Annotated in this window: 61 protein-coding genes (2 of these 61 only partly in view); 50 read left to right on the top strand and 11 right to left on the bottom strand. The window is 65.1% G+C overall.

Translation table 11 applies throughout. The features are described from left to right. Nucleotides 1-2,091, top strand: partial view of a sarcosine oxidase subunit alpha family protein gene (locus YH64_RS06220; protein ID WP_046803449.1) — the 3' portion only. The gene continues 921 nt to the left of window position 1, outside the view; the window shows 2,091 of its 3,012 coding nt (coding positions 922-3,012); its start codon lies beyond the left edge, outside the window; it ends in the stop codon at nt 2,089-2,091. Further along, complete coding sequence (locus tag YH64_RS06225; RefSeq protein WP_046803448.1) at nt 2,081-2,698, top strand: sarcosine oxidase subunit gamma; 618 nt, start codon at nt 2,081-2,083, stop codon at nt 2,696-2,698. Before YH64_RS06220 ends, YH64_RS06225 begins: the two co-directional genes overlap by 11 nt. 501 nt (nt 2,699-3,199) lie before the next feature. On the opposite strand, the gene YH64_RS06230 is transcribed toward YH64_RS06225, so the two are convergent. After that, nucleotides 3,200-3,700, bottom strand: coding sequence for a DUF305 domain-containing protein (locus YH64_RS06230; protein WP_003098996.1), 501 nt, complete (start codon nt 3,698-3,700; stop codon nt 3,200-3,202). A 451-nt stretch (nt 3,701-4,151) separates the two neighbouring features. Here YH64_RS06230 and YH64_RS06235 point away from each other — a divergent pair, with 451 nt between their 5' ends. From YH64_RS06235 to YH64_RS06285, 11 genes are all read left to right on the top strand, one after another. Next, complete coding sequence (locus YH64_RS06235; protein WP_003120040.1) at nt 4,152-4,898, top strand: hypothetical protein; 747 nt, start codon at nt 4,152-4,154, stop codon at nt 4,896-4,898. Nucleotides 4,899-5,016: 118 nt separating this feature from the next. Beyond that, nucleotides 5,017-5,229, top strand: a complete 213-nt coding sequence (locus tag YH64_RS06240) for an AlpA family transcriptional regulator (RefSeq protein ID WP_003090093.1) — start codon at nt 5,017-5,019, stop codon at nt 5,227-5,229. A gap of 42 nt (nt 5,230-5,271) precedes the next feature. After that, complete coding sequence (locus YH64_RS06245) at nt 5,272-6,147, top strand: ParA family protein (protein ID WP_003090095.1); 876 nt, start codon at nt 5,272-5,274, stop codon at nt 6,145-6,147. Continuing rightward, nucleotides 6,131-6,400 carry a hypothetical protein gene (locus YH64_RS06250; protein ID WP_003050422.1) on the top strand — a complete coding sequence of 90 codons (270 nt, stop codon included), beginning with the start codon at nt 6,131-6,133 and terminating at the stop codon, nt 6,398-6,400. The genes YH64_RS06245 and YH64_RS06250 overlap by 17 nt, the downstream gene beginning before the upstream one ends. After that, complete coding sequence (locus tag YH64_RS06255) at nt 6,393-8,072, top strand: ParB family protein (RefSeq protein WP_042178612.1); 1,680 nt, start codon at nt 6,393-6,395, stop codon at nt 8,070-8,072. The genes YH64_RS06250 and YH64_RS06255 overlap by 8 nt, the downstream gene beginning before the upstream one ends. 14 nt (nt 8,073-8,086) lie before the next feature. After that, complete coding sequence (locus YH64_RS06260; RefSeq protein ID WP_003090097.1) at nt 8,087-8,647, top strand: DUF2857 domain-containing protein; 561 nt, start codon at nt 8,087-8,089, stop codon at nt 8,645-8,647. A gap of 3 nt (nt 8,648-8,650) precedes the next feature. Next, nucleotides 8,651-9,889: an STY4528 family pathogenicity island replication protein gene (locus YH64_RS06265; RefSeq protein ID WP_003116837.1), complete on the top strand. Its 1,239-nt coding sequence runs from the start codon at nt 8,651-8,653 to the stop codon at nt 9,887-9,889. Nucleotides 9,890-10,318: 429 nt separating this feature from the next. Further along, complete coding sequence (locus YH64_RS06270; protein WP_046803447.1) at nt 10,319-11,110, top strand: PFL_4669 family integrating conjugative element protein; 792 nt, start codon at nt 10,319-10,321, stop codon at nt 11,108-11,110. Then, the gene (locus tag YH64_RS06275) at nt 11,107-11,634 is read left to right on the top strand and encodes a DUF3158 family protein (RefSeq protein WP_046803446.1); all 528 of its coding nucleotides are present in this window, start codon (nt 11,107-11,109) and stop codon (nt 11,632-11,634) included. Before YH64_RS06270 ends, YH64_RS06275 begins: the two co-directional genes overlap by 4 nt. Nucleotides 11,635-11,707: 73 nt before the next feature. Further along, entirely contained in the window at nt 11,708-12,148 is a 441-nt protein-coding gene (locus tag YH64_RS06280) for a single-stranded DNA-binding protein (protein WP_046803445.1), read from the top strand. 282 nt (nt 12,149-12,430) lie between these two features. Beyond that, nucleotides 12,431-14,452, top strand: coding sequence for a DNA topoisomerase III (locus YH64_RS06285; RefSeq protein ID WP_046803444.1), 2,022 nt, complete (start codon nt 12,431-12,433; stop codon nt 14,450-14,452). 723 nt (nt 14,453-15,175) lie between these two features. On the opposite strand, the gene YH64_RS06290 is transcribed toward YH64_RS06285, so the two are convergent. After that, on the bottom strand, nt 15,176-15,811 hold the full coding sequence (locus YH64_RS06290; protein ID WP_003098972.1) for a cation transporter: 636 nt from the start codon (nt 15,809-15,811) through the stop codon (nt 15,176-15,178). A 417-nt stretch (nt 15,812-16,228) separates the two neighbouring features. Here YH64_RS06290 and YH64_RS30460 point away from each other — a divergent pair, with 417 nt between their 5' ends. Together YH64_RS30460 and YH64_RS30465 are read left to right on the top strand one after the other, a co-directional pair. Continuing rightward, nucleotides 16,229-16,432, top strand: a complete 204-nt coding sequence (locus tag YH64_RS30460) for a hypothetical protein (RefSeq protein WP_023657334.1) — start codon at nt 16,229-16,231, stop codon at nt 16,430-16,432. Nucleotides 16,433-16,456: 24 nt separating this feature from the next. Next, nucleotides 16,457-16,819, top strand: a complete 363-nt coding sequence (locus YH64_RS30465) for a DUF3703 domain-containing protein (RefSeq protein ID WP_196588568.1) — start codon at nt 16,457-16,459, stop codon at nt 16,817-16,819. Nucleotides 16,820-16,886: 67 nt separating this feature from the next. Here the strand turns inward: YH64_RS30465 and cadR are convergent, their stop codons facing one another. Next, nucleotides 16,887-17,285 (bottom strand): Cd(II)/Pb(II)-responsive transcriptional regulator, encoded by a 399-nt coding sequence (cadR, locus tag YH64_RS06305; protein ID WP_003098965.1) that lies wholly within the window; start codon nt 17,283-17,285, stop codon nt 16,887-16,889. Between the two features lie 91 nt (nt 17,286-17,376). On the opposite strand from cadR, the gene YH64_RS06310 reads away from it, so the two are divergent. From YH64_RS06310 to YH64_RS06435, 25 genes are all read left to right on the top strand, one after another. Continuing rightward, nucleotides 17,377-20,289 carry a heavy metal translocating P-type ATPase gene (locus YH64_RS06310; protein WP_185975338.1) on the top strand — a complete coding sequence of 971 codons (2,913 nt, stop codon included), beginning with the start codon at nt 17,377-17,379 and terminating at the stop codon, nt 20,287-20,289. 3 nt (nt 20,290-20,292) lie between these two features. Further along, complete coding sequence (gene lspA, locus YH64_RS06315) at nt 20,293-20,793, top strand: signal peptidase II (RefSeq protein WP_003098955.1); 501 nt, start codon at nt 20,293-20,295, stop codon at nt 20,791-20,793. A gap of 336 nt (nt 20,794-21,129) precedes the next feature. Continuing rightward, nucleotides 21,130-21,441, top strand: coding sequence for a hypothetical protein (locus tag YH64_RS06320; RefSeq protein ID WP_003108988.1), 312 nt, complete (start codon nt 21,130-21,132; stop codon nt 21,439-21,441). 337 nt (nt 21,442-21,778) lie between these two features. Beyond that, the gene (locus tag YH64_RS06325) at nt 21,779-21,991 is read left to right on the top strand and encodes a hypothetical protein (protein ID WP_003116833.1); all 213 of its coding nucleotides are present in this window, start codon (nt 21,779-21,781) and stop codon (nt 21,989-21,991) included. A gap of 21 nt (nt 21,992-22,012) precedes the next feature. Continuing rightward, nucleotides 22,013-22,405, top strand: a complete 393-nt coding sequence (locus YH64_RS06330) for a hypothetical protein (RefSeq protein ID WP_003098949.1) — start codon at nt 22,013-22,015, stop codon at nt 22,403-22,405. A gap of 213 nt (nt 22,406-22,618) precedes the next feature. Continuing rightward, nucleotides 22,619-23,356 carry a hypothetical protein gene (locus YH64_RS06335; RefSeq protein WP_003098947.1) on the top strand — a complete coding sequence of 246 codons (738 nt, stop codon included), beginning with the start codon at nt 22,619-22,621 and terminating at the stop codon, nt 23,354-23,356. Nucleotides 23,357-23,452: 96 nt separating this feature from the next. After that, entirely contained in the window at nt 23,453-23,731 is a 279-nt protein-coding gene (locus YH64_RS06340) for a hypothetical protein (RefSeq protein WP_003108989.1), read from the top strand. Nucleotides 23,732-24,018: 287 nt separating this feature from the next. Beyond that, nucleotides 24,019-24,831, top strand: a complete 813-nt coding sequence (locus YH64_RS06345) for a hypothetical protein (protein ID WP_006226009.1) — start codon at nt 24,019-24,021, stop codon at nt 24,829-24,831. Nucleotides 24,832-24,972: 141 nt separating this feature from the next. Then, nucleotides 24,973-25,326 (top strand): DUF3085 domain-containing protein, encoded by a 354-nt coding sequence (locus YH64_RS06350; protein ID WP_006226010.1) that lies wholly within the window; start codon nt 24,973-24,975, stop codon nt 25,324-25,326. 366 nt (nt 25,327-25,692) lie between these two features. Beyond that, a complete protein-coding gene (locus YH64_RS06360; RefSeq protein ID WP_006226011.1) occupies nt 25,693-26,622 on the top strand; it encodes a DUF3577 domain-containing protein in 930 nt (309 codons plus the stop codon). A gap of 58 nt (nt 26,623-26,680) precedes the next feature. Next, entirely contained in the window at nt 26,681-27,370 is a 690-nt protein-coding gene (locus YH64_RS06365; protein ID WP_006226012.1) for a DUF3275 family protein, read from the top strand. A 94-nt stretch (nt 27,371-27,464) separates the two neighbouring features. Beyond that, on the top strand, nt 27,465-27,791 hold the full coding sequence (locus YH64_RS06370; protein WP_006226013.1) for a hypothetical protein: 327 nt from the start codon (nt 27,465-27,467) through the stop codon (nt 27,789-27,791). Between the two features lie 102 nt (nt 27,792-27,893). Further along, nucleotides 27,894-28,235 (top strand): hypothetical protein, encoded by a 342-nt coding sequence (locus YH64_RS06375; RefSeq protein ID WP_006226014.1) that lies wholly within the window; start codon nt 27,894-27,896, stop codon nt 28,233-28,235. Nucleotides 28,236-28,339: 104 nt separating this feature from the next. Further along, nucleotides 28,340-28,990 (top strand): hypothetical protein, encoded by a 651-nt coding sequence (locus YH64_RS06380; protein ID WP_008266552.1) that lies wholly within the window; start codon nt 28,340-28,342, stop codon nt 28,988-28,990. Between the two features lie 40 nt (nt 28,991-29,030). Continuing rightward, on the top strand, nt 29,031-30,164 hold the full coding sequence (locus YH64_RS06385) for a DUF6094 domain-containing protein (protein WP_254916320.1): 1,134 nt from the start codon (nt 29,031-29,033) through the stop codon (nt 30,162-30,164). Between the two features lie 50 nt (nt 30,165-30,214). Further along, on the top strand, nt 30,215-30,535 hold the full coding sequence (locus YH64_RS06390) for a hypothetical protein (protein ID WP_003098896.1): 321 nt from the start codon (nt 30,215-30,217) through the stop codon (nt 30,533-30,535). Between the two features lie 89 nt (nt 30,536-30,624). Next, nucleotides 30,625-30,930: a hypothetical protein gene (locus YH64_RS06395; protein ID WP_003098895.1), complete on the top strand. Its 306-nt coding sequence runs from the start codon at nt 30,625-30,627 to the stop codon at nt 30,928-30,930. A gap of 136 nt (nt 30,931-31,066) precedes the next feature. Continuing rightward, nucleotides 31,067-33,346 carry a helicase-related protein gene (locus YH64_RS06400; RefSeq protein WP_143215268.1) on the top strand — a complete coding sequence of 760 codons (2,280 nt, stop codon included), beginning with the start codon at nt 31,067-31,069 and terminating at the stop codon, nt 33,344-33,346. A 138-nt stretch (nt 33,347-33,484) separates the two neighbouring features. After that, a complete protein-coding gene (locus YH64_RS06405; RefSeq protein WP_003098890.1) occupies nt 33,485-34,084 on the top strand; it encodes a PilL N-terminal domain-containing protein in 600 nt (199 codons plus the stop codon). Then, entirely contained in the window at nt 34,081-34,725 is a 645-nt protein-coding gene (locus YH64_RS06410) for a hypothetical protein (protein ID WP_003098888.1), read from the top strand. Before YH64_RS06405 ends, YH64_RS06410 begins: the two co-directional genes overlap by 4 nt. 12 nt (nt 34,726-34,737) lie before the next feature. Beyond that, nucleotides 34,738-35,475, top strand: a complete 738-nt coding sequence (locus YH64_RS06415) for a TIGR03759 family integrating conjugative element protein (protein WP_003098886.1) — start codon at nt 34,738-34,740, stop codon at nt 35,473-35,475. After that, a complete protein-coding gene (locus YH64_RS06420; RefSeq protein WP_003109780.1) occupies nt 35,457-36,047 on the top strand; it encodes a transglycosylase SLT domain-containing protein in 591 nt (196 codons plus the stop codon). Before YH64_RS06415 ends, YH64_RS06420 begins: the two co-directional genes overlap by 19 nt. Beyond that, nucleotides 36,044-36,592 (top strand): integrating conjugative element protein, encoded by a 549-nt coding sequence (locus YH64_RS06425; protein WP_003109779.1) that lies wholly within the window; start codon nt 36,044-36,046, stop codon nt 36,590-36,592. The genes YH64_RS06420 and YH64_RS06425 overlap by 4 nt, the downstream gene beginning before the upstream one ends. A 4-nt stretch (nt 36,593-36,596) precedes the next feature. Next, nucleotides 36,597-38,789 carry a type IV conjugative transfer system coupling protein TraD gene (traD, locus tag YH64_RS06430; protein WP_003116813.1) on the top strand — a complete coding sequence of 731 codons (2,193 nt, stop codon included), beginning with the start codon at nt 36,597-36,599 and terminating at the stop codon, nt 38,787-38,789. Next, nucleotides 38,786-39,535 carry a TIGR03747 family integrating conjugative element membrane protein gene (locus tag YH64_RS06435; RefSeq protein ID WP_003109778.1) on the top strand — a complete coding sequence of 250 codons (750 nt, stop codon included), beginning with the start codon at nt 38,786-38,788 and terminating at the stop codon, nt 39,533-39,535. Before traD ends, YH64_RS06435 begins: the two co-directional genes overlap by 4 nt. 40 nt (nt 39,536-39,575) lie before the next feature. On the opposite strand, the gene YH64_RS06440 is transcribed toward YH64_RS06435, so the two are convergent. From YH64_RS06440 to YH64_RS06475, 8 genes are read right to left on the bottom strand one after another with little or no spacing between them, the layout of a single operon-like run. Beyond that, nucleotides 39,576-42,200, bottom strand: coding sequence for an AAA family ATPase (locus YH64_RS06440; RefSeq protein WP_003116812.1), 2,625 nt, complete (start codon nt 42,198-42,200; stop codon nt 39,576-39,578). A gap of 9 nt (nt 42,201-42,209) precedes the next feature. Continuing rightward, a complete protein-coding gene (nucC, locus tag YH64_RS06445) occupies nt 42,210-42,935 on the bottom strand; it encodes a CBASS effector endonuclease NucC (RefSeq protein ID WP_003050273.1) in 726 nt (241 codons plus the stop codon). Nucleotides 42,936-42,973: 38 nt separating this feature from the next. Beyond that, nucleotides 42,974-43,876 (bottom strand): CBASS oligonucleotide cyclase, encoded by a 903-nt coding sequence (locus YH64_RS06450; RefSeq protein ID WP_003105624.1) that lies wholly within the window; start codon nt 43,874-43,876, stop codon nt 42,974-42,976. After that, on the bottom strand, nt 43,876-44,376 hold the full coding sequence (cap7, locus tag YH64_RS06455; RefSeq protein ID WP_003090159.1) for a type III CBASS phage resistance system CD-NTase-associated protein Cap7: 501 nt from the start codon (nt 44,374-44,376) through the stop codon (nt 43,876-43,878). The genes YH64_RS06450 and cap7 overlap by 1 nt, the downstream gene beginning before the upstream one ends. Further along, nucleotides 44,373-44,843 carry a type III CBASS phage resistance system CD-NTase-associated protein Cap8 gene (gene cap8, locus YH64_RS06460; RefSeq protein ID WP_003105626.1) on the bottom strand — a complete coding sequence of 157 codons (471 nt, stop codon included), beginning with the start codon at nt 44,841-44,843 and terminating at the stop codon, nt 44,373-44,375. Before cap8 ends, cap7 begins: the two co-directional genes overlap by 4 nt. Continuing rightward, the gene (locus YH64_RS06465) at nt 44,840-45,754 is read right to left on the bottom strand and encodes an AAA family ATPase (RefSeq protein ID WP_003105629.1); all 915 of its coding nucleotides are present in this window, start codon (nt 45,752-45,754) and stop codon (nt 44,840-44,842) included. The genes cap8 and YH64_RS06465 overlap by 4 nt, the downstream gene beginning before the upstream one ends. 17 nt (nt 45,755-45,771) lie before the next feature. Further along, nucleotides 45,772-46,347, bottom strand: coding sequence for a PIN domain-containing protein (locus YH64_RS06470; protein WP_003109777.1), 576 nt, complete (start codon nt 46,345-46,347; stop codon nt 45,772-45,774). Then, a complete protein-coding gene (locus tag YH64_RS06475; protein WP_003050245.1) occupies nt 46,344-46,814 on the bottom strand; it encodes a helix-turn-helix domain-containing protein in 471 nt (156 codons plus the stop codon). The genes YH64_RS06470 and YH64_RS06475 overlap by 4 nt, the downstream gene beginning before the upstream one ends. Before the next feature lie 203 nt (nt 46,815-47,017). Here YH64_RS06475 and YH64_RS06480 point away from each other — a divergent pair, with 203 nt between their 5' ends. The 10 genes in view from YH64_RS06480 to YH64_RS06525 are tightly spaced (at most 24 nt apart) and all read left to right on the top strand, a layout consistent with a single transcriptional unit that may run on beyond the window. Then, nucleotides 47,018-47,401, top strand: a complete 384-nt coding sequence (locus tag YH64_RS06480) for an RAQPRD family integrative conjugative element protein (protein ID WP_003120001.1) — start codon at nt 47,018-47,020, stop codon at nt 47,399-47,401. Next, nucleotides 47,398-47,631 (top strand): TIGR03758 family integrating conjugative element protein, encoded by a 234-nt coding sequence (locus YH64_RS06485; RefSeq protein WP_003050225.1) that lies wholly within the window; start codon nt 47,398-47,400, stop codon nt 47,629-47,631. The genes YH64_RS06480 and YH64_RS06485 overlap by 4 nt, the downstream gene beginning before the upstream one ends. Before the next feature lie 16 nt (nt 47,632-47,647). Then, a complete protein-coding gene (locus YH64_RS06490) occupies nt 47,648-48,007 on the top strand; it encodes a TIGR03745 family integrating conjugative element membrane protein (protein ID WP_003090173.1) in 360 nt (119 codons plus the stop codon). 11 nt (nt 48,008-48,018) lie between these two features. Next, complete coding sequence (locus tag YH64_RS06495) at nt 48,019-48,417, top strand: TIGR03750 family conjugal transfer protein (RefSeq protein ID WP_003105639.1); 399 nt, start codon at nt 48,019-48,021, stop codon at nt 48,415-48,417. Continuing rightward, a complete protein-coding gene (locus YH64_RS06500) occupies nt 48,414-49,106 on the top strand; it encodes a PFL_4703 family integrating conjugative element protein (protein ID WP_003105641.1) in 693 nt (230 codons plus the stop codon). Before YH64_RS06495 ends, YH64_RS06500 begins: the two co-directional genes overlap by 4 nt. Further along, nucleotides 49,103-50,014, top strand: coding sequence for a TIGR03749 family integrating conjugative element protein (locus tag YH64_RS06505; RefSeq protein ID WP_003105643.1), 912 nt, complete (start codon nt 49,103-49,105; stop codon nt 50,012-50,014). The genes YH64_RS06500 and YH64_RS06505 overlap by 4 nt, the downstream gene beginning before the upstream one ends. Further along, nucleotides 50,004-51,422, top strand: coding sequence for a TIGR03752 family integrating conjugative element protein (locus tag YH64_RS06510; RefSeq protein ID WP_003109776.1), 1,419 nt, complete (start codon nt 50,004-50,006; stop codon nt 51,420-51,422). The genes YH64_RS06505 and YH64_RS06510 overlap by 11 nt, the downstream gene beginning before the upstream one ends. Further along, nucleotides 51,403-51,852: a TIGR03751 family conjugal transfer lipoprotein gene (locus tag YH64_RS06515; protein WP_003109775.1), complete on the top strand. Its 450-nt coding sequence runs from the start codon at nt 51,403-51,405 to the stop codon at nt 51,850-51,852. The genes YH64_RS06510 and YH64_RS06515 overlap by 20 nt, the downstream gene beginning before the upstream one ends. After that, complete coding sequence (locus YH64_RS06520; RefSeq protein ID WP_003105079.1) at nt 51,852-54,743, top strand: conjugative transfer ATPase; 2,892 nt, start codon at nt 51,852-51,854, stop codon at nt 54,741-54,743. Before YH64_RS06515 ends, YH64_RS06520 begins: the two co-directional genes overlap by 1 nt. 24 nt (nt 54,744-54,767) lie before the next feature. Then, nucleotides 54,768-55,123 carry the 5' end (the start) of a thioredoxin domain-containing protein gene (locus YH64_RS06525; RefSeq protein ID WP_003090202.1) on the top strand. Its footprint extends 412 nt past the window's final position, so only the first 356 of its 768 coding nucleotides appear in the window; it begins with the start codon at nt 54,768-54,770; the stop codon falls past the right edge of the window.

Raw genomic sequence — 55,123 nt, forward strand, 5'->3', positions numbered from 1 at the left:
TCGGCGGTGTCGACCTATGTGCGGCGCTACGCCGTGCTGCCCGGGCGGCGCGTGGTGCTCTACACCAACAACGACGGCGCGTATCGTACGGCGCTGGACTTGCGCGAGCAGGGCGCCAACGTGACCGTGGTGGACCCCCGGCCGCCGGGGCGAGGGGCCTTGCCCGACGCCGTGCGCAGCGCCGGCATCGAGGTGCGCAATGAATCAGTGGTGTTGCAGGCGCGCGGCGGGCGGCACGTGAAGGGCGTGGTCCTGGCCTCTTACGTGGGCGGGCAAGCCGGGCCGGCCACTGCCCGGCTGGCTTGCGATCTGGTCGCCGTGTCCGGCGGCTGGAACCCGGCGTTGCACCTGCATGCACAGTCGGGCGGGCAGACGCGCTGGGACGATGCCCATGCCTGCTTTGTGCCGATGGGTTCGCAACAGGCGCAGGCCAGCGCCGGCGCGGCCAACGGAGAGTTCTCGCTGGCACTGGCGCTGGAAGGCGGGGCGAAGGCGGGCAGCCGGGCAGCGATGCTGGCGGGCCTGAACCCGGCGGGCGCGCTGGCCTGGCGCACCGCCGACATCGCGCAAGATCCGTTGATGCCGCTGTGGCAGGTGGCCGGTCGTGTGCGTCCCAGCCGGGGCGCCAAGCAATTCGTGGACTACCAGAATGATGTCACGGTGGCCGACATCCACCTGGCCGTGCGCGAAGGCTATCACTCGGTCGAGCACGTGAAGCGCTATACCGCCATGGGCTTTGGCACCGACCAGGGCAAGCTGGGCAACATCAACGGCGCGGCCGTCCTGGCCGACGCGCTGGGCAAGACCATTGCGCAAACCGGCACCACCACCTATCGGCCAAACTACACGCCCGTGGCGTTCGGCGCGCTGGCCGGGCGCGAGCTGGGCGATTTCTTCGACCCCATCCGCAAGACCAGCGTGCACGAATGGCACGTGTCGCGGGGAGCGGTTTTTGAAGACGTCGGCAACTGGAAGCGCCCCTGGTACTTTCCGTTGCCCGGCGAGAGCATGCAGGCCGCGGTGGCGCGCGAATGCCTGGCCGTGCGCAACGGCGTTGGCATGCTGGATGCGTCCACGCTGGGCAAGATCGACATCCAGGGTCCGGATGCGGCAACGTTGCTGAACTGGGTCTACACCAACCTGTGGAGCAAGCTTGAAGTGGGCAAGGGCCGTTATGGCCTGATGCTGGACGAGAACGGCATGGTGTTCGACGACGGTGTCACGATGCGCCTGGGCGAGCAACACTATCTGATGAGCACCACCACCGGCGGCGCCGCCCGCGTGCTGGCATGGATGGAACGGTGGCTGCAAACCGAATGGCCGCATCTGGATGTGCACCTGACCACCGTCACGGACCATTTCGCCACCTTCGCCGTGGCGGGGCCGCTGGCGCGCAGGGTCTTGCAGAGCGTCTGCCCCGACATCGACTTTTCAAACGCGGCATTCCCGTTCATGAGTTTTCGTGACGGCTCGGTTGCGGGCGCCGGTTGGTCCAGCCCCGCGCGCATCATGCGCATCAGCTTTTCGGGCGAACTGTCGTACGAAGTCAACGTGCCGGCAAACCTGGGGCAGCGCGTCTGGAATGCGTTGATGGAGGCCGGCCACGAGCACGGCATCACGCCCTACGGCACCGAAACCATGCACGTGTTGCGCGCCGAAAAGGGCTACATCATCGTGGGCCAGGACACGGACGGCTCCATGACGCCGCAGGACCTGGGCATGGGCGGCATGGTTGCCAAGTCTAAGGACTGCCTGGGCAAGCGTTCGCTTTCACGCGCCCACACGGCAAGCGCGCAGCGCAAGCAATTCGTCGGCTTGCTGGCGAGCGATCCGGCGGTTGTGCTGCCCGAGGGCAGCCAGATCATGCACCGTGCAAGCCGTGCGCCCATCGTGCCCATGATCGGCCACGTCACGTCCAGCTACATGAGCCCCACGTTGAACCGGTCGATTGCGCTGGGGTGGGTGCAGGACGGGCAAGAACGAATGGGGCAGCTGGTGGAAGTGGCGCTGCCCACGGGCGGCTTCATGCCGGCCACCATACACAGCACGGTTTTCTACGATCCCGAAGGAGGGCGCCAGCATGTGGACTGAAACCTATCAGGAGTCGCCCTTGAAGGGCCTCAAACCCGTGCAGGCACCCGCGCAAACGAGCGACACCAAGCGCTTGCGCATCGTCGAAAGGCCATTTCTGGATCTGGCCGTGCTGCGCGGCAATGCACGGTCGCCCGGCTTTACCGACGCGCTTGAACGTGCCCTGGGAGCCGCGCCGCCGCTGGCGCCCAACACGGTCGTCCAAGGTCGTCTGCATCTGGTGGCCTGGATGGGGCCGGATGAATGGTGGGTGCAGTCGCTGGCGCCGGCGCGGCCAGCGCTTGAAGGCGCGCTGCGTCCGGCATTGGCCGGGCTATCGGCAACGGTGGTGGATGTCAGCAGCGGCTATACGGTGCTGCAATTGCTGGGCGACTCCGCGCGCGACGTGCTGGAAAAAGGTTGCCCCCTGGATTTGCATCCGCGCGTCTTCGGCCCGGGGCAATGCGCGCAAAGCCACTATTTCAAGGCGGGTGTGATGGTGCGCGCGCTGGAGGCGCGCGGCGTGGAAGTGGTAGTGCGCCGCAGCTTCGCGGACTATGCCGGCCGCATGCTGCTGGACGCGGCGCGCGAATTCATGTCGCCCAACCAGCGTATCGAGCGCGCATGAAAAAAGGGCCCAGGGGCCCTTTTTTTCAACTACCAGGGCCCGAAGGCCCTTTTTTGATTTGCAGCAGGCAAAAACCCAATGCTGCCAATCTGAATGTGGAGCGGGAAACGAGTCATGCACTAGAGCGCTAAGTCTCTGTTTCCCAATCACTTTCTTCACTGTGGTGATCAGTGAAGAACTCAATTATAGCCTTGTTTTTCGCCCTCGGCAACAAAGTTCATCCAACCACTTCCACCAGCGTCCAAGGATGATCCATCCACCCGTCGTTACGCCTGATGCGTCCAGCTGCTGAGCGGGTTCGCTATCGAACTCCAACTTGCGACGATCATGACTTGCGCTCGCTCCGCAGGCAGCGCGGGGTGGTGTCGCGTGGACTGCCTGGCACCTGGACGGCTGTAGGACACGACCGCCGGCATCGGAACACCGCAAGTACTCATCTTTACATCGCTGCGGCTAACTTCGCCGGAGCGCAACGCGGCGCCAGTGTAGTGGCAGCCAGCCTCAACGAAGGCGTGCAGCAATCCGGTTCATCTGCTCGATCTCCGCGCGCTGGCCATCGGAAATCGCTTGGCATAGGTTGACGAGTTCCGGATCTGAGAGCTGCGCCTCGCGGCACATGAGGATCGCTCCCGAATGGTGCGGGACCATAGACGCGATGAACTGTCGATCGCCGATTCCGGTTTGAGCACGGGTAGCGGCAAAAGAACCGAGTGTGAGAACGGCAAACAAGCCGTACAGCACGAGATTGAGCCGCCGGTTTGGAAACATGCCGGGCATTGTCGCTAGCATGAAGATACCCATTGGCGCCCACATAGTGACCGCCATGTAGAGCATGTTGAGATTGTTTCTGAAGTCCCTGGCGCCGTCGATCATGCTGAACATTACGAAGTACATGACGACGAGGCCCAACACCATGTTCACCCAGAACTTGGCGTATGGTCGGCCGTGCTTACCCATCTGACCGGATGTGTGATGTTGATGTTCATGGGAATGTTCAGCCATCTCCGTCTCCTATGTGCTGGGGCAACTTGGCAGGGTCACTGGTACTGCGGCAGATACTTTGTCGATATATCAGCATGTGGAGCGATGCATCACTAACCGCTGATTTCCAGTCCCCAACTGGACGTTGGGGGCGTCGAACGCTTCAACTCGCGGGTCTTGAACCGTCTGGATATCAGACTATACCAAATCGGTCTTGATGGGCTTTGCGCCACCTATGACGCTGGTACCGTGAGCGCCAATATCGAGCTTGCGTCCTCATCGCTCGATGGGCCGGCAACTGATCGATTCTTGCATATCAAGCAAGACAAGGCCACCTGCGGCGGACGCCAATGGCCTCCTCAGCCTTCGCTTATGGCATCGCCTCAAGCGTCCGTCGCAGGCCATAACGACACAACAGCCCTTGGGCAAGAAAGGAGCCGGTGATGTAGCGCACCCGAAAGGAGACGAAGACATGCACAAGGACATTTCAACATCAAAGGTGTTCTATCGTCCCATCGAGGCGGCCATCCGATGGGCTGGGTTGCTGCGGTATCTCCCGATGATCCTGGCCACGATCGCGTCACCGCGTGTCCTGCCTCGGTCGCTAAACTGCCCTCGATGGAATGAGTGCCGGCTGCACTCGGAACGTATCTATGACGGCATCCTCAACGGAGAGCTGCCCTACGGCAAGAACGGGATCACGCTCAATGATCCGAAGCTGCTCAATTCTCTGGATCTGACTGTTCGCCATGTCGATCTAAAACGCTGGATGCGCACCCACTATCCCGAGCACAGGCCAGGATTTCTGTTCAGCCGTGGCGAACGCATGGCGCATCCTTTCATCACCATGGAAACAGGACAGGCGATCCTCGTGGAGCGGCTGGCCCTTCAGGCCGCGCTTGAACAAGCCCGACGTGAGATGCGAGAACTGCAGGAGCAGCACGACACGCTACTCAAGCAATCCTCGGTGCTGTTGGCATCCAAGCAATGCGAGATCAGCGAACGGGCGGAAACGACCTATCTCAACATCATTGGAGGGATGTTGACGCTGATGCTGAGCCAGTCGCCTTCAGGCGTGCCCTATTCCAGCTTCAAAACGCAGGAGGCCCTTGTCTCTGCATTGGTCGCCCACTACGGCGGCACCATGGGCATCACTGAGCGCACCTTAAACGGAAAGTTCGCCAACGCTAAGAGGTACGTCCGTAGCGCAAGCGCATGAGGTTATCCAGCTTGTATGTGCAATCGCGGAGATTGCATTTGCAATGTCTTTCCGCAGCCAGGTCTATTGAATAGAGGTCACGCCAACAAACGCCACCGAGCGTTCAGGAGTGACCGCCATGTCGCAGACCCCTGTACTCCCGCCGAACGAGCGCCGCATCCTGCGGCTCGATGAAGTCGAAGCGAAGTCCGGCTTCAAACGCGCCCACATCTACAACCTGATGAAGAAGCGCCAGTTCCCTCAGGCGCTGCGCCTGGGCGTGCGCGCTGTCGGCTGGGATTCGATCGAAATCGACCAGTGGATCGCCGAGCGCCTCAACCACCGGACCTGACCCGCCCTCCCGCGGACTTCCCATTCCCAGCCGGAGAGCGCCATGCAGGTCGTGTCCATCATTTCAACGAAGGGCGGCGTCGGCAAGACCACGACGGCCGCCAACCTGGGCGGGCTCGCCGCGGACGCGGGCCTGCGCGTGCTGCTGCTCGATCTCGACGTGCAGCCCACCTTGTCCTCCTACTACGAACTGACCCAGCGCGCGCCGGGCGGCATCTATGAGCTGTTGGCCTTCAACGAGCGCGACCTTGGCCAGCTCGTGTCCCGCACGATCATCGCGGGCCTGGACCTGGTGCTGTCCAACGACCACCGGGGCGAGCTGAACACGTTGTTGCTGCATGCGCCGGATGGCCGCCTGCGGTTGCGGCATCTGCTGCCAGCACTTGCTCCCCTCTACGACCTGGTGCTGATCGACACCCAGGGCGCGCGTTCCGTGCTGCTGGAGATGGCGGTGCTCGCCTCCGATCTCGCGCTGTCGCCCGTCACGCCGGAAATCCTCGCGGCACGCGAGCTGCGGCGCGGCACCATGCAGTTGCTCGAAGACATTGCGCCGTACCGGCACCTGGGTATCGAACCGCCGCCGCTGCACTTGCTCATCAACCGCGTCCACCCGGTGTCCGCCAACGCACGGCTGATCCAGCAGGCCCTGCGCGACCTGTTCCAGGACAGCGCCGGCATCCGCGTGCTCGCCACCGACGTGCCGGCCATAGAAGCGTATCCACGCGCCGCAACGCGCGGCCTGCCAGTGCATCGGGTCGAGCACCGCCAGCCGCCCGGCAGAGTCGCCCCTGCCGCGCTCGACACGATGCGCGCGCTCGCCAGCGAGTTGTTCCCGCAATGGCAGGACCGACTGGCTCAAGTATCCGGCCGCCCGCAGCGACCTCTTGATCCTGGGAGGCCCCATGGCGAACGCACATGAGCTGGCCCGCGGCCACAAGCGGCTGCGCGCCCTGATCGAGTTCGCGGTCGGTGAGGGTTGGCACGTCAAGCGCACGCCGGGCGGGCACCTCAAGTTCACCAAGGCCGGCTGCGCGGCGATCTACACGAGTTCGACAGCGAGTGACCACCGGGCCGAATTGAACGCCCGTGCGCAGATCCGCCGCGCCGAGCGAGAGGCCCGCATGGCGCCGGCCGGCGGTCGTGGGGACTGCGAGGGGTGCGGCCATGGCTGACATGACCTCGCAGGACATGGCCGGCAAGCTGCTCGCGGCCGGCTTCGAGCGCAGCGGCCCAGCGGCTACGGCCTTGAGCGACCCGATCGCGGACACGCCCATGGTCGTGACGCTGGACCAGTTGCGGCCCTACGACCATGACCCGCGCATGAAGCGCAACCCGGCTTACGAGGAAATCAAGGCGTCCATCCGCGAGCGCGGCCTGGACGCGGCGCCGGCCATCACGCGCCGGCCCGGCGAGGACCACTACATCATCCGCAACGGCGGCAACACGCGACTGGCGATCCTGCGCGAACTCTGGTCGGAGACCAAGGAAGAACGCTTCTTCCGCATATCGTGCCTGTTCCGGCCATGGCCCCAGCGCGGTGAAATCGTCGCGCTAACCGGGCATCTTGCGGAGAACGAACTGCGCGGCGGCCTCACATTCATCGAGCGCGCGCTCGGCGTCGAGAAGGCACGAGAGTTCTACGAGCAGGAGAGCAGCGCCGCCCTGAGCCAGTCGGAACTGGCCCGTCGCCTGGCGGCCGATGGCTTCCCCGTCCAGCGGTCACACATCACCCGCATGGCCGACGCGGTGCGCTACCTGCTGCCCGCCATTCCCACTGTGCTCTATGGCGGCCTGGGGCGCCACCAGGTCGAGCGGCTGTCGGTCATGCGCACGGCCTGCAAACGCACCTGGGAGCACTATGCCAAGGACCGCACGCTGCCGCTGGAATTTGACAGCTTCTTTCAGGAGGTGCTGGCGCAGTTCGACACGCAGGGCGACGAGTTCGCGCCGCAGCGCGTGCAGGACGAGCTGATCGGCCAGATGTCCGAGCTGCTGGGCGTCGGCTACGACGTGTTGGCGCTGGACCTGACCGAATCGGAAAGCCGCCACCGGGCGCTGGTCAGCGACCCGACGCCACCTGCGGCGCCGCCGGCGTTGCCTTCGCCCACCGCCAGCACGCCGACTCCCCCGGGCGCAGCATCGTCCATCGCCACGCCTGCAGCGGCGGCCGGTCCTCCACCCGCCAGCCCAGCGGTGTCCGAGCCCACCTTGCGCCACGACGACACGGCGGCTGGCGAAGCGGCCACGGGAAGCCCGGCGGCTGCACCGAGCGATCTGCTTCGCGAGCACATCGTCTCGCCGGCACCGACGACCGAACGGCTGCAGTCGATCCAGCGCATGGTCGCCGACCAGTTGGGCGATGCGCTGCCGCCCGACTTCTCGGCGAGCGTGCTGCAGTCCATCCCGGTGCAAGCCGGCGGACTCTATCCGATCTCCGACGTCTGGTACATCGACGCCGGCCTGGACACGCCCGATCGGCTGCGCATCCACATCGCGCAGTTCGCGCGCGAGATCGCCGGGGAGGCAGGCCTGGACGAGTGCATCGAGGATCGCGCCGATGGCATCGGGTTTGCGTGCCGCGCCCGCGGCCAAGCCCCGTCGCCGCTCGGCCGCGCGGTGCTGACGCTGCTCGCTTCCCTGACGGGTCAGCCCGTCGCCGAAGCGGGCCTGGACGGCGCGCAGCTCGCCGCCGACCTGCCGACCCTGTTGCACGGCCAGAGCCAAGGCCATGGCAGCGGCGCAAGGCGCTTGAGCGACACGGCGTTGGTCAAGCTCTTTCGGCTGCTGCGCCTCGCCCGGCGTCTGCTGGACCTGGAAGCCGGCACCACGGCGCCCGGGACGTGAGCGAGGGAGGCCGCATGTCCACATCGCATCCGCTCAACCAGGCCGTGATTGCCCAGGCGCTGTATGACCTTCGCAACGGCCAACTGCGCCGCTGCAAGGCCATGGGCTTCGGCGAGGCCGAGCTGGATGCGCTCAAGCACCCCGCGCTGATCAGCGTGCTGGCCAACGCCAGCGTCTCGTGGTGCTCGGTCACGGTCAACCGCGAAGTGCTGCAGCGCCTGCTCAACCAGGCACAGGACGTGGAGAAGGAAATCGCCACGGTCGATCGCATGCTGCGGCTGGGGGCCAGCACGGAGATGGTCAGCCGCTTCTATGGCCTGACCCATCAGGAAGTCGCCCTGCGGCGGGAGATCCTCGGCCTGCCCAAGCGCAAGGGGCGCCACCCCGTCCTGGACGAGACCCAGGACACCGAACTGTGGCGGCAATGGAAAGCCGTGACCAGCAGCAGGAACGTCGATCTGGAGGACGAGACCTCGATTCTCGATGCGGCCATGGACCTGGCCGAGGGCATGTCGCTGCCGCTCTCGGTGGTCTGGGCCGCGATCAGGAACTGGGTCGATCAGGGATTGGGCTAGGCCATGGCCGTGGACGACACCGCCCCACGAGCCCAGCGCCCTGGCCCCATCGCACTCGCCGACCTGTTCGACGCTGCGCTGAAGGACCTCGCGCCCAAGTCCAGCTCTGGCGCTCCCGCGTCCCTGCCTGCTCCAACGCCCACGCCTCCTACGTCCGGCGACGCCTTCCTGTTCAGTGGCAATCGGCACGAGAGCGTGCCGCGGCGGCTGTTCCTCGACCGCCGCCTGACACCGCTGGAGCGCAACGCCTGGCAGGTGTTCCGATTGATGCTCAACGACGATGGCGTCACGGCATTTCCCACCTATGAGCAGTTGCGCCCCTGGCTGGCGTCGATGCCCTGCGCAGGCCAGGCCTCCCATGAGACCGTGGCGCGGGCGCTGACGCTGCTGCGCCTGACGCGCTGGCTGAGCCTCGTGCGACGACGGCGCGACCCCAAGACCGGTCGCATCCTCGGCAACCTCTACGTCCTGCACGACGAACCGCTGACGCCGTTCGAGGCGATGCAACTCGACGCCGACTACCTGGCCCTGGTCAGCCAGTCGCTGGGGCATTCGGCCAAGGCCGTCCAGGTGGTGGGACTCAACACCCTCCAGGAGATCGCGGACGACCCGATGCTGTCCGGACGCACCTTGCCGTCGCGGCTGCAAGTGCTCGCCGAGCGCCTGGCCGACCAGGGCATCACCGCCTCCGAAAGTTATCCACAGGAGGATGCGGTCCACGATTCCGAAGAAGGGCCCGCGAGCCTTCTTCGGAATGGCGATCGCCCATCTTCGGAATCCGAAGCAGGGCCGAAACCCGCGCCAGACGGCGCTCTTCGGAATTCGAAGCAGGACCGTACAGTACGTAGTAGTCGTATTGATGAAGTACGTACTACCGCGCAGGCGCGTGCGCTGGGCGACCTGCAATGGCCCAAGCGCTTCGCGGAACTGAAGGCGGAACAGCAGGCCGGAGCCAAGATGGCGTTGCAGCAGGTGGACGCTGCCCTGCGGCAGGCCGTGCTGGACGAATGGGCCGCACGGTGCGGCAAGCATGGCATCCGCAACCCCGCCGGTTATCTGTTCGGCATCATCCAGCGCGCCATGCGCGGCGAGTTCAATGCCTGGGCCAAGCAGACCGGCCCGGCACCGCCAACACCATCGGCGGCGCGAGCGCCACCAACCGAGCCGCCGCGCAACGTCGTGCCGCCCGAGGTGGCCCGGCAGCACATCGAGCGCCTGCGCGATCTGCTGCGCAAATCCTGAGCACAGGGCTTGTCAAAGCCGTGAAGTAGATCTCCATGGCGGTCGGCAGAAACGGTCCCCTGGGGACGGCTGTGCGGTGAAGCGCCGGGCGACGGCGCGACATGCTGCGCAAAACCTGAGTAGAGCGCATGCAAGACCATGAAGCAGACCTCCATGGCGCTCAACGGAACGGTCCCCTGGGGACGGCTGCGCGGCGAAGGATCGTGTCGAACGGCAGCGCGACGTGCGGTGCAGCACGCATACCGTCAACAACCGAGGACGGGAACGCCGATGTGAGTGCCCATCTGCGGAGCGGTCCCCAGGGGACCGTTGCGCGCTGCGCCGCCAGCGCGCACAGAACCGGGGGTCGGCTCATTTCGGTTTGTTGACTGACTGCCTTCCGCTGCATGCGGATGCTGGCGGCTCCCTGTCCACCAGCGAGCGATCACCATGGCAACCAGCAACGAACCATTGCAACTCAACCTCGGCTCCCTGCGCAGCGCGATGTCGCTGACGCTGCACACCCACCACGCCTCGCGCATCTGGCATGGCCGCGCCGCCGCCGAGGGGCGACCGGGCATCGTCGGCCTGAACGGCTACATCGCCGTCATGAACAAGATGAAGCGCGGCTCGGAGCAGGACGACCCATACAGCGACTGGTGGATGCTTCGCATCGAAGACAAGCTCGACCAGACCAGGACCACGCTGCAGACGCTGCGCGACCAGGTGGACCAGGCCCTGGCCGGCGTGCCCGCCGCGTTGACCCTGGGCGAGAACCTCAACGTGCAGCCCGTCAAGCTTCCGCTGTTCGTCAATGCGCAGTTGGGCTTTGCCGCCGTCTATCTCCTGGCCGATTACGACGACATCGCCCGCAAGCTCATCCTCGCCCATCACACCGCGCTGATCGATCGCTCGACGTTGGAGCGCTGGCTCAACGAAGGTGCCCACGCGCTGCGCAGCCTGTTCAGCCTGGCCCAGCAATACCGCTACTCGGGCTGCACCCGCGACGACTTCGCGGCGAAGAACGCCGCAGCGCGGGCGGCGCTGGAGAAGTTCGGTGAACTGCCGCAGGAGGTGCTCGAAGGCACGCGCCGCTCGAAGTTTGCGCCGCCCGTCGTGCGCCGTGGTCTGCAACAGCGCGGTGAGAGTTCTGCCGCAGCCGCCCCTCCCAGCGACGAAGGCACTGCCGCCGATCCGGCCGAGGCCAAGTCCACAGCCGCCGGCGAGGACGAACCGGCATGAGCGACCCGAACCGCGAACCGCGCTATTTCCGTCGTCTGGAACAGCCAGCCTTCATGAGGCTGGAACACGCGGCCTCTCTAAAAGGCCTTTTAAAGCCTTTTAAAGGTAAAGGGGACTTCGAGGCCTGGGCCAGCCAGTGCTTCGCCATGCGCGACGAGTTGATTGCTCTGGCGCAGCGACAGGTGCTGCCACAGGCGTGCGGGCATCCCTTCCACCTGCTTCCCGTCGAGCTGGCCCAGCAGACCACTGGCGCAGGCACGACCTTTCTACGCTGGCGCAAGCACGACCGATCGGCCATGGGCGTGGCCCTGTGGCAGGAGCTAATCGCCACGACCAGCACGCCGGTCAACCTGCTGCAGGACCTGCACGCGATCGAACTGCAGCGCATCACGCTGAACATGCAGATCAGCCTGCTGCACACCCTGGGCAGGCAGGCGCAGGAATGCGCCAGCAAGGCCGCCAAGGCGGACGACGCCTACCTGCGTCGGCTCGCGTCCGTTCCTGCCGCAGTGCGCGATCGGTGATTGCATCAGGCATCCGAGCACGCACCCGTGCCCAACGAGGCACGGGTATTTCAACCACCACGGAGATTGCACCATGAGCACACAATTCATCGGCGAGGGCAACATCGGCTCGCCTCCCGAGTACCGCGAATTCCCCAACGGCAACGACGATCCTCGCCGGTTGCTCCGGCTGAACGTGTACTTTGACAACCCCGTCCCCACCAAAGGCGGCGAGTTCGAGGACCGCGGCGGCTTCTGGGCGCCGGTGGAACTCTGGCACCACGACGCCGACCGCTGGCAGCAGCTCTACCAGAAGGGCATGCGCGTGCTGGTCGTCGGCCGCATGGAGCGCGACCCCTGGACGGACAACGAAGATCAGCCCCGCGAGACCTGGCAGGTCAACGCGCGCAGTGTCGGCATCCTGCCGTACCGCATCGAGTCTGTAGTCCTCAGCCCGAAGCCACAGGAGGCAGAACCGAAGCCGCAGGCCAACCAGGAATCGACCGCGCCGAAAGAGACGAAGCGCCGGAAGTGACCCGACATGGAGGGCGGCTGCCGCAGTGCTTCGCCGCCCTCCATGCGCTGCGAGCTATCCCCAGGGGATAGCTCCACCAACGTCCACCGAGTTCCACGCGCTCCCGGAAATCGCGCCTCTCGGCCCGCACACTTCCGGCCACGCGCCTTCCTCCGCGCCCGCCATTTCATCGGCGTAAAAGCGGTCGCCACCGCATGCGGCTTGTTTGCTGCTGCCCTCAGTGGTGCTCGGCATCCTCGATCCCAGCAACTCCATGAACAACAGGAATCGGGATGGACGGACATGCGGCTGTTTCTTTGCGAGAAGCCCTCCCAGGGCAAAGACATCGGCCGGATTCTCGGCGCCACGCTACGCGGTGATGGCTGCCTCAACGGTTCCGGCGTCACGGTCACCTGGTGCATCGGCCATCTCGTAGAGGCGGCAGCACCGGAAGCCTACGACGAGCAGCTCAAGCGCTGGTCCATCGAGCAGTTGCCCATCATTCCCCAGCATTGGCGGGTCGAGATCAAACCGAAGACCGCCACGCAATTCAAGGTCGTCAAAGCGCTCCTGGCGAAGGCGACCCAGCTTGTCATCGCCACCGATGCCGACCGCGAGGGCGAGTTGATCGCTCGCGAAATCATCGACCTGTGCGGCTATCGCGGGCCTATCGAGCGGCTGTGGTTGTCAGCGCTTAACGATGCGTCGATCCGCGCCGCCCTCGGCAAGCTGCGGTCATCGGCCGAGACGCTTCCGATGTACCACTCGGCGCTGGCGCGCTCCCGTGCGGATTGGCTCGTGGGCATGAACCTGAGTCGGCTGTTCACGGTGCTAGGGCGACAGGCGGGTTACGACGGCGTGCTGTCGGTCGGCCGCGTACAGACCCCGACGCTCAAGCTCGTTGTAGACCGCGACCGCGAGATCGCGCGCTTCGTGTCCGTACCGTACTGGGCAATCGCCGTGTCCCTGTTCGCAGGCGGTTCGACTTTCGCCGCGCAATGGGTTCCACCCGATGCCTGCACCGACGACGCCGGCCGCTGCCTGCAGCAGCCGGTCGCACAGCAGGCCATGCAGCAGATCCGCGCTGCGGGAAGTGCCCACGTAGTGTCGGTGGAGACTGAGCGTGTCCGCGAAGGCCCGCCGCTGCCGTTCGACCTGGGCACCTTGCAGGAAGTGTGTTCCAAGCAGCTTGGGCTGGACGTGCAGGAAACCTTGGAGATCGCCCAAGCCCTGTACGAGACGCACAAGGCCACGACATACCCCCGCTCCGATTCTGGCTACCTGCCCGAGAGCATGTTTGCCGAAGTGCCCACCGTTCTCGACAGCCTGCTCAAGACCGATCCCTCGCTGCGCTCAATCATGGGCCAGCTCGACCGTTCGCAGCGCTCGCGCGCCTGGAACGATGGCAAGGTCACGGCCCACCACGGCATCATCCCGACACTCGAACCGGTGAACCTCTCCGCCATGAGCGAGAAGGAACTGGCCGTGTACAGGCTCATCCGGGCGCATTATCTGGCGCAGTTCCTCCTGCACCACGAGTTCGACCGCACCGTGGCCAAGCTCTCGTGCGGGGGACAGAACCTGGCGGCCACGGGCAAGCAGGTTGTCACCCCGGGCTGGCGCCAGGTGCTGGCCGAGCCGCAGTCCGAAGACGGCGATGGCGATGGCGATACTGCGGCCCGCGCCCAGGTGCTACCTGCGCTGCGCGGTGGCCTGGCATGTCAGGTGGCCGACGTCGATCTGAAAGCGCTCAAGACGCTGCCGCCCAAACCGTACACGCAAGGCGAGTTGGTCAAGTCCATGAAAGGCGTCGCCAAGCTGGTGTCCGATCCCCGCCTGAAGCAGAAGCTCAAGGATACGGTCGGCATCGGCACCGAAGCGACGCGGGCCAACATCATCGGCGGCCTGATCGCCCGCGGCTACCTCGTCAAGAAGGGGCGTGCCATCCGCGCCTCGGATGCGGCTTTCACTTTGATCGATGCCGTGCCTACGGCGATTGCCGACGCCGGCACCACTGCCGTCTGGGAACAAGCACTCGACATGATCGAAGCCGGTCAGCTCACGCTGGACGTGTTCATCGGCAAGCAGGCCGCGTGGATTTCGCAGTTGATTGCGCAGTACGGCAGCGCCTCCCTGTCCATCAAGGTTCCCCAAGGGCCGGCATGCCCGCAGTGCGGCGCACCCACGCGCCAGCGCAGCGGCAAGAGCGGCCCGTTCTGGTCGTGCAGCCGCTACCCGGACTGCAAAGGCACGCTGCCAGTCGAATCCGGCAGCTCCAAGCGCGGCGCCTCGCGCCCGCGCCGTAGCGGCCGCAAAGGCTCCTGACCGCCCCCGTTCCCCGTGAGCCGTGCCCGCCTTCGGCGGCGTGGCCCCTGTCCCGCACTCCGCCGCATGCCCTGCGGGACGCCCAGCGCGCAACGCCTTCTTGATCCGTGTGCGCGTCCCGCCCAGCCGTCCCCGGCCGCGGGACCTGAAGGTAGCTTCTCTGCGAGCCGCACCACGCGCGTTCTGTTGATCTGCGTTTCTTCCGCCCTCTGCGAAGGGTCTCCCGGTGGCTTGCCAGGCTGCACGAGCCACCGGGAGACCCTTCGTGGTCAGCGGTAATCGGTGCCGGTGCCCGCCGGTGCAAAAACGGGCTCCCTTTGTGCGCGGATGTGCGCCAGACGATGCCGGCCCCAGCCACGACATGGGCCGGGTGTGATTGCTTGATGAGCAGACGGTTCTAGCGACGACCGGGCCTGCCAATCAGCCCACGGGTGGTTCCTCTTTTCTCCCGAGCCGAAGGCCGTTGGGCCTTCGGCGCCATTCTCCTGCCCATCAACGTCCCGGCCCGGCCATTGGCCTGGGCCACACGAACAGGAGAGACGACATGCACCCTCAACCTTGCGCACCGCTGCTGTACGGCAGACGGAGGTCGAGAACGGCATGCCCGCCTATCGCGCGGCCATCGCCAATGGTACGCTCGGCTGCAGCCGAGGCCGTAGCCCAAAGGCTGGACTACCTCTTTTGCAGAGGTAAACCTCGGGATGAACTGGGCGAAAACATGCCTTATGTGCCCGCCTTACGGCGAGCTGTTTCCGATGCTTCGCGCAGGATTTCCCGCCCCCCATTCGCTGCGATTGCGGCCACGATGACGCCCAGCACCAGATCCGGGATGTTCGACCCGAACCCCATCACCAGCACCCCGGACAGCACAATCGCACCATTGACGATGGAGTCGTTGCTGGTAAAGATCGCTGACGCCTTGAAGTTCACATCTTCCCCGCGATGGCGGCGCAGTAGTCTGAGGCACACTAGGTTCAAAGCCGCGTTCAGCGCGGCCATGGCCATCATGGCTGGGCCGACAGGCTCTTCCCCTCCAGCGAAGCGGCGTAGGACTTCCAACAGCAGCAGCGCGGCCAGGCCGATTAGCAAGAAACCCGACAAGCGGGCCGCGCCCACCTTGACCGTTGCCGCACGACCGACGGCATACAGGCTAACCGCATAGACCGACGCATCGGCGAGGTTGTCCAACCCGGCGCCCATCAGCGCCGTAGAGCCAGCCCAGATGCCAAGGGCAATGCCGGCGGCGGACTGCGTCAGGTTGATCAGCAACACAGTCAGAAGAATCTTTCGGTCCTTCGCATCGCTCGCATCTAGGCGGCCCAACTCGTCGTTTTCGTGATTTCTGTGGTTTTCAGCCATGCATTGTTCCTTCCAAATCGATGGATGCTGAAGCCTGTAGCGGCTGGAGAGTCAAGGCGCAGATGCAACGAACTTGCCACAGGGTCTTCCCGGACGCCCTTGACTCTACCGTAGCTAGAAGGTTTTCCAATCCAGTCAGAGCTTTAGGACAGAACAGATGAGCACCAATGCGCCCCCTTCATTGCGACTGTCATCCGGTATGGCTGCTATCCACTGATCCGTGGCGCCACTGCGGTTGTGCTCTTCGGCGAGCTCGCGACCGGCCGGCCGTCTTTTCCGACGGAGCTACTCACAGTGATCGTCGCGCTCGCTTGTGCCGCCTTGCTAGAGGGCGGGCGGCCTTTCCACTCCCCGTTGAGCCAGTAGCGGCGTTCCAAGCTGTGGTTGGCCGTCGGCGCATGGCTCGGCTTCTTGGTCGTGCATCTGGCCTTCCAGCACTCCAATCTGGGATACCGGGTCGGGCCGTTGGGATTGTTGATCGGGGTGGCTGAAGCCCATCGCTGGCATCACAAGCGTGAGCACGAAGACGCCCAAGTCAACTACGGCGATTTCTGGATGCCCGGGGGCCACTTGTTCAGCGCTTTCCGGTCGCAAAAGCACACGCTGGGCGCCAAAGAGTGACACTCAAGAAAGATGGACTTTCCAATGGACTACGGCCCGCAGCTTGTCTATCCCTTCCGGAGCCGGCCAGCAGCGGCAAACGCTTGCGCTGCTGGCTATACGATCTTGCCCACGTCGCATTCTTGCGCGAGTCGGGCCTTGCGGCTTCTTGCGAAGCGATCGCGAGTTGCGTGGCGTGCCCATGAGTCGGGCCGCGTCGTGGCGCACTGCTACCTTGGCCTGCACCTGCACCTGCGCAGCCACGCCGCGATGCTCGGTCTGGCCTGGAGAACCCGTAAGGTGGCGGAGATTGCGGCGCGCAGGTCGTCCGGCTCGCGCTGGCTCCTGTGGGCCACGCCCTCGGTCGCACGCCGTCTCAAAACGTCAGAACCGCGCGCTTTCGCATGATGGAGCGCGGCACGTGGCTCTCAGAACTGGACCCGATCACTTCCAGCACCGATGACACGCTCGAGCTTCAGGCGGGCTCGGCCAAGCTGTTGAGAATGCCGCACTCGCGCGAGGTTCGGGCGCTATCGCAGGAGCGTCGCAGATCCATTAACTCGCGCTCCAAGGCGCGCAATTCCTTCATCTTGGTCCGCACTTGCGCGATATGAGCGTCGACCAGCGCGTTCACCTCGCCGCAGCCCAACTCTGGCCGATCCCGTAAGTTCAGCAGTTGACGGATCTCATCCAGCGTCATGTCCTTCGCCCGGCAGCGGCGGATGAACAGCAAGCGCTGCAAATGGACTTCGTCATAGAGCCTGAAGTTGCCCTCGCTACGTGCAGGCTCGGGCAGCAAGCCTTCTGACTCGTAAAAGCGCACGGTCTGCACCAAGCAATCTGCCTTCTTGCCCAGTTCACCGATCCGCATCATGGTTGCTTCCTATAAAAAACTTGACTCTATATCTACTAGAGGTTTTCTAATGATGGCATCCGGGGAAAACCTTGTCAATGAAGAGCGATCTATGAACAAAGAACCTTCCAGCCCATGCGCCTGCTCCGGCGGCAATGGCCAACAGACGGCGTGCGCCAGTGAGCAGGCCAGCACTGAAACCACCGTTTTCCACGTGAGCAACATGGATTGCCGCAATGAGGAAGCACTGGTGCGGCGAACGCTGGAGGGCATGCCCGGTGTCGAGCGGCTCCTGTTCGATCTTCCGCAGCGTTTGTTGACCATTTCGCACCGCGAAGTCTCGGCCGATGCCTTGGAGCAAGCGCTGAATTCGGTGGGCATGAAGGCTCAGGCTGTCCGAGACGCCGCCGTGTCGACCACCTACCGCATCGAGAACATGGACTGCCCGAGCGAGGAGAAACTCATCCGCTCGCACCTCGGGGCAGTCGAGGGAATTCAGGACCTCGACTTCGACCTCGCTGAGCGCACCCTGTCGGTGAAACACCTCGCTCAGGCACGCGCGCAGATGGAGCAGGTCCTGGCCTCGATCGGCATGCGCGCCAAGGAGCAGACCTTCGGCCACACGGGGCCGATCGAAGCCGCGGCTGTGATCCCATCCTCGGCCCTGCAGCAGCAACCAACCGCTGCCGTTTCCGCGCCGCCGATCGGCGAGCGGGTGACGTACCGGATCGAGAACATGGATTGCCCGACGGAAGAAGCGCTGATCCGCGACCGGCTGGGCAAGCTGCCGGGTGTGACCGCGCTCGACTTCAATCTGATGCAGCGTGTGCTGGGAGTCCAGCACACGCTGGCGACCTCAGCGCCGATCGAGAAGGCGCTTGCTTCCATTGGAATGCAGGCTGCGCGGCAGGACATGCAGACAGCCACCACGGTACTTCGCATCGCGAAGATGGACTGTCCGACCGAGGAAAGTCTGATCCGCGGCAAGCTGCAAGGCATGCCGGGCGTGCAGGGAATGGATTTCAACCTGATGCAGCGCACGCTCACGGTTCGGCACACACCCGACGCGATCAAGCCGGCAGTCGAAGCCATCGAATCGCTGGGCATGGAAGCCGAGGTCCAGAGGACTGATGAGCCGCGCGATGCCCCGGTGGCCGCGCACAAGACCAATTGGTGGCCGATGGCGGTTTCGGGCGTTGCGGCGGTGGCCGCCGAAGGCGTGTACTGGGTCAACGACGGCAATCATTGGGCCGTGATCGTGCTGGCACTGGTTTCGATCTTCACCGGCGGCCTCAGCACCTACAAGAAGGGCTGGATCGCGCTGAAGAACCTCAACCTGAACATGAACGCCCTGATGGCCATCGCGGTCACCGGCGGCATGGCGATCGGCCACTGGCCGGAGGCCGCCATGGTCATGTTCCTGTTCGCGTTGGCGGAAGTGATCGAGGCGAAGTCGCTGGACCGCGCCCGCAACGCCATTCGGGGGCTGATGGACTTGGCGCCCGAGACCGCGACCGTGCGGCAGGCCGATGGCTCATGGACAGAGCTGCCGGCCAAGGAGGTCGCAAAGGGCGCGGTGGTCCGCGTGCGTCCTGGCGAGCGCATCGCACTGGACGGCCTGACCACCTCGGGTCGATCGGCCATCAACCAGGCGCCCATCACCGGCGAGAGCCTGCCCGTCGAGAAGGCCGAAGGTGACCAGGTCTTCGCCGGAACCATCAATGAGACCGGCTCTTTCGAATACAAGGTGACCGCAGGCGCCAGCGACTCGACGCTCGCGCGCATCATCCATGCCGTGGAGTCCGCGCAGGGCAGCCGTGCGCCCACGCAGCGCTTCGTCGACCAGTTCGCCCGCGTCTACACGCCGGCGGTGTTCGCGGTGTCCGTGCTGGTTGCCGTCGTGCCGCCGCTCGCCTTCGGCGGCGCATGGTTTGACTGGGTCTACAAGGCCCTGGTACTGCTGGTGATCGCCTGCCCCTGCGCTCTGGTCATCTCCACGCCGGTCACCATCGTCAGCGGCTTGGCCGCTGCCGCCCGACGCGGCATCCTGATCAAGGGTGGCGTCTACCTGGAGGGCGGGCGCAAGCTCAAGGCGTTGGCCCTGGACAAGACCGGCACACTCACACATGGCAAGCCCGAGCAGACCGACTTCGTGCCGCTGATCGGCGAGGCGCAGGAAGTTGCCGCCTGGGCCGCAAGCCTCGCGGCACGCTCGGACCATCCTGTGTCTCAGGCCATCGCCCGCAAGGCGAACCGTGACGGCATCGCGCTGCACGAGGTCGACGACTTCGCGGCGCTGCCTGGCCGCGGCGTGCGCGGCCGCGTCGCCGGGCGCATGTTGCACATGGGCAACCACAGGCTCGCCCAGGAGCTGGGCCTGAGCGAAGCGACGCTCCAGGCTCGGCTGGAGACCCTGGAGCGCCAAGGCAAGACAGCGATCCTGCTGATGGACGATGCGACCGTGCTCGGCATTTTTGCAGTGGCCGACACCGTGAAGGAAACCAGCCGTGAGGCGGTGGCCGACCTGCAGGCGCTGGGTGTGCGCACGCTGATGCTGACGGGGGACAACCAGCACACGGCCGCGGCCATCGCTGCCCAGGTCGGAATCTCTGAAGCCCGTGGTGACCAACTGCCCGAAGACAAGCTCAAGACCATCGAAAGCCTGGTCGGCGGCGAGGGCCAGGTGGGCATGGTGGGCGACGGCATCAACGATTCGCCCGCGCTCGCCCGTGCCGACATCGGCTTCGCCATGGGCGCGGCCGGCACCGACACCGCGATCGAAACAGCCGACGTCGCCCTGATGGACGACGACCTGCGCAAGATCCCCGCCTTCATCCGGCTGTCGCGTAGCACTGCGGCGATCCTCACGCAGAACATCGTTCTGGCCCTTGGCATCAAGGCGGTGTTCCTTGCGTTGACGTTCACAGGGCATGCCACCATGTGGATGGCTGTGTTCGCTGACATGGGGGCAAGTCTTTTGGTTGTCGTCAATGGGCTGCGCCTCCTGAAGTTCAAGGCGGCATGAACAATGGATGAACCATCTCTTCGCAAGACGCAGTGGTACTCACTCGCGATCGTTATATTCGCCGGCGATCAGGCAGCTAAGAGCTACATTGACGCGACAACTCCCTTGGGTTGGTCGCACGAGGTGGCGTCATTCTTCAACCTAGTTCACGCTCTCAATCCCGGCGCGGCGTTCAGCTTCCTTGCTGGCGCGGGCGGCTGGCAGCGGTGGTTTTTTCTGGCGATCGCGTTCGCAATATCGGCATGGCTCGCATGGCTGCTCTCCCGGCCGCTGCGCAAAACGGAAGGCCTTTCGTACAGCCTCATTCTGGGCGGCGCATTGGGCAACGCGTTCGACCGCGCCACGCGCGGGCACGTTATCGACTACATCGACTTTCACCTGCACGGCTGGCACTGGCCCGCCTTCAACATCGCTGACATGGCCATCGTGGGCGGGGCGATCGCGCTGGTGGCCCAGTCGTTCATGAGCGTGGAGAACCCGGCCGCCACAAAGGAGTCCCAGTGACATTGGGACGATCCGGAAATTCGCAATGCACACGGTGCAGGACACCAATCTGAAGAGAACGGCCCCCAGCATGAGCGGCCGCGGCTTGGCCCTCATGCTAGCGCCCACCGCCGCTTTTGCTGCAACGCCCTGTTGCGATGGCGGCGATTGCTGCAACGACGTCGCAATGCCTTGCTGTGAATAAACAGCACGCAAGCCAGTTGACCTGGCAATTATGAAAGTCCATCACGGCGATGCTGGCCTTTTTCGTTCCAATGAGCCGTCACGGAGAGGTGATGATGAAGCTATGCCGGGATCCTGCAAGCTTTAGGACGGTCTTCTTTACCGCATAGCGATATGCTGATGTCACCCGTTCGCCTCGCCTGGCAAGTACAAGTAGTTCGTCGCGGTTTTCTGGCCGTGTCCGCCCGCTTCGCTGGCCCTTTTGCCCCAAACAAGCGCAATCATGCCTGCGTTACCACCAAAGTTCGCCCCCGCCAGTTGCTGTTCCTAAAGGGCATCAAGCTCAACGCCATCGCCGACCGGCCAGCGTATTTCGCATCGCTGCGTGCCCGTCGGGGCCAGCCCATCGTCATCCTCGCAGAGCTGGGACCGGACGAGGCATTCGCCCTGTGGAAGCAGCATGTACTGGGCGACAGGCCTCGCTGACCCAGTTTCGCCTCATCCTCCTGACAGCCCCGCACTTATTGCGGGGCTTTCTTTTTTCCGCGTTCGCCAATCGGGGCTGTTGCAAATGCCGATTTCCGGCTGACGCGGCTCGCCTCGCGCATGAAGCTGCCCGCATGTGTCGCTGATTCGTCAGCACCATGCCAGCAGCCAGAGTTTCCAGGCTGCCGCGGATTCTTTCCGCGCTACCCGCCAGTCCGCCATCGCATCGAGTCTGCGGACGCGCGTCACCCGTGACGCCGATGCTTTTTTCTCAACCGCGTGCGGGAGCTGCCATCCCGTGAGGGACGAGGCCCCGCTTTTTCCAAGGAGCCCGTCCATGTCCCAGCAAGCCTCTTTCGGCCAGTTGGCCTTGATCCATTGCGGCAAGTTCCTGCCGCTCGAAATCCTGCATAGCGCCGCCGGCCACTACATCGGCACGCGCGATACAGAAGGTCCCGTTTCGCGGGAATCCTGCCAGTACTTCCGCAGCTATGCCGCGGCTCAACGTGCCCTCGAAAGAGGCGGCTGGTCCCAGCTCGCCACACCCTGATCCAACTGGAGGAACCACGTCATGAACCAGCTTTTGCCCCAGGAAGTCGTCGATCAGATCATGCGGGAAGAGCAGCATTTCGCCGCCGCGCCCCAAGCCTTCTTCGAGGTCTGGAAGCGCGGCGTCGAGATCGCAGGCCCGCAATGGTTTGGCGACGGCACGCGCGAAGGCCTGAACCAGGCAAAGAGCAAGTGGGATCTGCGTCCCGACATGCTGCGTGCCAACGACGCACTCGGCGTCCTGAGCAGCGGGGAACGCATGTTCCTGTCCGCCATGTTCAGCTTCTACAACGCGCGCGAGGGCGGTGCCATGCTCAAGCGCTGCCACTTCCAAGGACTGTCGGACTTCGATGGTCTCGATCTGCAACGCCGCAAGGTCATCGCCGATCTGTTGGTGAACTACAGCGGTTGGTGAGCCGGTCTGCGGCATACCACCGTCTTTTTGTTCACTGCCCATGAGGGACATGCGTCCACGCGGCCATGTCCCTCGATTTTTCTTCCGTCAGCCTGCGCCGATTGGCCCAAAGCCCTCGATCAGTGCCGCCTGACGCTTTTTCCACTTTCAACCCACCGGGGTTCAATTCCCGGTGGCGGGAATTGGCTCCATTATTCAATCTGGAGAAATTCCATGACCCAGAATCCCAATCCCTTTGTACGCGGCTACTGGAATCTGAGAGTCGTCCGAACGCTGTGCATCTGCTACGGGGACGGAAGCCCGCATGTCTGGCGATCCATCCACACGAGCCAAGCGCATCTTTCCGACAACGACCTGATCTCATCGCCTTGCATCGTCACCAGCGACTTCGCGTTGATCAAAAGCGGCACTGACGCCATCAGCGACGAGCTGATTGCTGAATGTGATGCTGTTGAAGGCATCAACGGCGAAGGCGTGGTGGGCGCCGTGGTCTATGCCATCCATGGCGACGACCTCGACGGCCGCCCGGTCCATGTCGGTGATACCTATTCGGCCGAAGCCGCGCGAGACGTGGTGCAGCGGTTGAGTTTCGAGACCGGCTATTACAGCCGGTGCTGGGAAGTCAGCAGCGCGCACATCTGCCAGGAAACCGGCCAGTACCTCGCCAACCTGGCAGACCTCGCCACGCCGGAGGCTTTTCTGTTCATCGCCTTTCGGGTTCCGTACAGCCCGGCGATTGGCGTCAAGCTGATCTCCACGCCCTGGACAGACAAGAACCTGGAATATGCCGAGGGCATCAGTGCTGAGCAGCTTCGACAGGAGCACCGCGACAAGGGCATGCCTGACGACCTGGCGAACATCCTTGAACTGGCCGGCCAGGCAGATGTGCGCATCCTCATCCTCGATGCCGACGCACCCGCGCTACTGGGCTTGCCACTGGCCGAGACCTAGCAGACACGCGACGCGCAAGCCTTCCCCTTTATCCCCCATATGCCAGCCCGCCTCCCACCAGGAGCCGGGCTGGTTCAATTCCATAGGAGCAATCTCATGTTCCCCGATCTCATCTTGCCCACGCCCGACTTCGAGAATCAGCTTGGAGCCTGCGTCAACGCCATGAGCCAGGACGACGCCATCGGCCAGATCCTGGTGTTCGAGCGCATGAGCGGTACGCTGCACATGCGCCATATCGACAGCGCCGATCTGGTGGACACCGACATTGACGACTACGAAATGGTCGTATTCGACGGTGGCAACACAAGCGGCGACACGTGGAAGCACGTGTTCTTCCCGCGTCAGCGAGAACACTACTTCGTGTACGAAGCCTGACCCCCAAGCCCCTTTCGAGGGGCTTTTTCTCGCCCGCAGCGCTGGAAAGCGGGTGCGATGGGGTGCCGTTTCCTGCAAGCGGGCCGCTTACTCCCGGGCCATTCTTGCCCCATGTTCGTCGGCGTTGCCGACACATGCCCAGGCAGCCAAGACCTTCAAGGCTGCAAGCACGGGAAGCCGTGCTGGTCGATGTTTTCCACGGACGTACCGCGTCCATCCACACCACCCACAAGGGACCTCTCCCTTGCGGGCGGGGAATCCCTTGTTTCTTCCTCAAGGAGATTCCCATGGACCGTTCCCTCATCAAATCCATGATGCCTTCGCTAGTCGCAGGCCACGTGCCCCGCAACGTGCGGTCGTTCAAGTACCGCGTGTTCGACGATCAGCCGCAATCTTCGACATTGGGCTTCGCCGTCGACCCCCAGCCCTTCGACGGGAAGGTAGTCGCCATCACCGACGATGCCATCGTCGTCAAGCTCAAGCCGAGCGAGTTCGCTGTGCTCGATTCCAAGCTGGTGACCACCGTCCCCGACGAAGGCGCCAAGGTGCATGTCCAACCCTACGCACGGCGCCGTTTCGATGGGCTGCGGGCGGACACGCCGGAAGAGCGCACCGAGATGACGTCCGACGGCATTCCCTACACCGTCAAGACGCACATCCTCGGCTCCGCGCCGGCCAAGCTGCCCATTCCCGAGCCGCAGTGCATGGAGCTGGGTCAGCTCATCCAGCAGTTGGAGGAAATGCCGGCGCCCGATGGCTTCCGGCGCATCACCCACATGCTGGTCGATGCGGGTGCCCGGGATTTCACCTGGGTCGATCCGACGCCGTCCAAGATCATCGAGACGCCTCCGGCGATCAGCTTCACGGTCTCGACCGCGAAGTTCGAGGGCCGGGTGACGGTGCTGTACGACCGAGGCGGCGACACCTACGTGGTGGAGCTGCATCGCGACGGCGAATTGGTCGATCGGCATGACGAGGTGTATTTCGACATGCTCGGCGAAGTGCTGGAGCGACTCATCGACGACGGACGTTGGCGCCTGATCGATGTGAGCGTGATCGACGCCAAGGCTACCCGGCAGCGCCAGGCGGTGCCGGCATGACGCCGGAAACTGAATCCTGCCGGTTCTACGGCTGACCCGTGGGTCCCGCCACGAAGTTTCGCCCATGGGCCATGTGCCCACAGGCCCTCCATCCATGCGGATGGAGGGCCTTTTCTCTATTCCACATAGGAGATTTCAACCATGTCACTGCGATTCAAAGGCTCCGACCTGCGCCCCGTGCTGACCGAGGCCATCGCCAGCCAATGCCGCGTCATCCTGGTCAAGGACCAGGGCGTGTACTTCCTCGCCGAGCAGGGAGAGCGCCGCCCGGATGGGCGTGTGAAGCTGCTGGCCTATGCCGTCGGCTGCAACCCGGATACCGACCCGTTCGACGACTGGTGGGAACTGGCGCGCGCCGAACTGGGCGGCGACGACTTCGGGGAGTACTTCGACCCGAAGGACGGCGTATTCACGCGCATCCTGCACACCGAAGACGACCTGATGCTGTCGGCCACCGCCACACATCTGTCGCTGGAGGTGGTGCCTCCCGCATAGCGCGGCAACCGCCACTCGACTCTCGCAGCCCCCCACACCGGGGGCTTTCTTTTGCGCTGAGCCGGGCTGCGTGGACAAAGGGAAACGCGCGGATGCCAATTGATTGCTGTCGCGCGCGCGAGGCCCGGCCATGCTGACCCCATGCCTGCTGACGCTGTCAGCGACATGCCAGGCAACCATCGGTCTTCGAGGTTGCGGCGCAGTTTCCACTGCGTGACCGAGCCAGCTCGCACCGCATCCATCCGCGAGCGGCCACCAGTCCCTGGTGGCGGATGCTTTCGCCTTATCAACCCACCGCGGGGTTACGCACCTTTCCCCGCATGCGTGGGCTCGGTGTGTCTCCGCTTTTCCCTATGGAGATTCACCATGAACACCACTTCCAACGAGAAATCGTATTTCGACCTCCACACCTCGGGCATCGGCTACCTCCAGCGTGTCCGTGAGGTGCCCGTCAGGGGCGGCCGCCGTGCGCAGCCCTTCCTGGCCTGCACCATCGCCGCGCTGGTCGGCCCCGCCAGGGACCCGAGCTACCGCTACTTCGACGTCAAGGTCTCGGGTGCCGAGGCCAAGAAGCTCGTTCAGCGCTACATCGGCGTTGACGATTCCAAGCAGCGACCGCTGGTGCGCTTTCGCCTCGGCGACCTCTGGGGCGATGCCTACATCCGCGACAAGGGCGAACAGAAAGGCCAGGCCGCCGCATCCCTCAAGGCGCGACTGCTCAAGGCCGAGCTGATCGAGCGGGCCGAACTGGCTTCGATCGAGCAGCACGAGTTGATCACCCGTGGCATCGGCTACCTCAACCGTCCGAAGGACGTCACCCCCAAGGATGGTGACCCGTTCCTGTCGTGCTCCATCGCCGCGCTGGCCGGACCTGTCGATGAACCGGAATATCGGTACTTCGACACGATCGTCGCCACCCCTGAAGCCGAGCATCTGGTTCGCCGATGCGTGCAGGCCATCGAAGGGGATCGCAAGGTGCTGATCGCCTTTCGTCTGAACGACATGAAGATCGATCCGTACATCCGCACCAAGGGCGAGCACGCTGGGGAACCGGCCGCAAGCCTGGAATCGACGCTGGTCCACATCGGTCTGATCAAGATCGACGGCACCCAGGTCTATCCGACGAGCCAGGCGCATGCCGAGGCAGCGCCAGCGGAGGACGCACCCGCGTCCGAAGCCGCCAACGCCATCGACACTGCCGCCGACGCCGTTTCCTACCAATCTGCCGAGCCCGCCGAGCGCGAGCCCGAATGTGCAGTCGAGGAGCAGGAGCCGGCATTGGCTGCTTCGTTCTGATCCGGCACGGCCCCTCACGGGGCCTTGCCTTTTTCCTATTCGTCCAAGGAGAACCATCATGGCAGCCACATCGGCACCTACGAGATCAGCCCTACCCATCGTCGTCCCGGGCCAGCTCACGTTGCGGACCATCCGGGGCAAGAACGGCCCGTTCACGGTTGGGCGCCTTTCTACCCCCATCGGCGAGTTCGCGGTTAAAGACGCGGAGTTGGAGCAGTACCCCGAAGGAAAGTACGACGGGGATTTCGTCATTCGCTACATCTTCGCGAAGTCCTATCCGGTCGCGGGCGGCGCGCGGTTTGAAGTGCGCGCAAACCTCGACGGCATGACGCTCAACGGCATCGACAAACTGAGTCGTGATGAGGCCCGCAGCTTCGCCACCCAGGAAGTCGATCCACTCGATGAAGAGCTGGGGACGCAGCCTGCGGAAACGCCGGCCAAGCCCGCCAAGGCCTCCAGACCCGCCAAGCCCGCACCCGTGCAGGCCTCGGCGGACCCGCTGGTCGATACCACGCCCTTCGGTGTGGATGCACCGACGCCCGCTGCGGCGGCTGCCCCTGGCAGCACCGAAGAGGGCGACGTTGCTTTGTTCGGCTTGCTCTGGCCGCTGGGCGATTCCGTGAAATTGGATTCGACCATCGACCGCCGCGCCCTGCGCGCGCAGATCGCCCGCCTGGGCGATCTGGGCTACGCGCTGGACTTCAAAACGCAGGAGTGGAGCCGCCAGGCCGAACTGCAACCTGCGTGATCGCAGACACCGCATGCGCGGTGTTCTTCATCCACCCGCCGGGGCTCTTTCCCTATGCGGGGAGGCCCCCGGCTTTCTTCTGGAGGTCTCCATCATGTCCACCATCGATTGCGATACACCCCGTTCTTCGCTGGGTGAACCCGCGTGGCGAGCTGTTTGCAAGACAGCCGCCGAGCACGCCCAGCGTGGTTGTGGCCTGTCCTGGGACCACTGGGTCACGCTTTTCAGTTCGGAGATCGACGCGCAAGCCAGTCGATTGCCGGAAGAGCAACGCGCACAGGCGCTGCAGATCGCACAGGAATGGGGCTACGCCACACCGGCCGAAAGGCAGGAAACCCAGGACTGGAACGCCGAAAACGGCTACTGCTCGCACGGAATCGAACTGGGTTATTGCCCGTCCGGTTGCGATTCGGACTATTGAGGTCCGGCACACGTCATCGCCGCTTGCGCGGCTTTTCTCCACCCCTTGGGGCAGCACCTGCCTCAGGGGCGGTGCTGTTTCCGATTCACCGAGGACATCACCATGAGTCGGCACTACTTCGACACCGTTCACAAGGGCTTTCCCATCACCGTCGTACTGGGCTGGGACCGGCCGGCAAATTACTTCTTCCTATTCATCGAAAAGCCGGCCGAGCTGATCGACGATACCGCGAAGGTCGAGAGCGACGACTTCTTGTACAGCAACCTGCACGAGAGCGACCCGTTCAACCACTACCTGGACTACTACCGAGTGGTCCTGCGCCATTTCCACATCGACGTGCCCGAAAGCATGTTCACCGAAGTCCAACAGGACTGCGAGGGCAACGTTGGCAACCGTGTAGTCAAGCATCAGGCCGACGGCTCGTTCACCGAACAGACGTTCTGAACGCCCAAGCGGATCGAACACCTTATCCGCATTCCTTCATCCCTAACGGGGCATTCGCTGCCCCTGCGGGCGGTGCTGCCCCTCATTTCATCGAGGACACCACCATGCACGCACACACTTCATCCACCACGCTGTTCCACATCGACGAATGCCCGGACGTTATGGCCGACGCTTGCGTCGGCGATGACCAGGGCAACCTGATCTTCCTGTCCATCTGGGCGCGCGACACCGCCGTCCAGCAGTTCCTTGCACGCCTGACCCTCGGGCGCGACGAGCAGGGACTGGACCAGTTCCACGTCATCACCGACCAGGGCGGCAGCGTCCCGGTATTCATCGGCAACGTCGATCGCCTGGAAAAGCGCATCACGCGCGCCTACCGGCGAACGCTGTTCGGTTCGCTGTCCAACGTGTGGCTGTTCGACCGGCGCTGCGTCAAGCCCGACAAGGCCAACGCCAGCGCATTGGCACTGCTGCCACGTGACAGCGCCCACCGGCTTGACCGCCTGTGGATGCTGGTGCGGGACACCTGCCCGTTGCCGCTGCTCGACCACTGGCGCGAGACCGTGCTGGAACTGCTGCAAAGCCGCGAGATGCTGGCCCGCCTTCCGTCCGCCCTCGGGCCGCTGGAAGGCCATCGGCTCGCCATCGACGTGCCGGCGCTGAGCTTGGCGCTGGGCTCCCTGATCCGCAGTGACGCGCTCACCGCCTATCCCTATCCGGCCAAGATTTGGACGCCGGAAGCGGTGGCGGCTTGACCCACCCTCGGAGGCACGCCTTGGCGTGCTTCCGTCATTCATCCCCGCCAACCAGGAGACTTCCATGGCTCTCATGTTCCCGCGGCTCGCCCGCAATTTCGCCAAAAATGGGTACTACCCGACCGACGAACCCACGCTCGAAAGAGCCCTCAACGCACTGATGCCCAGCGACGGGCCGATGTGCATCCTCGATCCCTGCGCCGGTGAAGGCGTGGCAATCGCCGAAGCCTCTCATGCCCTCGGGCGCGAACAGGCCAAGGCGTTCGCCGTCGAATTCGACGCCGAGCGGGCGCGCCATGCCCGCGGCCTGGTCGATCACTGCCTGCACGCGGACCTGATGGACACGATGATCTCCAAGCAGTCCTTCGGACTACTGTGGCTGAATCCACCGTATGGCGACCTGTCCAAGGACGTCAACGGCAACATCGGCTATCAGGGCCAGGGCCGTGCCCGCCTCGAAAAGCTGTTCTATCAGCGTTCGCTGTCGCTGTTGCAATACAGCGGCGTGCTGGTCTTCATCGTCCCCGGCTACGTGCTCGACGCGGAGCTGGTCGGCTGGTTGACGCGCCACTACACCGATCTGCGTATCTACCGAGCGGTGGAAACGCAGTTCAAGCAGGTGGTGATCTTCGGCCGCCGGGTCCGTCAGCGGGAGCTGGCACCCGATGGCGTCAAGGCCGTGCGCAATCTGCTGCTGCAGGTTGGGCTTGGCGAAGTCGAAGCCGAGGAACTGCCGAGCGAATGGCCGTTCCTGCCGTACATCGTCCCCGCCAGTCCGGCCGAGCCGGAGCATTTCTTCCGCGTGACGATGGAGCCCGAACAGTTCGCCGACGAGGTTGGCCGGCTGCAAGGCCTTTGGCCGTCGCTGGACACGCACTTGGGGACCGCGCAGCAGTCGCTGCGTCCACCGGCGCGGGCCTTGTCCCACTGGCATCTCGCCCTGGCTCTGGCCGCGGGCGCGATCTCCGGCGTCGTGCGCTCCCAGACGGGGCGCGTGCTCGTCGTCAAAGGTGACACCCACAAGGACAAGACGCTCCAGCGGGAATTCACCGAACGCGAAGACGGCTCCATCGCCGAGACACGCATCCTCACCGACAAGTTTGTGCCCGTTATCCGCGCGTGGGACATGACGCCTGGCTCCCCGACAAGGGGCGAGGTGCTGACCATTCGCTGATCCACCGGACGCGCTGCCGTCCTGCTGTACCACATCGAAGGAGAAACACCATGTTCCCCAATCCGTTCAAGCGGCCTGCGCCGCGCAAGCAACCCTTGTTCGCACCGAGTACGTTGAAGTTGAGCGAGAAGGTGCATTGGCTGGCTCGGCGAGGCCTGATCGACCCCTTGGCCTATGTCCAGCGCCATGTGCGCGGGGACTGGGGCGAGATCGATGAGGCCACCCGCCAAGCCAACGACGTCGCAATCCAACAGGACAACCTGATGATCTCCCAGTACCGGATCACGCCGGAACTGGTGTTGCTCGTGAAGACCAGCGAAGACCACCAGACCACGGTGGTCCAGCTTCCCGAAGAGCGCGACCTGATCTGAAGGCGCCGCCTCGTCATCCCATCCACTTGACGGAGCCACTTCACTCCGCCAGGGGTGTCGTGGCTCAATAGCCTTTCAAGGAGGAGCCCATGGCATCGCATCGCATCGAAACCTACTGCCAGAGGCTGGCGTTCCCCATCGGGGCGCTCATCTTCAGCCGAGGCATTGATCGCCTTGTCCGCGCGGGTCGCCTGGACCCGATTCCGTACTTCAGGCGCCACACCCGTGGCGACTGGGGTGACGTCAACGTCTGCCAATGGCACGCCAACGGCGTTGCACTTCAATCGGGCGCGTCGCTGGAATCGCACTATGTGATCCACCCGGGACTCGCCATTCGCATCATCACCGATGCGGGGCGCAGCGTCACTGCCATCGTGCTGCCGTCCGAAGACTGAGCACGGTTCACCCGCAGGCCACTCAGGCCAGCATCTTCAACCACCTTCGGCCGCGCGCCGATTTCCTTCCCACCACGGGGCATGCCATTGCCCCGCTGGGGGTGGTGCATGCCCCATTTTTCATTGGAGCATCACAATGTCCTTCGATCTCGAAACCACTGCCGCTGACGCCGCGCCCGTACAGGGCGAACTGCTCGACGCGGAATCATCCCCTCTGACCCTGAGCCTTCAGGATTTCGTCGGCGAGTTCGGCGACGAACTGCTCGACGCCCTCAACAGCGCCAACCCGCCTGTCTATACCGGCCAACCGCAGGCGCACCGGCAGCTCATCGTCGCCAGCCTCAAACGCAAGCTGTTCCCGGCCCAGGCCGAAGTCGTCCACGCCGCCGCCGAGCTGCTGATCGACCGTGGCGAACGCGCCGCGATCGTCAATGGCGAGATGGGCTGTGGTAAGACGACCGTTGGCATCGCCGCGGCCGCCGTGCTCAACGCCGAAGGCTACCGCCGCACTCTGGTCCTGTCGCCACCGCACTTGGTTTACAAGTGGCGGCGGGAGATCCAGGAGACGGTGGCCGGCGCCAAGGTATGGGTGCTCAATGGGCCGGATACGCTCGTCAAGCTCCTCAAGCTGCGTGAGCAGTTGGGCGTGCAGCCCACGGGCCAGGAGTTCTTCGTCCTGGGGCGCGTCAGGATGCGGATGGGTTTCCACTGGAAGCCCGTCTTCACCCAGCGGCGCACCCGCCACGGCGACGTGGCGGCCTGCCCGGACTGCGGCACGGTCATCACCGACCTCGACGGCGAGCCGGTCAACCCGGTCGCGCTCGAAGCCGAGGAGTACCGCAGGAAGTGCAGCCATTGCGCTGCGCCCCTGTGGACGCTGATCCGCCCGCGCAGCCTGTCCGGCAGCGACCAGTCCTCGGCCGTCCTCAAAGCCCTGAAGCGCATCCCGACCATCGGGGAAGTCACTGCGCAGAAGCTGATGCAGAAGTTCGGTGACGGCTTCCTGGCCTCGATGCTGGGCGACAACATCCACGAGTTCATCAACCTCATGGATGGCAACGGCGAGCTGGTGTTTTCCGACCGTCAAGCCACGCGCATGGAACGTGCGATGGCCAACATGGAGTTCGGCTTTGGCGAGGGCGGTTATCAACCCTCGGAGTTCATCAAGAGGTACTTGCCGCAAGGTACGTTCGACCTGCTCATCGCTGATGAAGCGCATGAGTACAAGAACGGGGGCAGTGCCCAGGGCCAGGCCATGGGCGTGCTGGCGGCGAAGGCTCGCAAGACCTTGCTGCTGACTGGCACGCTGATGGGCGGCTACGGTGATGATCTTTTTCACCTGCTGTTCCGAGCCCTTCCGGGGCGGATGATCGAAGACGGCTACCGCCCGACCACGAGCGGCAGCATGACCTCGGCTGCGATGGCGTTCATGCGCGATCACGGGGTGTTGAAGGACATCTACTCCGAGAGCACCGGCACGGCGCACAAGACGGCCAAGGGCACCAAGGTATCGGTGCGCACGGTCAAGGCCCCGGGCTTCGGCCCCAAGGGCGTCTTGCGCTGCATCCTGCCATTCACGATCTTCCTCAAGCTCAAGGACATCGGCGGCAACGTCCTGCCGCCGTATGACGAGGAGTTCCGTGAAGTCGCGATGGACACGGCGCAAGCCGCGGCCTACCGCGATCTGGCGGGTCGGCTGACCGCCGAGCTGAAACAGGCTCTGGCGCGACGCGATACGACCTTGCTGGGTGTGGTCCTCAACGTGCTGCTGGCCTGGCCGGATTGCTGCTTCCGGTCGGAGACCGTGGTGCATCCGCGCACGCGCAACACCTTGGCGTTTGTCCCGGCTCAGTTCAACGAGTTCGAGATCAGCCCCAAGGAGCGTGAGCTGATCGACATCTGCAAAGCGGAGAAGGCGCAGGGCCGCAAGGTTCTGGCCTACACGGTCTATACCGGCACGCGGGACACCACGTCGCGCCTGAAGGTGCTGCTGGAGCAAGAAGGCTTCAAGGTGGCGGTGCTGCGCGCAAGCGTGGATGCCAGCCGCCGCGAAGACTGGATCGCTGAGCAACTGGATCGTGGCATCGACGTGCTCATCACCAATCCCGAGCTGGTCAAGACGGGATTGGACTTGCTGGAGTTTCCGACGATCGTGTTCATGCAGTCGGGCTACAACGTGTACTCGCTCCAGCAGGCGGCACGCCGCTCCTGGCGCATCGGGCAGAAGTTGCCGGTGCGCGTGATCTACCTCGGCTACGCCGGTTCTTCGCAGATGACCTGCCTGGAACTGATGGCCAAGAAGATCATGGTCTCGCAGTCCACCTCGGGCGACGTGCCCGAATCCGGGCTCGATGTCCTGAACCAGGACGGTGATTCCGTCGAGGTCGCACTGGCCCGGCAGCTTGTCGCCGCATGACACGTTCCACTTACGGCCCTTCGGGGCCGTTTTTTTTGCCGCTCCCGGTAAATCGGACGCTGCCTGGTTCGCATTGTTTGCTGCCGCTCGCGGCCTGAGCGGCGATGGTGAGGGCTGGATGTTTCAGGACGCCGAGCTATGTGCCCCTCTCCACCGTGGTTTCACTATCCCGAACGCCGCCTTCTGGCGGGATTTCTCGGCCTGCTGTGGTCGGTGCTGGCCGGTGGCTGCGCGACGACGACTGCGCCGGTCGCGCCCGACACCATCGCGGAAGTCTTGGCCGCGCCTGAACCCGAGGCTTCCGAGTACATCCCGGTCGTGCGCTACGCCCGCTACACACTGGTCGAACTGGCACCCATGGCGGCGCAGCGCGACCTGTTGTTGCAGACCATCGACGTGTCCATGCCCGAGGATGCCCGCGCCACGGTCGGGGATGGGCTTCGGCACGTGCTCAAACGCAGCGGCTATGGCCTGTGCCAGACCGCGCATGCCGTGATCGAGCTGTACGCGCTGCCGTTGCCGGCGGTACACCTGCACCTCGGCCCCATGACCTTGCGCGATGCGCTGCTCACGCTGGCTGGCCCGGCCTGGGAACTGCACGCGGATGACCGCGCACGGCAAATCTGCTTCGAGCGGCCCGGCGATCGCGCGGTCGCCGAGTCCCCATCCGAGCCACCCGCCACCGAGGCGGTGCAGACGTTCCCGCTGGCACCCATGGTTTCGGGAGGCCAGCCATGAACGCCCCGCAACCTGCCCAGCGATCGACCGCCGCCGTGGTGGTGCAGAGCCTGATGTGGCTCTGGTTGATCTTCCTCAGCGTCTTGGCGGCCCTGGGCTACCAGGCCCTCAGCGACCAGGCCGACCAGGAGCGGCTGGATTCCCGCCTGCAACGCCTGGAAGCGCAGGCAACTGGCTTGGCCGAGACGATCGAGGCCATCCAGCAGCGCCCGGCCGTCGCGACGGACGCTGACCTCAAAGACACCCGCCAGATTCTGGAAGCACGCGCGGCCCAGGTCGAGAAATCTCTCAGTGGCTACGCAGCGGCCGACGACCTCCAGGCGCTGCGCGCGGAGGTCGAGCAGATCAAGGCGCGCCAAGCCGCCGCGCGTGCCACCGCACCCGCCCAGCGGCGCGCATCGCGCACGTCCGCCGCCTCCAAGACCGAGCTGCCGCCGCTGCCATTCCGCGTCGTCGGCGCCGAACTGCGCGCCGGCCAGCGCAGCGTGTCCGTCGCGCCGAGCATCGGGGACTTCACGCCCGCCCAACTTCAGGTGCTGCTGCCCGGGGATGCGGTCGGCCCGTGGCGCCTGCAGGCGATCGAGGGCAACACCGCAGTGTTCCAGGCCGGCAACCAGACCCGCCGCGTGGCGATTCCCTGACCGGAGCACCCCATGAAGCCGTCGATCCTCCTTTTCGCGGTCCTGGTGGCGTCGTCGCAATGGCCCGCCTGGGCGCAGCAGCCCGCAACGACCTCGGCGCGCAACGCACAGAGCCAGGAGCGCCCGCTGGCCGCCCGCGTGCTGGACGACCGGGTGGCAACCGAATGGGGCTTGCAGCCACAAGAATGGGCACGCTACCGCGAGCTGATGGATGGGCCGCTGGGTATCTACTCGCCCAACCTGGACCCGCTGTCCGCCCTGGGCATCGAAGCTCGCACGGACGAAGAACGGCGCCGCTATGCGGAACTGCAGGTGCAGGTGGAAGCGCGCCGCGTCGAGAAGCTGCTCGCCTACCAGCGCGCCTACGACGAGGCCTGGCAGCGCCTGAATCCGGGGATGCAGCGCGTGAACCTGCCCGACGACAAGCCGGGCGCCGGCCCATCCAGCAGTCCCTTGCGCGGCAGCGGCCGCATGGCGGTGTTCGTCAAGGACGGCTGCGCAGCCTGCGGACAGCTCGTGCAGCGCCTGCAATCCTCGGGCGCGGAGTTCGACCTGTACATGGTGGGCAGCCGCCAGGATGACGCGCGCATCCGCGACTGGGCCAAGCGCGCGCAGATCGACCCGGCGCGCGTGCGCGCCGGCAGCATCACGCTCAACCACGACGGCGGCCGCTGGCTGTCACTGGGCCTGCCCGGCGATCTGCCCGCCGCCGTGCGCGAAGTGAACGGCCAATGGCAGCGCCAGCCGTAGCCATGCCCCTGCGCGCACTGGTGCTCACTGCCGGCCTGTATGCCGTTGCCGCCCTGGCCCAGGAGGTTCCGCCACCGGCTTACCAGCTTGCCGCCCAGCGCGCAGGCATCCCCTCGACCGTGCTCTACGCCGTGGCCTTGCAGGAGAGCGGCATCCGGCGCAACGGGCGCCTGGTGCCGTGGCCGTGGTCCCTCAACGTCGCCGGCCAGTCGCGCCGCTTCGCCACGCGCGCCGACGCCTGCGCTGGCCTGCAGCAGGCGATGCGCGCCACGCCGCACACGCGCATTGATGCGGGCCTGGGCCAGATCAACCTCGGCTACCACAAGCACCGCTTTACCGGCGCGTGCGACCTGCTGGATCCGTATCGCAACCTGGCCGTTGCCGCCGAGATCCTGAAGGAGCAGCACACCCCCGGCGAGGACTGGCTGCTGGCGATCGGCCGCTACCACCGCCCCGCAGGCGGCGAGCCCGCCGCCCGCTATCGGCGCAGCGTGTCGCGCCACCTTGCCCGCGTGCAGGGCACGCGACCAGCCGCCGCGGTCCTCGCGGCGCGCCAGGAGACCTCCCCATGACGAAACCCCATCCCGCCCATCTCGCGTTCACGGGCCTACTCATGCTGCTGTCAGGCCTGCCGCTGGCCTCGCGTGCCGGCGAGCCACTGATCGTTGTCGAGGACCGTGGCGGCACGTCGGCATTGCCGTACTACGAAGCCCTGAATCTCCAGCCGCGCGCCAACGCACCGGCGCGGCCGTCCATCCCGACGCCCCAGGTTCCTGCCACACGGGCGGACGAAGCCGCGATGCTGCCGGTGCGCAGCGCCAAGCTCACGCCCGGCACCGTCGCGCGACGGGTGATCGAAGCGCCCGGCCTGCGGCCGTTCGTGGTCATCGGCGACGACGAGGCTTCCCGGGCCTGGTTGCAGCGCCGCGCCGCCGCTTTGCGCGAACGTGGCGCGGTCGGCCTGGTCGTCAACGTCGAGACCGCGCAGGGCCTGGCGCGGCTGCGCGCCCTGGTGCCGGGCGTGCCGCTCGCGCCCGTGGCCGGCGACGACCTGGCCGATCGCCTGGGCCTGCGGCACTACCCGGCGCTGATCACGGCCACCGGCATCGAGCAATGAAGCCATGTCGGGCAAACAGCCGGTCGAGGTTCTGCTACGCCCAGCGGTGGAGCTATACACCGTCGCGGCGTGTGCAGGCGCCGCGTTTCTGTGCCTGGTGGCCCCATGGTCGCTCGCGCTGAGCCCGGCCATGGGCATCGGCAGCGCCTTGGCGTTCGGCGCCTACGGCGCGATCCGCTACCGCGATGCCCGCATCATCCTGCGCTACCGGCGCAACATCCGCCGTCTGCCGCGTTACGTGATGACCAGCAAGGACGTGCCGGTCAGCCAGCAGCGCCTATTCGTGGGGCGCGGCTTTCTCTGGGAGCAGAAGCACACGCATCGGCTGATGCAGACGTACCGGCCCGAGTTCCGCCGCTACGTCGAGCCGACGCCGGCCTACCGGCTGACCAGGCGCCTGGAGGAACGGCTGGAGTTCGCGCCATTGCCGCTCTCGCGCCTGCCGAAGCTCACCGGCTGGGACGCGCCTTTCAACCCCGTGCGCCCGTTGCCGCCTGTCGGCGGCCTGCCAAGGCTGCACGGCATCGAGCCCGACGAAGTGGACGTCAGCCTGCCGCTGGGCGAGCGCGTCGGGCACTCGCTGGTGCTGGGCACCACGCGGGTGGGCAAGACGCGCCTGGCCGAGTTGTTCGTCACGCAGGACATCCGCCGCAGGAATGCTGCCGGCGAGCATGAGGTCGTCATCGTCATCGACCCCAAGGGGGATGCCGATCTCTTGAAACGGATGTACGTCGAAGCCCAGCGCGCTGGCCGCGAAGGCGAGTTCTACATCTTCCACTTGGGCTGGCCGGAAATCAGCGCCCGCTACAACGCCGTGGGCCGCTTCGGTCGGATCTCGGAAGTGGCGACACGCATCGCGGGGCAGCTCTCCGGCGAAGGCAACAGCGCGGCGTTCCGCGAGTTCGCATGGCGCTTCGTGAACATCATCGCCCGCGCCCTGGTGGAACTGGGGCAGCGCCCGGACTACATGCTGATCCAGCGCCACGTCATCAACATCGACGCGCTGTTCATTGAGTACGCCCAGCACTACTTTGCCAAGACGGAGCCCAAGGCCTGGGAGGTGATCGTCCAGATCGAGGCCAAGCTCAACGAGAAGAACATCCCAAGGAACATGATCGGGCGCGAGAAGCGTGTGGTGGCGCTGGAGCAATACCTCTCCCAGGCGCGCAACTACGACCCTGTGCTCGATGGCCTGCGCTCGGCGGTGCGCTACGACAAGACCTACTTCGACAAGATCGTTGCATCGCTGCTGCCGCTGCTGGAAAAGCTCACGAGCGGCAAGATCGCCCAGCTCCTGGCGCCGAACTACTCCGACCTGGCCGACCCGCGCCCGATCTTCGACTGGATGCAGGTCATCCGAAAGCGGGCCATCGTCTATGTGGGTCTGGATGCGTTGTCTGACGCCGAGGTCGCCGCAGCGGTCGGCAATTCGATGTTCTCTGACCTGGTTTCGGTGGCCGGACACATCTACAAGCACGGAATCGACGATGGCCTGCCCGGCGCAGTGGCTGGCGCTCGCGTGCCGATCAACGTGCACGCGGACGAATTCAATGAACTGATGGGCGATGAATTCATCCCGCTCATCAACAAGGGCGGCGGTGCCGGCCTGCAAGTCACGGCGTACACGCAGACGCTCTCGGACATCGAGGCCCGCATCGGAAATCGCGCGAAGGCCGGCCAAGTGATCGGGAATTTCAACAATTTATTCATGTTGCGCGTGCGCGAGACGGCCACCGCGGAACTGCTGACGAGGCAGTTGCCGAAGGTCGAGGTCTATACAACCACCATCGTCTCGGGCGCGACGGACAGCTCAGACATCCGCGGCGCGACGGATTTCACGTCGAACACCCAGGACCGCATCAGCATGGCCAGCGTGCCGATGATCGAGCCGTCACACGTCGTCGGCCTGCCCAAGGGCCAGTGCTTCGCGCTGCTGCAGGGCGGCCAGCTCTGGAAGGTGCGTATGCCGCTGCCGGCGCCGGACCCGGATGAAGTGATGCCGGCGGACCTGCAGCAACTGGCCGGGTACATGCGCCAGAGCTACAGCGAGGCCACGCAGTGGTGGGAGTTCACCAGCTCGTCGGCCTTGCAGGATGCGGCCTTGCCCGACGACCTGCTGGACGATGCCGCTGCGGCCGAGCCCGGCGCGGTGGCCACCGGCGCCGACGATGGCGCGGGCAACGAGGCCGTGCCATGAAGGATGCCGCCTCGACCGCGCAGCGGGAGCAGAACCATCGCCAAGGCTTGATCGTCGGCACCATCACCTTACCGTTCCGGCTGCTCGGGGTGCTCATTGGCTCGCTGCTGTTCTCGATCGTGGTGGAGTGCGCCGGCATGCACCTGTTCTGGAAGGACCAGGGCTGGCGCCACTCCCAGCAGATGCTGCGGTACGAACTCGGGCACCTGTCCAACCACTTCACGCGCAGCGTGGTGGTACAGGAGCCCGGGCGCACGGCGCACGAGTTGGTGGATACCGGGTACGAGTGGGTGTTCGTGCGCTCGGGGTTGCTGGAGCGCATGAGCCAGACCGCCGAGCGCGTCCGCGCGCCCAGCCACGGGCAGAGCCGCAACTTCCGCTACTACATCAGCCAAGTCTATGTCTGGGCCGAAAGCTACCTGATCGCTGCGGCCTTCACGACGCTCACCTTCCTGGTGCGCCTGCTGGTCCTGGTGCTCACGCTGCCGCTGATCCTCACGGCGGCATTCGTCGGCCTGATTGACGGCCTGGTGCGACGGGATGTGCGCCGGTTCGGCGCGGGCCGCGAATCCGGCTTCATCTACCACCGCGCGAAGGCCAGCCTGATGCCGTTGGCCGTGCTGCCTTGGGTCACCTATCTCGCTCTGCCCATATCGGTGCATCCTCTGGTCATCCTGCTGCCCAGCGCGGCGTTGCTGGGGATGGCAGTCAGCCTGACCGCAGGCAGCTTCAAGAAGTACTTATGAGGTGACACGGGCGGCACGGCTCTGCAAAGCCGTGTGCCGTTCATCGGTTCTGCAGGGTATCAAGAGCAGCATCCAACGCCGTAACCGCCTCGACGACCGTTCTTACCGTCGCCCGATCAAACTCATGATCGCGCTGAGCGTCGTGCACACCGCTATTGAGGTAACCCCATTCAATACTCGTACCGCTGACATTGAGCAGCCGGACCAACGCCCCTACGGCATCCGGCGCACCCGCATGTTGCGCCGCGATACGCTCGACGGCCGACCGCAACTTGGTGCATTTATTGTTCAGCTCCCAAGGCGCGCGGGGCCCGCTCAGCTTGATGTCGATCCGGCCGTCCGCCCGCCGACCCAGCCACGTCCACAGGCGGTCCGTCAGACTCTCCAGCGCCGGCCGGGCCTGACGCAGTGCCTCGCGTTTCTCGTCAGCCGCCAACGCCTGCTGGGCCAGAAGAACATAGTTCTTCGCTGGCGGGTCGCTGTCGACCCGCAGTTCGTGCTCTCCCTGATGCGGGAGAAACTTGTAGCGCTTAATGGCCGCGGCGCGGCGCACGCCCAACTCCTGCTGGATGCGGTGCAGGAACTCCTCTGCGTGCGAGGTGAGGATAACCTGCTTGCCGTGGAGCAAACCGTCCTCGAAGAAGGTACGCCAGATGCCATCGCGATGGTCGTCGTCGATCGCGTTGACGACGTCATCGAATATGACCACGGGGCAGCCCTGCGCGAGGTTCTTGGCAAGCAGAATCGCCAGGCCCAGGCATTTGATGTGCCCTTCGCTGAAGACGATCAACGCGTCGTAGCGCGCGCCCGGCTCGCCGGCGAACTCCACCTCGATCTTGCCGTTCTCGGCCACGGGCAACCACAGCGCGTGCAGCAGATCGCCGGGCGGATCGGCCCGGTTGAATGCGTTGTAGAGATGGCGGGCTTGGTCTCCCAGCCCCTGTAGCAGAACCCCCGGCAGAGCGGTCAGGTATGCCTGAATCTCGGGCAGGAAGCCGTCGTAGGCGGCCTTGACCCGCTGATGGTGCACCACCACCGGCATTTCGTCCGTGGCCGCCTGGATCAGGCCGCGGTTCGCGTCGTCGAATTGGGCCACGGTTTGGCGGGCGGCCGCCAGCTCCTGATCCGCAGTCGTGCGCATGGTCCGCAGCCGTTCGATCTCCAGCTGATGCTGTTGCAGGCGGTCCCGCTCCTGGGCCATCGCGCCGCGCTGGGCATTCACGTCGCGCGCCTGCGCGTCGAAGCCTTCGATGATCTGTGCGATCCGTAAGAGGGCTTGCCAGGCGCGCTGGTCCCCATTCACCCCGCCGCCGAGCCAATTGCCCGCCGACGTGGGAGGCAGCAGTGGCAGGCCCGCGGCCTGCGATTCGGCAGGACAAGCGACCCCAGCCGCCGCCACCACGCGGCGCATTTCGTCACACAGCGCTCGGACCGCCTCGCTCAACTGCGTCCGATGCCCGGCCTCCTGCTGCTGCAGGACGGCCAGTTGCGCGAGCTGCTCCAGGCCCATTCGCGCCCTGGCGAACGGGTCCTGCGCCACGGCGGCCAGTTCGGTTCCACATGCCGGACACGCGGTCGCCCCGTCCGCCAACGCTTGCACGGCCTCGTAGAGCTTCGCGTACGACACCTCGCCGGCGCGGGCCGCGAGTTGCGCGGAAGACGCTTGCCACAGTCCCTGGACGCGGTAGGCCTCTGCCAGCAACGCTTGCAGGCGGGCCTGGGTCACCTCGTGAATGGCAGGCGGGTTGGCGTCCAGCTGAGCCTGGACATACGGTAGCCGTCCTTGCTGCTGCGGCGTACCCAGCAGCCAGTCCACGCAGGTTTGATAGGTCGCGCCAGGTGACATGCGCTGCGCCAAAGCTTGTTCCAGGCCCTCGACCGCTGCGATCTTCTGCGGGTAGGCGGCGATGGTCTGTTCGGAGTTCGCCAACTGCAGGCGACGCTGCGCCAGCTGCGCCGCCTGCACGCCGGCAAGCATCAGGTCCTGATCGAGCGAGGGGTTGAAGCCGCGCACGAACTCGCTGAACTGGTCCACGCCGAACAGGGTGGCGATGAGCTGGCGCTGATCGCTCGGGGTCCGCGCGGCGATTCGGGCGAAATCGTCGAGGCGGTTCTTCTCGATGAAGCAGAAGCGATACTCAGCTTCGTCGGGCTGGACGGCCTGCGCCTCGCCCGCCGCCGTAGACGACAGGACTGGCGCGATGTGGCGGCGCAGGCGAGCGTTGTTGCAGTACGTCCGCTGGTCGACCCGCTTGGCCTGCGCTTCGCTGATCGAACCGAGCATCGCCACTTCCAAGGCTTCGCAGAAGCTGCTCTTGCCGGTGCCGTTGGCACCGTAGACCAAGGTGATGTCATGGCTGAGGTCGAACGTCTCCTGCCGCATGAATCCTCGAAACGGCCCGACTTCGAGCTGGTGCAGTCGCCCGAGCGCCGGCCCGTTTTCGGGGCCGCGCGCGTCCCCGTCGTAGGCGACAGGCATCTGCGCCAGATGCGCGATGGCCAGCGGCGCCAAGCGCGTGGAGCGCCCCCGGCGTGCAGCACCGACCTCGGCCAGTGGCTGCAGGTGATCGAGCACCAGGTGCGCCAGCCGGCGCACGTCGTCGTGCACGTGCCGCTGCGTCAAGTGCGCCAGGAACCGGTGGTACTCCGAACGTATGCTTGCCACAGCGACCCCTCACTTGGTCAACCACTGACCGTAAGCCTCCACATCGATCATGGGGACCGTTCCACTGAACTGAAGCTGCGCGATCAGCTTGAAAAGAAACGCGGTCGCCGGCTTGTTTTCGTTGGTGTAGCTGTACGCGCCGCTGGCTTGGTCATAGAAAAAGTGCCCGTGGGCGGCAACGCATCCGATGTCCAGACGCCCCTCGGTGAGGTTTGCGTTCAGCGCCTTGTCCATGGATGGGCCCAATGCAGGACTCCATTCGCTCTCGAAGGTGAGCAAGCCACCCAGAATCGGAATCAACGGCTTCGCTGGGTAGGTCCCGCCAGCGTGCGGGATCGGCAGGCTCGTGCGGTGCAGCCTGCGCACACTGGCGACCTTCTCCTGGGCATAGGCCACAAGCCCCGCGTCAGCCGTCTGCTTGGCCTCGAACACGGCGTACACGCTTTCGGCTGGAATGATCGTCTCGTTCTCGTAGGTGAAGATAAAAGGCGAATATTGCCGATCAAACACCACCACATCGATCTGCTGGCTGAAGTTCCCCAGGCTGTCCACCACATGCGCCTTCGCCGCCTGGTACCGTTTGGGCAGATAGGTATCCAGCATGTCGATCCAGACGTTCTCGCTCGCATCCCCCTTCGTACCCGGGTGACCGAAGGTCTTGCGTACTACGGACAAGCGCTGCTGGATGTCTTCATGCAGGGACGACAGGAGCTGGGAAAGCGACCACTGGGACATGCTGTACCTCGATGGGACGTGTATGGAAGCCGATGGAATCAGGACAGTGGGAACTTGGGGCCAAACAGTGCGCGCCAGGCGCGAAGCGCTTCGATATTGCGACCACGACGCGCGTGGTCGATGGCGATGCTTGCGTCCTGGCTCGCCTGGAACAGCAGCTGCTGCGCGCGCTGCTTGCGCGCGGCATCCATATCGTTGCTGATCGCCGGGCCAAGTCCGGCGGGATCCGGCCACTCGTCATGAACACGATCGGCAAGCGTGGCAAAGAACGACTGGATCTCGCGATCGAACGATCCTCCCCAGCCGCCGTAAAGACACTCAAGGGCCATTACCTCGATCAGGAACGAGGGCTTCACCGGCTTCTGATCGCCGTGCTTGGGATTGTTGTTCCAGTACTTCACCATGCGCACGAGACCTTTCCACTCATTGCCATAGGCTTGGTGCGCTGCGGTCGCCTTGTCCTTATGGATCTCCGGGTCCGTCTTGATCCACTTTCCGGACGCCGTATCGGGGATCTCATACTGGTCGCCGGTGTCGAATGCGGGCACCGCATCCACGCTGACCACCCGGTAGTCCGTGTTGTCCTCCGCGTCGATGTGAACACCGAAATCCACGTTGATCGAGCGCGCCTGTTTGCGCACGGCCGCCGAACCGTATTTCTCCACCAATGCAGAGTGGAAATCATCCAGCACTACCGATGCGGCCTTGCCGTGGTAATGCTTCTCCGAGTCCTTCAGCACGAAGAAGATGTCGATATCCTTGAGCGGCTTCGTCTTCGTGTATCGAGCATAGGACCCGGTCAGGAAGCTGCGCGCAATGCCGAACTTGGTCTGCAGGTAGTCCCGCACTTCGTTCTGGCGTTGCGAGGCATTCTTCTGTTCGCGTTCGTTGAGTTCCAGACGCGACTTGAACTTGCGAAAAGCTTCATCGATCGACAGCATCAGCGTTGCCTCCAATATCCGGCCTGACCCGCCAGGCCGCTGTGTTCGACAGTCGAGCCTAGGCTCTGCTTGACCATTCCATCCGTCGAGCGATAACTTCCTTTGCTCCACCCCTCCACATCAGGCCGCCCTGGCTTTGTATCGAGCATTAACTTGTACTTGGCCTGCGATGGCAGCAGCCCAGCTTTCTTGATCGCGTACTTCAACTGCTCGGTATCTGTCCAGAAGCTGCCGTCGCCATCGGACCACCCATACACGATGTCGATATCCCATCGGGTCACGAGTTTGTCGGTTGCCGGGTTGTAGATCTCCAGAATCACCTTGCGCAGATCACCGGTCCCGAGCCACGTCTTGATGGCTCGGGTATTGCTCTCCCAGCGATCCGCGAAGTGCTCGGGGTCCAGCCCACTGAGCAGGATGATGTCTTTCAAGCTCTTGAGGATGTTGTCGGTCACATAGGTAACCGAGTGCGTGTACGAGTAGGTGGCGACGGTGCTCATGACTTGAGGAAACCTCCGAGGTCGAGCGACAGCGCTTGTCCAGCATCGGCCTGCGCCTGCGTGGCAATTCCTTGGCTCAAGTCCCGTGCAATGATGCGAGAACTGTGCTTTTTGAGCGCGGTTTGCACCCAGCCGAGCTGCTCCTTCGGACACGGCAGCGAGACTCCCCAGTCTCCCTTCAACGGCTCGAACCCCAAGACTTCTTCGTTGGCATCATCACCATCGATCGCGTCTTCGTCGAAGAGGCAGTAGATCCTGGTCCGTGGTCCATCGCATGTCGCAACGATGGGCGCGCTCTTGGGTGCCTGGTCGGCGATCAAGCTGGCGGCCACGCCCGCCACGGCCCTGAGTTCAGAGCGAGCCGTGCCGTCCTTGCCCTGAGTGAGCAGTTCGACAATGGCATCCCACGTCTGCAACGCATCGCGGTGCGGCGAGCTGCGAAACGTCCGGCTGACAACGGTGGTCATTTTTGCTTCCCTCCTTGAAGGCGCATTTGCGTTGCCTGTCGTATCGCACTGCGCAGGTGCTCTACGGAAAGCTTGTTCGGATCGATAGCCACTTGCGGGTCGGCCGCGAGGGCGTTGGCTACGACCTTGCGAATGGCCCGACCATCCAATCCGACGCACTCGCCAGCGCACGCGTCGAACTGGTGAGCCGAGGAAAGCTTGCCAATCCCCGGAAATGTCTTTGCCAGGCCATTCAGGCAGTCCACCAGGATCTGCTTGCAGGCATCCTTGCCGGGCAGTGGCACCTCCATCACCATGTCGCAACGAGATAGGAAGGCACTGTCGACGGCCTGTGGGAAGTTGCTGGTGGCCACGAACAGCAGATGCGGGTTGCGTTCGGCCAACATGTCCAACTGCACCAACACCGCGTCGGTGGCCCGGTGCACATCAACCGGGTTGGCTTCCAGGCTGAGCTTGGCTCGATCAGCCGCAAGCGTTTCGACCTCGTCCAGAAGGACGATCGTCGGGCCCGCCGCTGCGGATTCTGCGATCGATTGCGAGAACAGGTCTGCCACGGCGCGTTGAGTCTTTCCCATTGCAGAGCTCGTCAGCGTGTGAGGCTCTACTTCCAGCAATCGAAACTTCGCAGAAGAAAAAGATTCGGCCACACGATGCGCCAAGCCCCGTGCCAAGGAGGTCTTCCCAGTCCCCGGCGGGCCGACCAACAAGATCACGCCGTGCAGGGGGAGTACCGTGCGCTCCACCTTGGGGCGCACCGTGAAGTTGACGATCGCCTGTGACAGCAACTGCTTCTTGAGAGCTTCGTCCATGACGATGGAATCCCACAGGGCGCCCAGCGACGTGTCCGGCAGCTTCCAGCTTCGATGGATGCCTTTCGGCAAAGTGGCGTCTGATGAAGGATTCTTGGTCATCCGTGGCTCTCGGCGGGTCAGAGAATGGTGCGATAGGTCGCCAGCACCTTGGTCGTTTGCACAAGGCCCTGGCGCAGCAGGATTTCGAGATAGCGGTCCACCTCGATCGGCGGATGCTTGAGTTGGGCACGCTGGCGCTGCGCAGCCGACACCACGGCGGCCGCGTCCAGATCCAGTAGGTTGTCCACAAACTCATCGGGGTGCTGCGATTCGATGCCGTACGGAGCCAGCAGATCGTTCGGGAAATCCCGTTCGTTGAACGTCACAATCACGCTCGCACCGCAGCGAATCGCCGCAGCCAGGACGTGCCGGTCGTCCGGATCGGGCAATGTCAGGCCTGCCACGAGCGCTTCGTAGCCCTCCACCAAGCCGTCCGGAATTGCCCGGTCCATGAGATCCGACGTCCTGTCGACCTGAACCCGGGTGAGATCGGGGCGGTTGATCAACAGGTTGCGTTTCCACTCCTCATGAATGGCTTGGCTCCACCGCGCCCGGAAGCGGCCAGACAGGCCGAGCCACATCAGGAAATCCCGCAGTGGCGCGGGATATAGAACGCACGCGTCGTAGACGGCGGTGAATGGGGAATGCCTCATTCGTATCCCATTCCCAACTCTTGCGACTGCTGAGCGAGTTCGGCCATCGCCTGCTCACTGGCGCGCTCGCGCGCTTCCTTGTACTGCATCAGATCGGCGAACCTCACCCTGCGGTGCTTGCCGGTGCGATGAAATGCCAACACCCCATCTTCGAGCAGCTTGACGAAATGGGGACGGGACACGTTGAGCAAGTCCGCCGCCTCTTGGGTCGTCAGCTCTGCATGGACGGGCACCACCTTTACTGCATTGCCATCGGCCAACTCGGCCAGGATGTCGACCAGCAGGCGTAAAGCCGAGGTAGGCAGTTCCACCTGATGAGCCTGTTTGTGGTCATCAAAGATCTGGATGTGCTGCGTCTCGAACTGGGTTGCGAGGTAAGCCGCCAAGGCACGTTGACCCTGGACGGCTGCCTTCACCTCTCCCGCGGCGGGAAGGGTCATCTTGGATTGGGCAGTGGCGGTGGTCATGGGTAGCTCCTAAGCGAAAACGGTTGCAGAGCCGATCATATTCGAAATACTCGAAAAACGCAATAATCGAAGCGCGACCCGTGCTTTTGTAGGTTCGCTCGCAGCATGCCCAATCCGGTCGTCCGCCAGTTCCTATTGTTTGCGGCCTGAAACAGCCCTGATCTCCACGATCAACCCATTGCTGATCACACAGGAATGGCGCGATGGTGGCTTCGATCTGGCTGCGCGCCGCGCATCGCGGCGTGCCCACTTTTTTCGTGACGGCCCTCGTGCTGGGCCAGTCCCCGATGGCATTGGCCGAGTCCCCGGCGCAGCGCCAGGAGTTGGTCGCCGCGCTGCGCCAGCTCGACGCGCTGGAACGCACCGTCGCGGACAGCGCCGCGCATGCCCCCATCCAGCCGGGCGAGCGCTACCACTTCGATTACCCACGGCTGCTGGCTGACCTGGCGCGCGTGCGCGCCGGCATCCAGTTCCACCTGACGCCATCACGCGCTCAGCCGCGCGACCCCTCCGAACTGGCCGGCGACTACCGCACCGAGCGGGCCGCTTCGCCATCGCCGAAGACGACTGCGGAGGGCGAGCAATGAACGGCGCCCAGGTCTCGGCATTTCAAGCCAACAGCGGTATCGCGCCTTCCGCGATGGCGACCGTCCTGGTCGGCGTCGTGTTCGCGGTCCTGCTCGTGTGGGGCGTCTGGGCCATCCGAACGGCCTATGTGGGGTGGTCCGAGAGCCGCCTCAACCAGCGCCAGTTCCTCGGCGTCTGCATCCGCTTCGTCGCGATGTACCTCGTCCTGAGTTTCTTCCTCCTGTCCTGACATGAAAGGCCCGACCATGCACAACCGCAACCTCACTTCCCGTTTTGCCCAGCGCGCCGCCGTGGCCCTGGGCGCCGCCGCGCTGCCCGCACTGTCGTTCGCGCAAGGTCTGCCGCAGTTGGAGAACCCGACGCGCGGCACCGGCAACGGCATCATGGAGACCATCCGCAACTACGGCTACGACATCATCATGCTCGTGGCCCTGCTGGTGGTGGCGTCGATGTTCATCGGCGTCTGCTACCACGCCTACGGCACCTACGCGGAGATCCACACCGGCCGCAAGACGTGGGGCCAATTCGGCCTCACGGTCGCCATCGGCGCCGTGCTGCTCGTGATCGGCATCTGGCTGCTCACCGAAGCCACCGGCATCCTGTAAGCGAGGCCGGTATGTCCGAGCAGCAGCACGTCCGTGCGGACGGGACGGTCACGTTCCTTCCGCACCGGCTCAACCGCCATCCCGTGGTCGTGCGCGGCCTCACCGCCGACGAGCTGTGGATCTGCTGCGGCCTGTCCGGCGCGGCCGGCCTGCTGGTCGGCGCGCCGCTTTCGTGGGTGTTCCGCACGATCGCCATCGCACCGACGTTCGTTGTCCTGGGCGTGGCCTTGGGCGTGTTCATCGGCGGCGGCATCCTGCGCCGCCTCAAGCGTGGGCGCCCCGACACCTGGCTGTATCGACAGTTGCAGTGGCGCATCGCAACGCGCCATCCGCTGATGGCCGGCTGGGTGGGCGGCCACGTGCTGATCTCGCGCTCGGGCTTCTGGTCCACCCGCAGGAGCATGCGATGAGCCGCTTCAAGAACGAGATCGCCCACCTGCAGGCGCACATCAAGACCTTGCGCCTGGGCGCGGGCGCGCTGGTCATTGTCGCCCTGGTCATGGGCGGCGGCTGGTGGAGCGCGCCGCGCGACCTGACCATCCACGTCCCGCCCGACCTGCGCTCTGGCAGTACCCGCAAGTGGTGGGAAGTGCCGCCCGAATCGGTCTATGCGTTCACGTTCTACGTGTTCCAGACGCTGAACCGCTGGCCGACCAATGGCGAAGAAGACTACTCGCGCAACCTCCATACGCTCTCGCCGTACCTCACCCCGTCCTGCCAGGCCTTCCTGCGGGCGGACTATGACTACCGCCGCTCCACGGGCGAGCTGCGTCAGCGCGTGCGCGGCATCTACGAGATTCCCGGCCGCGGCTATGGCGACGACCCCACGGCGCGCGTGCGCACCGTATCCGATCGCGACTGGGTGGTGACGCTGGACATCACGGCGGACGAGTACTACGGCGCCGAGCAGGTCAAACGCGCCCTGGTGCGCTATCCGATCAAGGTCACGCGGGTGGACGTCGATCCCGCCCGCAACCCGTTCGGCCTGGCGCTGGACTGCTACGAAGGCGCGCCCCAGCGCATCAGTGCACCGGAGCCGGCGCGCCCGGCGCCGAGTGACCTGAATCCGCAAGCGCCTCAAGGAGGAAACACCCCATGAAGCATCCTGTACTCGCGCTGCTGGGGCTACTGGCCGTGGCCGCGGCACCCGTCGCCCAGGCGGTGGAGATCCTGCGTTGGGAACGCATGCCACTGGCAGTGCCGCTGAAGGTCGGTCAGGAACGCATCGTATTCATCGACCGGAACGTGCGCGTGGGCGTGCCCGCAGGCGTGGGCAAACGCCTGCGCGTGCAGAGTGCGGGCGGCGCGGTGTACCTGCGTGCCAGCGAGCCGATCGAGCCCACGCGGTTGCAACTGCAGGACGCCGACACGGGCGCGCTGATCCTGCTGGACATCGCAGCCGAACCGCCCAAGGACGGGGAAGCCGAGCTGGAGCCGGTGCGCATCGTCGAGGGTGACAGCGCACCGGGACGCTATGGCGAGCAGGCCGACAGTGCCGAGGCCCCGGCACGCGCCCAGGGCCAGGCAGGTGCGCGGACCGCGCGGCGCGAAACTCCGGTCCCTGTCGTGCTGACGCGCTTCGCCGCGCAGAACCTCTACGCACCGCTGCGCACCGTCGAGCCGCTTCCGGGCGTCATGCGGGTCAACCTTCCCCGCGACCTCGACCTGGACACACTGATGCCAACGCTGCCGGTGCGCGCGGCCGTGCTCGCGTCGTGGCGCCTGGAAGACCAATGGGTGACTGCCGTGCGCCTCACCAACACCGGCGCCGACTGGGTCGCGCTCGACCCGCGCGTGCTGCAAGGCGATTTCCTCACCGCCACCTTCCAGCACGAGGCGCTGGGCCCGCGCGGCACGACCGAGGACACGACCGTGCTGTACCTGGTCACGCGCGGCCGCGGCCTCGCGCAGTCGCTGCTGCCGGCGATTCACCGCTTCGACCCTGCCGTGCATCTGCCGCAGCCGGACGGCGACGAGAACGCCAAGGAGGCCCGCCATGCGCAGTAACGGCCTGCTCAAGTGGCTGATGATCCCTGTCGCCATCCTGGTGCTGTTCGCCGGTATCCGGCTGTTCTCGGGTGGAGGCGGCACGGCGCCACCCGCGGCGGACAACGGCGCCCAGCTCACGCCCGAGGAAATGAAGGCGCTGGGCATCGAAGGCGACACCCCGCGCGACACCGTGGCGACGCTCGTTGCCCAAGTGAAGCAGTTGCGCACCGAGCTTCAGACCGCGCTCTCGGACAACAAGTCGCAGCGTGAAGAGAACCAGCGGCTGCGCCAGCGCGAGAACTCCATCGACCAGCGCATCAACTCGGCGCTCGAATCCGAGCGGTCCAACCTGCGCCGCGACCAAGAGCAGGCGGCCAGCGCGCGCCAGCAGACCGAAGGGCTGCTCGCCGACCTGCAGCGGCGCCTGGACAGCATCGGCGGGCGCGGCGGCGGCCATGCGGACCTGCCCGTGGGCCTGGGGCTGCAGGGCGGCGACGAGGCCGGCATGGAGGGCGGCGTGCGGTGGGTCGAGCCGGACGACGCAAAGCCCGCCGAGGGGCGCAACGGGGGGCGTGGCGCGAGCGGCGGCATGAGCTTCCCCACGAGCTTCGGCCCGGCGCAGAGCACGCTCGAAACCACCGCTGAAACCGTGGCCAACGCGGGCGCCCGCGCCGCCGGGGTCAAGAATGCCAAGCCGGTCTATACCGTGCCGACCAACTCGACGCTAATGGGATCGGTGGCGATGACGGCCCTGATCGGCCGCGTGCCGATCGACGGCACGGTCAACGATCCCTATCCGTTCAAAGTTCTGGTCGGGCCGGACAACCTGACCGCCAATGGCATCGACATTCCCGACGTGGCCGGCGCCGTGTTCAGCGGCACCGCCTCGGGCGACTGGACGCTCTCGTGCGTGCGAGGTCAGGTGCGCAGCATCACGTTCGTCTTCAACGACGGCACGATTCGCACGATCCCCGAAGACCGCGAGGGCAACCAGCAGAACAACCAACAGCGCGACGGCTTGGGCTGGATCAGCGATCCCCACGGCATTCCTTGCGTCAGCGGCGAGCGGCGCAGCAACGCCCAGCAATACCTCGGCTCGCAGGCCCTGATCACCGCGGCCGGTGCCGGTGTGGCCTCGCTCATCGAGAGTGGCAGCGGCCGCATGTCCTATGTCGGCTCGGACGGCTCCATCGGCACCGTGGGCATCACCGGCCAAGAAGCGGTCGGCCAGATTCTCGCGGGCGGTGTCCGGGACATGTCGGCCTGGGTCAACAAGCTCTACGGCCAAGCCTTCGCCGCCGTCTATGTCCAACCCGGCGCCAAGGTTGCCGTCCACCTCGAAAAGCCGCTCGCCATCGACTTCGATCCCGAAGGCCGCAAGGTCGATCACCGCGCAGGAGAAAGCCATGCCCTTGAACTTGACTAACCTGGCCCGTGGCCTAGCACTGGCCCTCGCCGTCGCGGTGCTCGCCGGCTGCGCCACCAGCAAGGAAAAGCTGTTGACCCACGGTGACCGCACGATGATGGACATCTGGCAGCAGGAGGCCGGCGACGGCGGTGGCGCAGCCGGACGGAACGCCGGCCGCCAGTTGCTCGATGCGCGCCAGAGCCTGCGTCGGCCCCTGACCGACGCCGACGTGCAGGCCGCACCTGTCGAGCAGATGCGCTACACGCGCACCGCGCGCAATGAGGTTCACCGCCAGTTCCAGCGTCTGCCCAATCCCGATCTCGTGATGTACGTGTACCCGCACCTGGCCGGCACCGACCCCGTTCCCGTGCCGGGCTACACGACGGTTTTCCCCTTGTACCAGCGCGTGCAGTACGCGATGCCTGGCGAGAGGACGGAGGACTACTGATGCGGTGGAAACTTCCATGGCCGAAGCTGGCTGCCGTCAGCGCCGAAGACACCGCCGCCGACGAGCAGCCGGACGGCTGGCAGCGCCACGTCGAGGCCTTGCAGCAAGCCGGCATCCCCGAACCCGGCGCCGCGGTCCAGGGCCGCAAGCCGGCGACCGTGGCCGACGAGCAGGCGCTGTACGACGTCGCACCGTCCTTCGTGGAACTGCTGCCCTGGGTGGAGTTCTTGCCCGAGTCGAAATCGATGCTCCTGGAGGACGGCCAATCGGTGGCCGCCTTCTACGAGCTGGTGCCGCTGGGCACCGAAGGCCGGGAACCCGGCTGGCTCGCGCATGCCCGCGACGCCCTGGAAAACGCGCTTCAGGACAGCTTCGATGAACTGGACGAGAACCCGTGGGTGCTCCAGCTCTATGCCCAGGACGAACCGAGCTTCGACCAGTACATGCAGACCTTGCGCGATTACGTGCAGCCACGTGCGCGCGGCTCGGCGTTCACCGAGTTCTACCTGCGCTTCTTCGGCCACCACCTGCGCGCTGTGGCCAAGCCCGGCGGCCTGTTCGAGGACACGGTGGTCACGCGGCTGCGCTGGCGCGGCCAGACGCGGCGCGTGCGCATGGTGGTGTACCGCCGCGCGAGCGGACAGGGACAGGCAAACCGCCGCGGCCAGACACCCGAGCAGATGCTGGGCATCGTCTGCGACCGCCTGTGCGGCGGCCTGGCGAACGCCGGCATCCAGGCCCGGCGCATGGTCGCGGCCGACGTCCACGACTGGCTGCTGCGGTGGTTCAACCCGCGCCCCACGCTGCTCGGGCCTGGGGTGGAGGACCGGGAGCGCTTCTACGCGTTGGCGCGCTATCCGGACAGTACCGAGGAAAGCGAGGCCGGCGAGATCGAGCTGGCGAGCGGGCGGGATTTCAGCCAGCGGCTGTTCTTTGGGCAGCCGCGCTCGGACGTGGCGCAAGGGGCCTGGTACTTCGACGGCATGCCGCACCGCGTGCTGATCACCGACCGGCTGCGCATGCCGCCCGGCACCGGGCACCTGACCGGCGAGACCCGCAAGGGGGACGCGATCAACACGCTGTTCGACCAGATGCCCGAGGACACCTTGATGTGTCTCACCATGGTGGCCACGCCGCAGGACGTCCTCGAATCGGACCTCAACCATCTGGCGAAGAAAGCTGTGGGCGAGACGCTGGCGTCGGAGCAGACGCTCAAGGACGTGCATGAAGCCCGCTCCCTGATCGGCAGCGCGCACAAGCTCTACCGGGGCACTCTGGCGTTCTACCTACGCGGGCGCGACGAGGCGGAACTGGATCGGCGCGGCCTGGACCTCGCGAACGTGATGCTCAACGCCGGCCTGCAGCCGGTGCGCGAGGACGACGAGGTGGCGCCGCTCAACAGCTACCTGCGCTGGCTGCCGTGCTGCTACAACCCCGGCAAGGACCGGCGCCGGTGGTACACGCAACTGATGTTCGCCCAGCACGCGGCGAACCTGTCGCCAGTATGGGGCCGCGCCCAGGGCACGGGGCATCCCGGCATCACGATGTTCAATCGCGGCGGCGGCCCGATTACGTTCGACCCCTTGAACAGGTTGGATCGGCAGATGAATGCCCATCTGTTTCTATTTGGCCCCACCGGCTCGGGGAAGTCCGCCACGCTCAACAACCTGCTGAACCAGGTGACGGCCATCTACCGGCCGCGGCTTTTCATCGTGGAAGCCGGCAACAGCTTCGGCCTGTTCAGCGACTTCGCCAGGCGCCTGGGCCTGACCGTGAACCGGGTCAAGCTGGCCCCCGGATCGGGCATCAGCCTGGCGCCGTTCGCCGACGCACGCCGGCTGATCGAAACGCCCAGCGACGTACAGACGCTCGATGCCGACGCGCTGGACGAAGACCTGCCCCCCGATGCCTCGGCCATGGAAGCGGACGAGCAGCGCGACGTGCTGGGCGAACTGGAGATCACAGCGCGGCTGATGATCACGGGCGGCGAAGACAAGGAAGAAGCGCGGATGACGCGGGCCGACCGCTCGCTGATCCGCCAGTGCATCCTCGACGCCGCCGAACATTGCGTGGCCGAAAAGCGCACCGTGCTCACGCGCGACGTGCGCAACGCGCTGCGCGCCCGTGGCCAGGACCCGACGCTGCCCGAGATGCGGCGCGTGCGGCTGCTGGAGATGGCGGACGCGATGGACATGTTCTGCCAAGGCACGGACGGCGAGATGTTCGACCGTGACGGCACGCCGTGGCCCGAGGCCGACATCACGCTGGTCGATCTGGCGACCTATGCCCGCGAGGGCTACAACGCGCAGCTCTCCATCGCCTACATCAGCCTGATCAGCACGGTGAACAACATCGCCGAGCGCGACCAGTACCTGGGCCGGCCGATCGTCAACGTGACCGACGAAGGTCACATCATCACCAAGAACCCGCTGCTCGCGCCCTATGTCGTGAAAATTACAAAAATGTGGCGCAAGTTGGGCGCCTGGTTCTGGCTGGCGACGCAAAACATCGACGATCTGCCGCGCGCCGCAGAGCCCATGCTCAACATGATCGAGTGGTGGGTGTGCCTGTCGATGCCGCCGGACGAAGTGGAGAAGATCGCCAGGTTCCGCGAACTCTCGCCGGCGCAGAAGGCGCTGATGCTCTCCGCACGCAAGGAAGCGGGCAAGTTCACCGAGGGCGTCATCCTCTCCAAGAGCATGGAAGTGCTGTTCCGCGCCGTGCCGCCAAGTCTCTACCTCGCGCTCGCGCAAACCGAGCCCGAGGAGAAGGCAGAACGCTACCAGCTCATGCAGCAGCACGGCGTCAGCGAGCTGGATGCCGCCTTCAAGGTGGCTGAGAAGATCGACCGGGCACGTGGCATCGAGTCGCCGACCCTGGACCTGCCCTGAATCTGCCGTACACCGGAGAACGCCATGGAACAGAAACGCCCATCCATTCCGATGCAGGTACAGGCGTTCCGCCGTCGGCGCTGGAGGCTCAGCTGGCCCTGGGTGTTGGCCGCCGTGCTGGTAGCGCTGCTGCTGATCTGGCTCGTGTCCCGCTATTCTGGCAAGTCCACTCCCCAGACTTCAACGCCGGTCAGCGTGACGCAGGTGGCCGGGCCTCCGTGGCAGATGGGAAATCCGGAAGGGCGTTTCACGCTGACGCTCTACGCGGACCTCGAATGCCCGTTCTGCCGATCCTATTTCCCAGTGCTCAAGCGTTGGGTGGCCGGCAACGCGGACGTGGCCTTGCAATGGCACCACCTCCCGTTGGCCGCGCATGAGCC

Origin of the sequence: Achromobacter sp. LC458 (genome assembly GCF_001005835.2) — a bacterium.
Taxonomy (GTDB): domain Bacteria; phylum Pseudomonadota; class Gammaproteobacteria; order Burkholderiales; family Burkholderiaceae_B; genus Achromobacter; species Achromobacter spanius_B.

Excerpts from the sequence above, each read along its gene's own strand:
- YH64_RS06235 (WP_003120040.1), top strand. The coding sequence starts at position 4,152 with ATGCACAAGGACATTTCAACATCAAAGGTGTTCTATCGTCCCATCGAG.
- YH64_RS06470 (WP_003109777.1), bottom strand. The coding sequence starts at position 46,347 with ATGAGGCATTCCCCATTCACCGCCGTCTACGACGCGTGCGTTCTATAT.
- YH64_RS06340 (WP_003108989.1), top strand. The coding sequence starts at position 23,453 with ATGTTCCCCGATCTCATCTTGCCCACGCCCGACTTCGAGAATCAGCTT.
- YH64_RS06230 (WP_003098996.1), bottom strand. The coding sequence starts at position 3,700 with ATGGCTGAACATTCCCATGAACATCAACATCACACATCCGGTCAGATG.
- YH64_RS06310 (WP_185975338.1), top strand. The coding sequence starts at position 17,377 with ATGAACAAAGAACCTTCCAGCCCATGCGCCTGCTCCGGCGGCAATGGC.
- YH64_RS06415 (WP_003098886.1), top strand. The coding sequence starts at position 34,738 with ATGAAGCCGTCGATCCTCCTTTTCGCGGTCCTGGTGGCGTCGTCGCAA.
- YH64_RS06380 (WP_008266552.1), top strand. The coding sequence starts at position 28,340 with ATGCACGCACACACTTCATCCACCACGCTGTTCCACATCGACGAATGC.
- YH64_RS06290 (WP_003098972.1), bottom strand. The coding sequence starts at position 15,811 with ATGGCTGAAAACCACAGAAATCACGAAAACGACGAGTTGGGCCGCCTA.
- YH64_RS06425 (WP_003109779.1), top strand. The coding sequence starts at position 36,044 with ATGACGAAACCCCATCCCGCCCATCTCGCGTTCACGGGCCTACTCATG.
- cap8 (WP_003105626.1), bottom strand. The coding sequence starts at position 44,843 with ATGACCACCGTTGTCAGCCGGACGTTTCGCAGCTCGCCGCACCGCGAT.
- YH64_RS06245 (WP_003090095.1), top strand. The coding sequence starts at position 5,272 with ATGCAGGTCGTGTCCATCATTTCAACGAAGGGCGGCGTCGGCAAGACC.
- YH64_RS06335 (WP_003098947.1), top strand. The coding sequence starts at position 22,619 with ATGACCCAGAATCCCAATCCCTTTGTACGCGGCTACTGGAATCTGAGA.
- YH64_RS06510 (WP_003109776.1), top strand. The coding sequence starts at position 50,004 with ATGCGCAGTAACGGCCTGCTCAAGTGGCTGATGATCCCTGTCGCCATC.
- YH64_RS06345 (WP_006226009.1), top strand. The coding sequence starts at position 24,019 with ATGGACCGTTCCCTCATCAAATCCATGATGCCTTCGCTAGTCGCAGGC.
- cadR (WP_003098965.1), bottom strand. The coding sequence starts at position 17,285 with ATGATGCGGATCGGTGAACTGGGCAAGAAGGCAGATTGCTTGGTGCAG.
- lspA (WP_003098955.1), top strand. The coding sequence starts at position 20,293 with ATGGATGAACCATCTCTTCGCAAGACGCAGTGGTACTCACTCGCGATC.
- YH64_RS06500 (WP_003105641.1), top strand. The coding sequence starts at position 48,414 with ATGAGCCGCTTCAAGAACGAGATCGCCCACCTGCAGGCGCACATCAAG.
- YH64_RS06275 (WP_046803446.1), top strand. The coding sequence starts at position 11,107 with ATGAGCGACCCGAACCGCGAACCGCGCTATTTCCGTCGTCTGGAACAG.
- YH64_RS06390 (WP_003098896.1), top strand. The coding sequence starts at position 30,215 with ATGTTCCCCAATCCGTTCAAGCGGCCTGCGCCGCGCAAGCAACCCTTG.
- YH64_RS06350 (WP_006226010.1), top strand. The coding sequence starts at position 24,973 with ATGTCACTGCGATTCAAAGGCTCCGACCTGCGCCCCGTGCTGACCGAG.
- YH64_RS06250 (WP_003050422.1), top strand. The coding sequence starts at position 6,131 with ATGGCGAACGCACATGAGCTGGCCCGCGGCCACAAGCGGCTGCGCGCC.
- YH64_RS06395 (WP_003098895.1), top strand. The coding sequence starts at position 30,625 with ATGGCATCGCATCGCATCGAAACCTACTGCCAGAGGCTGGCGTTCCCC.
- YH64_RS06475 (WP_003050245.1), bottom strand. The coding sequence starts at position 46,814 with ATGACCACCGCCACTGCCCAATCCAAGATGACCCTTCCCGCCGCGGGA.
- YH64_RS06375 (WP_006226014.1), top strand. The coding sequence starts at position 27,894 with ATGAGTCGGCACTACTTCGACACCGTTCACAAGGGCTTTCCCATCACC.
- YH64_RS06520 (WP_003105079.1), top strand. The coding sequence starts at position 51,852 with ATGCGGTGGAAACTTCCATGGCCGAAGCTGGCTGCCGTCAGCGCCGAA.
- cap7 (WP_003090159.1), bottom strand. The coding sequence starts at position 44,376 with ATGAGCACCGTCGCCACCTACTCGTACACGCACTCGGTTACCTATGTG.
- YH64_RS06480 (WP_003120001.1), top strand. The coding sequence starts at position 47,018 with ATGGTGGCTTCGATCTGGCTGCGCGCCGCGCATCGCGGCGTGCCCACT.
- YH64_RS06410 (WP_003098888.1), top strand. The coding sequence starts at position 34,081 with ATGAACGCCCCGCAACCTGCCCAGCGATCGACCGCCGCCGTGGTGGTG.
- YH64_RS06360 (WP_006226011.1), top strand. The coding sequence starts at position 25,693 with ATGAACACCACTTCCAACGAGAAATCGTATTTCGACCTCCACACCTCG.
- YH64_RS06495 (WP_003105639.1), top strand. The coding sequence starts at position 48,019 with ATGTCCGAGCAGCAGCACGTCCGTGCGGACGGGACGGTCACGTTCCTT.
- YH64_RS06270 (WP_046803447.1), top strand. The coding sequence starts at position 10,319 with ATGGCAACCAGCAACGAACCATTGCAACTCAACCTCGGCTCCCTGCGC.
- YH64_RS06465 (WP_003105629.1), bottom strand. The coding sequence starts at position 45,754 with ATGACCAAGAATCCTTCATCAGACGCCACTTTGCCGAAAGGCATCCAT.
- YH64_RS06240 (WP_003090093.1), top strand. The coding sequence starts at position 5,017 with ATGTCGCAGACCCCTGTACTCCCGCCGAACGAGCGCCGCATCCTGCGG.
- YH64_RS06515 (WP_003109775.1), top strand. The coding sequence starts at position 51,403 with ATGCCCTTGAACTTGACTAACCTGGCCCGTGGCCTAGCACTGGCCCTC.
- YH64_RS06255 (WP_042178612.1), top strand. The coding sequence starts at position 6,393 with ATGGCTGACATGACCTCGCAGGACATGGCCGGCAAGCTGCTCGCGGCC.
- YH64_RS06260 (WP_003090097.1), top strand. The coding sequence starts at position 8,087 with ATGTCCACATCGCATCCGCTCAACCAGGCCGTGATTGCCCAGGCGCTG.
- YH64_RS06330 (WP_003098949.1), top strand. The coding sequence starts at position 22,013 with ATGAACCAGCTTTTGCCCCAGGAAGTCGTCGATCAGATCATGCGGGAA.
- YH64_RS06405 (WP_003098890.1), top strand. The coding sequence starts at position 33,485 with ATGTGCCCCTCTCCACCGTGGTTTCACTATCCCGAACGCCGCCTTCTG.
- nucC (WP_003050273.1), bottom strand. The coding sequence starts at position 42,935 with ATGTCCCAGTGGTCGCTTTCCCAGCTCCTGTCGTCCCTGCATGAAGAC.
- YH64_RS06485 (WP_003050225.1), top strand. The coding sequence starts at position 47,398 with ATGAACGGCGCCCAGGTCTCGGCATTTCAAGCCAACAGCGGTATCGCG.
- YH64_RS06435 (WP_003109778.1), top strand. The coding sequence starts at position 38,786 with ATGAAGGATGCCGCCTCGACCGCGCAGCGGGAGCAGAACCATCGCCAA.
- YH64_RS06365 (WP_006226012.1), top strand. The coding sequence starts at position 26,681 with ATGGCAGCCACATCGGCACCTACGAGATCAGCCCTACCCATCGTCGTC.
- YH64_RS30465 (WP_196588568.1), top strand. The coding sequence starts at position 16,457 with ATGGACTACGGCCCGCAGCTTGTCTATCCCTTCCGGAGCCGGCCAGCA.
- YH64_RS06225 (WP_046803448.1), top strand. The coding sequence starts at position 2,081 with ATGTGGACTGAAACCTATCAGGAGTCGCCCTTGAAGGGCCTCAAACCC.
- traD (WP_003116813.1), top strand. The coding sequence starts at position 36,597 with ATGTCGGGCAAACAGCCGGTCGAGGTTCTGCTACGCCCAGCGGTGGAG.
- YH64_RS06280 (WP_046803445.1), top strand. The coding sequence starts at position 11,708 with ATGAGCACACAATTCATCGGCGAGGGCAACATCGGCTCGCCTCCCGAG.
- YH64_RS06450 (WP_003105624.1), bottom strand. The coding sequence starts at position 43,876 with ATGCTGTCGATCGATGAAGCTTTTCGCAAGTTCAAGTCGCGTCTGGAA.
- YH64_RS06505 (WP_003105643.1), top strand. The coding sequence starts at position 49,103 with ATGAAGCATCCTGTACTCGCGCTGCTGGGGCTACTGGCCGTGGCCGCG.
- YH64_RS06320 (WP_003108988.1), top strand. The coding sequence starts at position 21,130 with ATGCTGATGTCACCCGTTCGCCTCGCCTGGCAAGTACAAGTAGTTCGT.
- YH64_RS06285 (WP_046803444.1), top strand. The coding sequence starts at position 12,431 with ATGCGGCTGTTTCTTTGCGAGAAGCCCTCCCAGGGCAAAGACATCGGC.
- YH64_RS06490 (WP_003090173.1), top strand. The coding sequence starts at position 47,648 with ATGCACAACCGCAACCTCACTTCCCGTTTTGCCCAGCGCGCCGCCGTG.
- YH64_RS06370 (WP_006226013.1), top strand. The coding sequence starts at position 27,465 with ATGTCCACCATCGATTGCGATACACCCCGTTCTTCGCTGGGTGAACCC.
- YH64_RS06265 (WP_003116837.1), top strand. The coding sequence starts at position 8,651 with ATGGCCGTGGACGACACCGCCCCACGAGCCCAGCGCCCTGGCCCCATC.
- YH64_RS06325 (WP_003116833.1), top strand. The coding sequence starts at position 21,779 with ATGTCCCAGCAAGCCTCTTTCGGCCAGTTGGCCTTGATCCATTGCGGC.
- YH64_RS06420 (WP_003109780.1), top strand. The coding sequence starts at position 35,457 with ATGGCAGCGCCAGCCGTAGCCATGCCCCTGCGCGCACTGGTGCTCACT.
- YH64_RS06400 (WP_143215268.1), top strand. The coding sequence starts at position 31,067 with ATGTCCTTCGATCTCGAAACCACTGCCGCTGACGCCGCGCCCGTACAG.